The organism is Hyalangium versicolor (genome assembly GCF_020103695.1).
Taxonomy (GTDB): domain Bacteria; phylum Myxococcota; class Myxococcia; order Myxococcales; family Myxococcaceae; genus Hyalangium; species Hyalangium versicolor.
In genome coordinates, this window is sequence record NZ_JAHXBF010000012.1 from 57,672 (window position 1) to 115,342 (window position 57,671).

The 57,671-nt window shown below is 64.7% G+C and carries 29 protein-coding genes, 21 tRNA genes and 1 CRISPR repeat array (2 of these 51 cut by a window edge); of the genes, 43 read left to right on the forward strand and 7 right to left on the reverse strand.

Annotated elements, in window-relative coordinates:
* Both KY501_RS24615 and KY501_RS24620 read right to left on the reverse strand, forming a co-directional pair.
* Positions 1-963, reverse strand: partial view of an anti-sigma factor family protein gene (locus tag KY501_RS24615; protein WP_224365745.1) — the 5' portion only. It extends 210 nt beyond the left edge of the window; the window shows 963 of its 1,173 coding nt (coding positions 1-963); it begins with the start codon at positions 961-963; the stop codon falls past the left edge of the window.
* A 37-nt stretch (positions 964-1,000) separates the two neighbouring features.
* Positions 1,001-1,672: an RNA polymerase sigma factor gene (locus KY501_RS24620; RefSeq protein WP_224365747.1), complete on the reverse strand. Its 672-nt coding sequence runs from the start codon at positions 1,670-1,672 to the stop codon at positions 1,001-1,003.
* A gap of 463 nt (positions 1,673-2,135) precedes the next feature.
* Between KY501_RS24620 and KY501_RS24625 the strand changes: the two genes are divergently transcribed.
* Together KY501_RS24625 and KY501_RS24630 are read left to right on the forward strand one after the other, a co-directional pair.
* Complete coding sequence (locus tag KY501_RS24625; protein WP_224365749.1) at positions 2,136-2,843, forward strand: metallophosphoesterase; 708 nt, start codon at positions 2,136-2,138, stop codon at positions 2,841-2,843.
* Between the two features lie 250 nt (positions 2,844-3,093).
* Positions 3,094-4,857: a vWA domain-containing protein gene (locus KY501_RS24630; protein ID WP_224365751.1), complete on the forward strand. Its 1,764-nt coding sequence runs from the start codon at positions 3,094-3,096 to the stop codon at positions 4,855-4,857.
* Between the two features lie 61 nt (positions 4,858-4,918).
* Here KY501_RS24630 and nfi read toward each other — a convergent pair whose 3' ends face one another.
* Together nfi and KY501_RS24640 are read right to left on the reverse strand one after the other, a co-directional pair.
* Positions 4,919-5,632 (reverse strand): deoxyribonuclease V, encoded by a 714-nt coding sequence (nfi, locus tag KY501_RS24635; protein ID WP_224365753.1) that lies wholly within the window; start codon positions 5,630-5,632, stop codon positions 4,919-4,921.
* A gap of 589 nt (positions 5,633-6,221) precedes the next feature.
* Positions 6,222-7,742, reverse strand: coding sequence for an alpha/beta hydrolase-fold protein (locus tag KY501_RS24640; protein WP_224365755.1), 1,521 nt, complete (start codon positions 7,740-7,742; stop codon positions 6,222-6,224).
* Positions 7,743-7,910: 168 nt separating this feature from the next.
* Here KY501_RS24640 and KY501_RS24645 point away from each other — a divergent pair, with 168 nt between their 5' ends.
* From KY501_RS24645 to cas6, 41 genes are all read left to right on the forward strand, one after another.
* Entirely contained in the window at positions 7,911-8,156 is a 246-nt protein-coding gene (locus KY501_RS24645) for a hypothetical protein (protein ID WP_224365757.1), read from the forward strand.
* Positions 8,157-8,170: 14 nt separating this feature from the next.
* On the forward strand, positions 8,171-8,752 hold the full coding sequence (locus KY501_RS24650; protein WP_224365759.1) for a HesA/MoeB/ThiF family protein: 582 nt from the start codon (positions 8,171-8,173) through the stop codon (positions 8,750-8,752).
* Positions 8,753-9,016: 264 nt separating this feature from the next.
* Positions 9,017-9,172, forward strand: a complete 156-nt coding sequence (locus KY501_RS24655; protein ID WP_224365761.1) for a hypothetical protein — start codon at positions 9,017-9,019, stop codon at positions 9,170-9,172.
* 96 nt (positions 9,173-9,268) lie between these two features.
* Positions 9,269-9,355: transfer RNA gene (locus tag KY501_RS24660), tRNA-Tyr, on the forward strand.
* A gap of 92 nt (positions 9,356-9,447) precedes the next feature.
* Positions 9,448-9,518: transfer RNA gene (locus KY501_RS24665), tRNA-Lys, on the forward strand.
* Between the two features lie 12 nt (positions 9,519-9,530).
* Positions 9,531-9,601, forward strand: a tRNA-Gly gene (locus tag KY501_RS24670).
* A gap of 7 nt (positions 9,602-9,608) precedes the next feature.
* Positions 9,609-9,680, forward strand: a tRNA-Gln gene (locus KY501_RS24675).
* Positions 9,681-9,685: 5 nt separating this feature from the next.
* Positions 9,686-9,761 (forward strand) — tRNA-Asn (locus tag KY501_RS24680).
* Between the two features lie 3 nt (positions 9,762-9,764).
* Positions 9,765-9,835: transfer RNA gene (locus KY501_RS24685), tRNA-Cys, on the forward strand.
* Positions 9,836-9,848: 13 nt separating this feature from the next.
* Positions 9,849-9,921, forward strand: a tRNA-Glu gene (locus tag KY501_RS24690).
* 16 nt (positions 9,922-9,937) lie between these two features.
* Positions 9,938-10,013: transfer RNA gene (locus KY501_RS24695), tRNA-Pro, on the forward strand.
* A gap of 8 nt (positions 10,014-10,021) precedes the next feature.
* Positions 10,022-10,096, forward strand: a tRNA-Pro gene (locus KY501_RS24700).
* Positions 10,097-10,109: 13 nt separating this feature from the next.
* Positions 10,110-10,180 (forward strand) — tRNA-Ile (locus tag KY501_RS24705).
* 114 nt (positions 10,181-10,294) lie between these two features.
* A tRNA-Phe gene (locus KY501_RS24710) sits at positions 10,295-10,367 on the forward strand.
* A gap of 88 nt (positions 10,368-10,455) precedes the next feature.
* Positions 10,456-10,528: transfer RNA gene (locus KY501_RS24715), tRNA-Thr, on the forward strand.
* A gap of 20 nt (positions 10,529-10,548) precedes the next feature.
* A tRNA-Gly gene (locus KY501_RS24720) sits at positions 10,549-10,620 on the forward strand.
* Positions 10,621-10,624: 4 nt separating this feature from the next.
* Positions 10,625-10,696 (forward strand) — tRNA-Ala (locus tag KY501_RS24725).
* Positions 10,697-10,716: 20 nt separating this feature from the next.
* Positions 10,717-10,787: transfer RNA gene (locus KY501_RS24730), tRNA-Ala, on the forward strand.
* A 15-nt stretch (positions 10,788-10,802) separates the two neighbouring features.
* Positions 10,803-10,877 (forward strand) — tRNA-Arg (locus KY501_RS24735).
* Between the two features lie 14 nt (positions 10,878-10,891).
* Positions 10,892-10,966, forward strand: a tRNA-Arg gene (locus KY501_RS24740).
* A 6-nt stretch (positions 10,967-10,972) separates the two neighbouring features.
* Positions 10,973-11,047, forward strand: a tRNA-Arg gene (locus KY501_RS24745).
* A 179-nt stretch (positions 11,048-11,226) separates the two neighbouring features.
* Positions 11,227-11,301 (forward strand) — tRNA-Leu (locus KY501_RS24750).
* Between the two features lie 15 nt (positions 11,302-11,316).
* Positions 11,317-11,391, forward strand: a tRNA-Leu gene (locus tag KY501_RS24755).
* 22 nt (positions 11,392-11,413) lie between these two features.
* Positions 11,414-11,488, forward strand: a tRNA-Leu gene (locus KY501_RS24760).
* A gap of 22 nt (positions 11,489-11,510) precedes the next feature.
* Positions 11,511-12,053: an HNH endonuclease gene (locus KY501_RS24765; protein WP_224365763.1), complete on the forward strand. Its 543-nt coding sequence runs from the start codon at positions 11,511-11,513 to the stop codon at positions 12,051-12,053.
* Between the two features lie 500 nt (positions 12,054-12,553).
* Positions 12,554-15,367, forward strand: a complete 2,814-nt coding sequence (locus KY501_RS24770; RefSeq protein ID WP_224365765.1) for an AAA family ATPase — start codon at positions 12,554-12,556, stop codon at positions 15,365-15,367.
* A 113-nt stretch (positions 15,368-15,480) separates the two neighbouring features.
* Complete coding sequence (locus KY501_RS24775; protein WP_224365767.1) at positions 15,481-17,121, forward strand: ribonuclease J; 1,641 nt, start codon at positions 15,481-15,483, stop codon at positions 17,119-17,121.
* Between the two features lie 17 nt (positions 17,122-17,138).
* Positions 17,139-17,636: a YajQ family cyclic di-GMP-binding protein gene (locus KY501_RS24780; protein ID WP_224365769.1), complete on the forward strand. Its 498-nt coding sequence runs from the start codon at positions 17,139-17,141 to the stop codon at positions 17,634-17,636.
* 2 nt (positions 17,637-17,638) lie between these two features.
* The gene (locus KY501_RS24785; protein ID WP_224365771.1) at positions 17,639-18,742 is read left to right on the forward strand and encodes a DOMON domain-containing protein; all 1,104 of its coding nucleotides are present in this window, start codon (positions 17,639-17,641) and stop codon (positions 18,740-18,742) included.
* Positions 18,743-18,776: 34 nt separating this feature from the next.
* A complete protein-coding gene (gene rimO, locus KY501_RS24790; protein ID WP_255636843.1) occupies positions 18,777-20,156 on the forward strand; it encodes a 30S ribosomal protein S12 methylthiotransferase RimO in 1,380 nt (459 codons plus the stop codon).
* A gap of 214 nt (positions 20,157-20,370) precedes the next feature.
* Positions 20,371-23,793, forward strand: coding sequence for a serine/threonine-protein kinase (locus tag KY501_RS24795; protein WP_224365775.1), 3,423 nt, complete (start codon positions 20,371-20,373; stop codon positions 23,791-23,793).
* A gap of 2 nt (positions 23,794-23,795) precedes the next feature.
* On the forward strand, positions 23,796-25,259 hold the full coding sequence (locus KY501_RS24800; RefSeq protein WP_224365777.1) for a sigma-70 family RNA polymerase sigma factor: 1,464 nt from the start codon (positions 23,796-23,798) through the stop codon (positions 25,257-25,259).
* Between the two features lie 129 nt (positions 25,260-25,388).
* Positions 25,389-26,252, forward strand: a complete 864-nt coding sequence (locus KY501_RS24805; protein WP_224365779.1) for a nucleotidyltransferase domain-containing protein — start codon at positions 25,389-25,391, stop codon at positions 26,250-26,252.
* A 42-nt stretch (positions 26,253-26,294) separates the two neighbouring features.
* Complete coding sequence (locus KY501_RS24810) at positions 26,295-28,091, forward strand: SAVED domain-containing protein (protein ID WP_224365781.1); 1,797 nt, start codon at positions 26,295-26,297, stop codon at positions 28,089-28,091.
* 1 nt (position 28,092) lies between these two features.
* Positions 28,093-29,448: an RAMP superfamily CRISPR-associated protein gene (locus KY501_RS54630; RefSeq protein ID WP_255636827.1), complete on the forward strand. Its 1,356-nt coding sequence runs from the start codon at positions 28,093-28,095 to the stop codon at positions 29,446-29,448.
* A 1-nt stretch (position 29,449) separates the two neighbouring features.
* On the forward strand, positions 29,450-31,231 hold the full coding sequence (cas10, locus tag KY501_RS24825; RefSeq protein ID WP_224365783.1) for a type III-B CRISPR-associated protein Cas10/Cmr2: 1,782 nt from the start codon (positions 29,450-29,452) through the stop codon (positions 31,229-31,231).
* Complete coding sequence (locus KY501_RS24830; protein WP_224365785.1) at positions 31,228-32,376, forward strand: type III-B CRISPR module-associated Cmr3 family protein; 1,149 nt, start codon at positions 31,228-31,230, stop codon at positions 32,374-32,376. Before cas10 ends, KY501_RS24830 begins: the two co-directional genes overlap by 4 nt.
* Positions 32,373-33,281 (forward strand): type III-B CRISPR module RAMP protein Cmr4, encoded by a 909-nt coding sequence (gene cmr4, locus KY501_RS24835; protein ID WP_224365787.1) that lies wholly within the window; start codon positions 32,373-32,375, stop codon positions 33,279-33,281. Before KY501_RS24830 ends, cmr4 begins: the two co-directional genes overlap by 4 nt.
* A complete protein-coding gene (locus tag KY501_RS24840) occupies positions 33,278-33,673 on the forward strand; it encodes a type III-B CRISPR module-associated protein Cmr5 (RefSeq protein ID WP_224365789.1) in 396 nt (131 codons plus the stop codon). The genes cmr4 and KY501_RS24840 overlap by 4 nt, the downstream gene beginning before the upstream one ends.
* Entirely contained in the window at positions 33,651-34,835 is a 1,185-nt protein-coding gene (gene cmr6, locus KY501_RS24845; protein ID WP_224365791.1) for a type III-B CRISPR module RAMP protein Cmr6, read from the forward strand. Before KY501_RS24840 ends, cmr6 begins: the two co-directional genes overlap by 23 nt.
* Position 34,836: 1 nt before the next feature.
* Positions 34,837-35,448, forward strand: coding sequence for a type I-MYXAN CRISPR-associated protein Cas6/Cmx6 (cas6, locus tag KY501_RS24850; protein WP_224365794.1), 612 nt, complete (start codon positions 34,837-34,839; stop codon positions 35,446-35,448).
* On the opposite strand, the gene KY501_RS24855 is transcribed toward cas6, so the two are convergent.
* From KY501_RS24855 to KY501_RS24865, 3 genes are read right to left on the reverse strand one after another with little or no spacing between them, the layout of a single operon-like run.
* The gene (locus tag KY501_RS24855; RefSeq protein ID WP_224365796.1) at positions 35,441-38,821 is read right to left on the reverse strand and encodes a DUF499 family protein; all 3,381 of its coding nucleotides are present in this window, start codon (positions 38,819-38,821) and stop codon (positions 35,441-35,443) included. The two genes, cas6 and KY501_RS24855, sit on opposite strands and share 8 nt — an antisense overlap.
* Positions 38,818-41,688, reverse strand: a complete 2,871-nt coding sequence (locus KY501_RS24860; protein WP_224365798.1) for a DUF1156 domain-containing protein — start codon at positions 41,686-41,688, stop codon at positions 38,818-38,820. Before KY501_RS24860 ends, KY501_RS24855 begins: the two co-directional genes overlap by 4 nt.
* Positions 41,689-41,690: 2 nt before the next feature.
* On the reverse strand, positions 41,691-45,137 hold the full coding sequence (locus tag KY501_RS24865; protein ID WP_224365800.1) for a helicase-related protein: 3,447 nt from the start codon (positions 45,135-45,137) through the stop codon (positions 41,691-41,693).
* 437 nt (positions 45,138-45,574) lie between these two features.
* A CRISPR array of direct repeats spans positions 45,575-57,671; the repeat unit is 36 nt; unit sequence GTGCTCAACGCCTTCCGGCATCACGGCGAGCGGGAC; it runs 7,502 nt beyond the window's last position.

Consider the following 57,671-nt stretch of genomic DNA (forward strand, 5'->3'; position numbering starts at 1 on the left):
CTCGCGAACGAGGAGCACGCGGAAGTCGCGCCGCTCCTCCAGCACTTCACGCTGCTCGGGGTGACGGGCACCTGGCCGGCGTGGCACGGGAGCGCGGGACGTACGAGCCGCAAGCCCCTCGGCGCCCTCGGCTTCCATCTCGAGTGCCTCGTCGATGGCAGTATCTCCCTCTTGGAGAGCTAGCACAGCCTGGGCACAGTCCGAGCAGCTCGCAGTATGCGCATCCACGCGAGCGCGCTCGTCCTCGGACATGAGCCCGACATCGAAGCGCCAGAGGTCATCGGCGCTCAAGTGTCGACGTGGCGGCTGATCGACGACCGCGGTATCCGCGAGATCCTCGCGGCATTCGGCACAGCTCTGGAGGTGGGGAGAAAGAGACCGGGGCTGCTGCGTCCAAGTGGCCACCAGGTCATCGCAGTCGGCCCGGGCGGAGAACCACCAGGCCTGAATTCGCTCGTTGGGATCGAGCAGGTCGCGCTCGTCTCTGCGCTGCGGGTTCAAGGGGATGAACCAGCGGGCTCTCGGGCGGAGCGCGGCATCCATCTTCCCGAGAGATTGAAGAAACTCGGTCCTGCGTTGCGCCGCCACCCCATCGAGGGGCCCCTGGAGCGCCTCCCACTGTCCGAGGGCGTGGGCGGCGGAGGCAGCGCGATCTCGAGCGCTCAATCCTTCCATCGCCGAACTGCGCCACAACTCGGATTCCTCTCCCTCCCCCAGTGCGGCCTCGACTGCTTCTTCCGCGGCCTTGAGGAGCGTGGCTCTCAGCTCCGCGGGTTTCAGGCTCTGGAGCCATGTCTCGATCTGCGATCGGGTCAGGCCACGAAGGGCGGGCTCCACACCTTCGACTCCAACTCGCGAGCTCCGCCGGAGGAGAGCTCCTGCTGCTTCGAGCGTACCTCCCACGGAGGATGAAGCTGAAAGTTGATGCCGCTGGGCCTGATAACGGGAGAGTGCGTCGCTCATCGAGAACCTCGCCAGGGAAAGGGGGTGATTCGAGGGCTCACTCCTCTGCCTCCTCGGCGACCGTCTGCTTGATCTCGAGCAGATACAGCCTGAGGTAGGCCTGAGCGCGACTGACACGCTTGTAGGAGTTGACCACGGTTATTTGCAGAAGACGGGCGCATTCCTCGTGATCCTCCACGTCCTGGTGGTGGTACAGGTCCCATGCTCCAGCCTCTTTGGGGTGCTCCTTTTGGAGCCGGGCGAACGCAGCCCAGTAGGACTCTTGAGCCTCCGAGCGTTCCTGGGCACGTCGGGCCGCATCCACGGCGAGACCCACCTGGGAAGGAGGCTCTTCCATGACGTCATCGGGGTCGCTGGGCGCAGGGGCCAGGTCCTCGCGCTGCCGCCGGTAGAAGTCGATGGCGACATGCTTGACGATGCGCAGGAAGAACGTCTTGGGGGAAGCTGCCTTACCGGGCATGTGCTCGGAAATGCCGCGGAACTGCTCCAGGCCTCGGTTGATGAACTTCCCCACCGCATCCTGGTAGAGCTCGTCCGCATCTGCGGGCGAGCCACGGCCATAACTGGCCTGGATCTTGCCAATGACGTACTTGGCGGGACGACTCCACCGCTGGACGAGGCTACCCAGGGGGTTGCTGAAAGGCTCGCCAGCGGAGCGGCGCTGGGCCACTTCCGCGAACAATTCGTCATCCGTGAGCTGGTCGTACACCGGAGGAACCTGGTTGTGCCGAGGGGTTCAAGGCTTACCCACCTGGCGGGGTGGGCTCGCATCCACGGCTCGGCAAGGTACCACGATGGCATCCTCAGGCGTCCTCCGATGACGCGCTCCCCCATCGCTTCTGAACGGACAGGTAGGGGGGGCATCAGAAGGTGGGACGGAGCATTTCAGGCTTCCTGACAGAACCCGACGAGGCTTTTTCAAGGGAGCCTGGCGGGCTGCTCCCCGAGAAAGCGGGCAAAATCCCGAGGTCAGGAATGGGGAGAGGAGGCGTCCCTGCCGGCAACGATTTCAAGCGCCTGGCCGAAGAGGCCTTACAAGCAACGGTGGTTCGATTCCACCCATCCCCAATTTCTGATGGGGATGACGTCGGACGGTCCCGACACTGAACCGTGAATTCAGCGCAACTCACGGCTTCCTCACTCGGGCGCTCCTACTTTCGAGGTGTTGTTCCATGTCTCCCCGCACCATCGTCATTGGCGACCTCCATGGCTGTTACGACGAGGCCATCGAGCTGCTCGACAAGGTGGGCGCCACCTCCAGCGACCGCATCATCTTCGCGGGAGATCTCGTGGACCGAGGCCCCAAGCGGCGCGAGTGCGTGGAGCTGGCCATGCGGTACGAAGCCATCCAGGGCAATCACGAAGAGAAGCACCTCCAGCAGCGCCGCCGTCCGGATGACCGCCTGTCACCGGATCACCTGGAGACGCGCCGCGTGCTCGAGCCCGAGCACCTGGACTACTTCGCCCGGCTTCCGCTCTACATCCGCCTGCCCGAGCACAACGCCGTCGTGGTGCATGCCGGCCTGATGCCCGGGAAGCCCATCCAGGGACAGGATCCGTACCACCTGCTCCACGCCCAGTGCATCAATCCACCGGAGACCAAGAGCTTCTGGCCCTCCAAGGCGCCAGAGACGCACCGGTTCTGGACCCACCACTGGAAGGGCCCTGAGCGGGTCATCTTCGGACACACGGTGTTCGACAAGCCGCTCATCACCGAGCATGCGGTGGGCATCGACACGGGCTGTGTGTACGGCCACTCGCTCACCGCAGTGGTGCTCCCCTCCTGGGAGCTCGTCTCGGTGCCTGCGAGGCAATCGTACCGCAGAGGCAAGGACGTAGCGTTGTTCCCGGTCCACGGAGACGTGTCGGTCTTCTCCTGAGCGGTACTCCATTCGATTTCGCGCCCGGCCGACGAGGCCCTACAAGCAAACGAGAGGTCGCGGGTTCGATTCCCGCCGGGGTCATTCCATGGCCCCGTAGCTCAGTTGGGAGAGCGCTCCCTTCGAAAGGGTCCAGTGGCTTCGCCACTCGGGCGCACCTTTTCCCGATCAACTCACTTCACTCAAGGCGGGTACTGCTCGCAGTGCCTGCTTCAACTGTCTCACCCGCAACACGATCCCGGAGGGGACCATGACGACGAAGCAGAACACCCCTATGATTCCGGAGGCGCAGCGCGGGCCCGCCGAGCGGCTGCTCGAGCTCGTGCTCAACGGCTCCGCACACCTGTGGCACAACCGGCCCGGACTGGACGCCAACGGCGTCTGGCAGCCTGCTCCTCGCGGCAAGGCGACGATCTCGCCGCATGCGAAGCGAGTGAGCCCGGGCCTCTTCGTGCCTGCGGCGGTGAAGCTGTACCGGCAGATCCTGGACATCTACAAGCTCAACACGGACCTGATGGCGCACTTCGCGTCCTACGCGCTCACGCAGACGGACTGGCGTGACCTGAAGGTGGCCACCTGCGCACTGATGCTGGTGCAGGGGCATGCGGGCCAGCCCGTGCGAGAGAACGACGGCAGCGTCGCCTTCTACGACGACGACCACCGGGCCATCGGTGAGGCGATGATCCTCCACTACGAGCGCAAGTCCACGCGCATGCTCACGCCCAAGGCGGTGCTGCGGGTGGCCGAGCTGCTTGAGACGCCGGAGATCGCGCGCCTCAACCGGGAGGCAGGGTTCGGTGACCCGGGCTCGAAGCGTCCGCCCATGGGCCGATGGAAGCGTGTGGCGGAGAAGTGGCTGCAGGCGCGAGAGAAGAACCTGCCCATGCTCGAGGGTCTGGTGAAGGCCGGCTACAAGGAGACGCTGAAGAAGCTCGCCCGCAAGGTCGGCTATAAGCCGGAGTCGCAGGCGTTCTTCGAGGTGCTCGGCTGGAAGCAGAAGCAGTCCACGGGGGGCCACCGTGCGGTGGGTCTCGAGGGGCTGCAGCTGGTGAAGCGCGAGCGCTTCGACGGGCTCTCTGAGGCAGAGATCTGCGAGTGGATCGAGACGGATCGGCTCTCCTTCAAGGAGGTGGTGGGCCGCTTGCCGAAGGACGTGGGGCTCACGCCGGCCATCATGGTGGCGCTGCTGCCGTCTCTGTCCGACCGTGACCTGCGGATGATGACGCCGACGATGGAGGAGCTGGGCCTGTTGTCGGAGCCGACCATCCGGGCGCGCTGGGAGAAGGCCGTGCAGACGGCGACCGACCAGCGGGCGCTGCACATCGTGAAGAACGTGCGGAGCAAGGAGCTGCGCGAGAAGCTCGAGGAGGCGAGCGACAATGCGGCTCGGCAGGCCGTGGCTGAGGCCACTGCGGAGACGGACGTGCGGGTGATGTTCCTCATCGACAAGTCTGGCTCCATGGAGGGCGCCATCGAGCAGTCCAAGGAGGCGCTGGCTCGCATCCTCGCGGGCTTCCCGATGGACAAGCTGCACATCGCGTCGTTCGACACGGTGGGCACGGTGCTCAAGCCGAAGGCGTCCAGCCGCATGGCGGTGCAGCACATGCTGCAGGGCATCAAGGCGTCGGGTGGCACGACGCATGCTGCCGCGGTGCACGCGTTGCACCGGGACGGTGTGAAGGTGCCGGGGGAGGCGAAGCTCATCGTCATCGTCGTGGGCGACGAGGCGGGCGAGGCGGGTGACCAGTTCGCCCGGGCGTTCCGCGAGTGCGGCTTCATGCCGGCGGCAATGGCGCTGTTGGTGAGCGTGGCGAGCACCCGGGGTAACACCGTGCGGACGTGCGCAGGGCAGCTTCGGGTGCCGTTCAGCGAGGTGTTGGTGGACCAGTTCGCGGACCCCTACCAGGTCCCCCGAGTGCTGAAGGCGCTGATGGACGCGCCGACGGCACCCGGTGCCAGCCAGTCCGGCTGGGTCGAGCGGGTGATGCGGACCCCGCTGCTGAAGGTGGCCTGAGCCAACATGGCGCCACCACTCCAGGCACTCCTGGGGTGGTGGCGCTCTTCATTTCATCGAGTCACGACTGAGCTGTCCCCGTTCGGAGTGTGGGCTCATGAGACTCGCGACGCAGAGCATTGACGAAACGGTGCGCACGGCGAGTCGTCTCCGGCTCACGGTAGCGAGGGCTCAAGCGAAGAACCCACTCCACTGCCGTCTGGAGATCCATCAAGTGTCCAGGAGAGACGTAGACGGGGCTGACACCTCGACGAGTCCTCACGGCCATGCCAACCACCTCGCCTCGATGGCGGAGCTCCGCTGTCGAGCCACGCTCCTCACCCAAGGGCCCATGAGTGCCCACCAGGAGCGACTTGGCGCATCCAATCGAGGGCACGCCAAAGAGCAATCCCCCATGGGAGGCCAACCCAAGGCGGCGCGGATGGGCAATTCCCTGCCCATCAAAAACGAGGAGATCCGGCGCCTGCGTCAGCTTCCTCCAGGCCGCAGCGAGCACCGGCAGTTCCCTGAACGAGAGCAGTCCAGGCACATAAGGGAACCGGAGCGGAACAGCCGCCCCTTCCTGCGCAACAGAGGTCAGTGAATCGGCGTCGAGGATGACGAGCCCCCCGAACCCCAGGTCATTACCTCGTTCGGTAGAGATGTCCGCACCTGCGATCCGAGAGACCTTCCAATCCGCTGGAGGCCGCAGCACGAGTCGCTCACGCAGAGAGTTCTGCAGCGCCACCGCTTCTTGAGGAGTCACATCCCAGCCATGTAGAGGTCTGAGTTCCATTCGCCACCGTCCTACCCTCAATCTATACCCATCAGGTCACCTCGTGCATGCTCTACCTGATGCATAGGACGGGACTGTACGCCTGGACTCCAGGCATGGAGCCGTCCCCCCCTGGTGATGCTGTCAGTGAGGCGCAGTGAGCCGGTCCAGAACGAGCCCGAAGAAGCTCCCCTCACCATGAAACGCCCACCCGAGATGGGCATGGCACGCGCCACAATGAGCGTACTCCCATGAGTAGTCCGCGAACCACGAGTCCTCGGACGTAGGAGGCCCCATAACAAGGCAGCCCTCCGCTTCGGCAAAGCATCCGAAGTGGAAGACGAACCCGTACGGGTTGACGCGCGTGTGGACGTGCCGACCGAGGACGGAAGCACGGTGACGCTCGTGGGTAATGACATGGCCGCAGCGGGCGCAACACAGGGGCGTCTCGGGAGAAAGGACCTCGGGAACGTCCGAGGTCTGTCCCGCGAGTTCTTCCTCTGGGGTGAACTCGCCCTTCAGACTGAGCGAGGGTCGCACCTGTCTGACAGGCACATACGCGAGCCCCGACATCTCTTCTATCCTGTGCCGCACCTCTCGCTGCACCTGCTCAAGGCACAGACGGGTACAAGAACTCGAGGATCTGCTCTGTCCGAGCAGCCCAGGCCGCTTCATTGTGCCTGGCGCCCTCAGCCTCAAAGTACTTCAGGTCGTTCTCCAGCACCCAGCCTTTGGTGACGAGTGCGTCCCGCAGTTCACGTGTATCGTCCACGGTTTGCTGAGACTCCGCTGCGGAAGCATCTTCATTGGTTCCAATGTCCAACCAGATGCGCAGCGCCGGCTTAGCGGCGAGGTTGTTGACACGTGTCACGATGTCCTTGTTCGCCCACCACACCGAGGGAGAGACAACGCCTAGCCGCGTGAAGGTGCTCGAGTGCGTCAGGCCAAAATACATGGACACGAGGCCTCCGAGCGATGAACCAGCGACGCCCGTGTACTGGGCGTCCGGCTTCGTCCGGTAGGTTGAATCGATGAGCGGCTTGACGATTTCCACGATCAAGCGCCCGTAATCATCCGCTTTGCCGCCCCCACGAACAGGGTCTGGGGCCTGTGTATACTCGGGGATGCGATCGTCGGTGTTGTAAACACCCACGATGATGATGGGCTCCATCTGCTTCGCCTCGACGAGCCGCTGGGCCGTCTCATCCACGCCCCACTCGACACCGAAGGCCGCCGTCTTGGCGTTCATCAGGTTCTGCCCATCGTGCATATAGAGGACGGGGAATTGGCGGTTCGTCTCGGCCTCGTACTGGGGAGGCAACCAGACGATGAGCTTGCGGTTCTTGAGACCCACGGAAGAGCCATCAATGTCGTGGTACTGGATGTTGCCGGTCAGCGTGTCGGGCTGAGGATTAACGGGCCCTAGATCAGCCCAACTCCCCACCTGAACCTGCACCTGGGCGGGCGCTGTCACGGCATGAAGGTGGTTGTCGATCTCGCGGCCCTCAGTGTCCTTCTCGACCGTGGCCCAAGAGCCACGGGTGACCTTGAACTCCAGGTTGGTGCCCTTGGCAAAGTCCACGCACGTCCAGTAGCTGTTTCCGGAGGAAGCTTTCGTCAGTTTCATGCCAGCGCCGTTCCAGGTCCCCAGCTCCGGCTGGTTGCCCGAGATCCAGATCTCCGACTCCGCAGGCGTGTCACTGGGAACGGCAACCTGGAAGGTGATGGGAGTCTTGGACTCATCGGCTCCCACAGACCAGCTGCTGACGGTCCACTGGAGCTCCGCGCTCCCACGATCCTCGACGGTATAGGTATGGCTCGCAATGGGCTCCTGCGCGTCGGGCTGGACCAGCACGAAGTTGTAGCGGACCACCTTCCGTGCAGGGAGCATGACCGAGCCGCGGTAGTGCCCGTCCGCGTCACGCGTCAACGCAAGTCCCGGAGCCTTCCCGCCACCAAGAGCTGGATCGTTACCGATGACCGTCACAGTGGCACCGCAAGGGGTATATGCGGGAACGGCCACATCGAACGTGACCGACACGCTCTCGTGCGAAGGAGTCTCGGGAGGGGAGTCCTCGCTGCTGCACCCCGCCAGGCCGGCACCCAGGATCGCCAGGAGGGAGAGCGCCACTCTGAAGCCAGAAAGTGTCCATTTCATAGGCGCGAAGCATAGCCGCCTGCTCGTCTCCCGTTCGACGTGGACCTCTCAAGTGTCAGGAAGTCTGGGAGTCCCACGTCCCCAGGCGCCTGGACCGACCGCACATCGTGGCTTCGCTCCAGGTGAAAGGATGCGATGGCGATGACGACCCTCAACATCACCTTTGACGGGATGTCCGCAGATGTGCCGGTGGAACTGGACGGCCACGTGTCGGACATCGACGTACGGCGCATCGCAGTGGAGGTCGTGCGTTCCGGTGGCGTTCCGGGGATGCATCTGGCCCACCTGCGGGATGACGCCTTCCAGAACTACGTCGTGGATCGCTTCCGCGGGCCGCACGGCGCTGACCGCATCTACCTGCGTCCGAAGGTCCCCTTCGGCGCCTGATGGAGAAGGCTCCCATGCGCATCATCTTCTGTGGAGTGGGAGCCATCGGCTCCACGGCGGCGGTGCTCTGCCGCAATCTGGAGGCCACACTGGCCTTCGTTGACTTCGACCGGGTGGAATCCAAGAACCTGCTCGCGCAGGCCTATGTGAAGCCCTCGGTAGGGAAGAACAAGGCGGAGGCCTTGAAGCTCCAACTCCTCAACCTGCACGGAGTGAAGGCCGAAGCCTTCGGCGTGCGGCTTACCCGAGACAATGTCGCGGCGCTATGCGGCGGGGCAGATCTGCTCGTTGACTGCTTCGACAACCGGGAGAGTCGCCAGGTGCTCAGTGACTATGCGCGCCAGACAGGCAAGGCACTCGTGCACGGAGCACTCTCAGGGGATGGCACGTTCGGTCTGGTGCGCTGGGACGAGCGCTTCGTCCCGGACCCCGAGGATCAAGCGGGCCAGGCCACCTGCGAGGGCGGTCTCCACCTACCACTCATCGGATTGCTCGGGGCCGCGCTGGCCTGCATCATCCAGGACTTCGCGAAGCACGGTACCCGGCGCGACGCGATGGTGAATCTGAACTCGGTGACGCCCACCATGGGCACATGAAAACGGCCTCGGAGCTCTGCGCTCCGGGGCCGTTTTGTTTTTCCCGGCAAGGCATCGCCGGTATCGCTCGAAACGGGGGGAGCTCATCCCTCCTTATGTATAGCTTGATTGGGAGTCTGCATTCTCCCGCTCGAGCCTGCCCCTCCTGAAGAGGGAGCTTCGAAGAACAGCTCGGGCCTGCGCCGCGCGGGAACGTGGAAACTCCACGTGTCTGTCAGGAAGCATTTATTGCCGCGTCTTTTTTCGCTGAAAGGAGCGGTGACCATGGCGACGGTGACGATGCAGAGCGCGATGAACCCCAAGCACCATGACGACTTTGCCGGTTGCATCGAGCCGCTCCCGTGCACCCGCCTGGTCGCCGCTCCGGTGGTCTCTGCCGGATCCCGCAAGTGGTATCGCGGCAGACTACCCGGTTTCTGAATGTCGACGCCTCCTCCCCTCCCGAGGCGCCGTCGACTCAGAGGCCGGGCTCCCGAAAGGGGACCCGGCCTCTCTGTTTTCCGAGCTTCACCTCACGGGGATGTAGAGCGTTAGGGAGACGCGCTGGCCTGTAGAGCCTTCGCCGCATCGCCGGCCCACTGAGTTCGACTCTCAGCGTCCCCACTCCCAGCAGTTCCCAAGACAGTTCTTTGTTCTCTGACAACTGAATCGCAGTGGTGAAGTTCGTCCGCCCGCTTGCACGGGGGCGGTCAAACGCCTCCGTAGCTCATTGGTCGAGCATCCGCCTCTTAAGCGGACGGTGAGGGTTCGATTCCCTCCGGGGGTACTCGCAGCACACGCGGGTGTCGTCTAGTGGCAAGACTCCGGTCTCCCATGCCGGCAACACGGGTTCGAGTCCCGTCACCCGCTTCACCATACCGGGATTGTCTAATTGGCAGGACGGCGGGCTCTGACCCCGCAGGTGCAGGTTCGACCCCTGCTCCCGGTGCTCATTCGGCGGTAGCTCAACTGGCAGAGCACGCGGCTGTTAACCGCGGGGTTGAGGGTTCGAGTCCCTCCCGCCGAGCCAACTGGCCTGTTCCACCTGGGGTGGCGGCGGTCTGCAAAACCGTCTGGTGGCGGGTTCGACTCCCGCACAGGCCTCTCGATAATTCCTGCCTCGCTCGTCTATCGGCATAGGACGCCACACTCTCAATGTGGAAAGACGGGTTCGATTCCCGTGCGAGGCACTTGCAGCAGATTCAACGGGATGTAGCTCAGCTTGGATGAGAGCGCGCGCTTGGGGTGCGCGAGGCCGCTGGTTCGAATCCAGTCATCCCGACTTCTTCTCTGGGTGTAGCTCAGCTTGGCTAGAGCGCACGGTTCGGGTCCGTGAGGTCGCAGGTTCAAATCCTGTCACCCAGACATGCAGCACCACCGGGGTATGGTCCAATGGTACGACGCTCGTCTGATACGCGAGCAATCCTGGTTCGATTCCAGGTGCCCCGACTGAGTTTCTCTCCAGACAACTTCCTTGCTCTTGGACGCGATTGGATCGCGGCGTGGCCGTCTACCACGTGAACAGGGTTCGATTCCCTGCAGGAGCGCTCGCAGCAACGCATTGCCGCCCTGGCGTAGATGGTTCGCGCGCCTGTCTGAAGAGCAGGAGGACCCGGTTCGATTCCGGGGGACGGCACTTCTTCACCCTTTGCAGGCCGCGCTCCGGGAGCAGCTCGAACTCCAAATCCGGGCGGGCAAGGTTCAACTCCTTGGCGGCCTGCCACGCCCTTGTAGCTCAATTGGTGGAGCGCCGGTTTCGTAAACCGGAGGTCGTCGGTTCGATCCCGACCGAGGGCACTCGCAGTCCCGAAGTTTCTGCTGCCGTGGCCGAGAGGTGAGGCACCTGAGCGCCACTCAGGACCATGCGGGTTCGAGTCCCGCCGGCAGCTTCATGGGGTCGTAGCTCAGCGGGAGAGCGCTCGGTTCGCATCCGAGAGGTCCCGGGTTCAATCCCCGGCGGCTCCACTCAGTCAGTCGAAGTCCATGGGCCCGTAGTTCAGCGGGAGAATGCTCGGTTTGCACCCGAGCGACCCGGGTTCGAATCCCGGCGGGTCCACTTCCGTATCACCTTGGTTCCGTAGCTCAGTTGGAAGAGAGCACACGGTTGCGAGCCGTGGGGTCGCAGGTTCGAGTCCTGCCGGGACCGCTTCTTCTTGATTTGTCCCTGTAGCTCAGTGGATCCAGAGCGCACGGTTCCGACCCGTGAGGCCGCAGGTTCGAGTCCTGCCAGGGGCACTCGTTGCTTCCGTAGCTCAGAGGATGAAGAGCAGGCGCGTCCTAAGCGCACGGTCGCAGGTTCGAATCCTGCCGGGAGCACATGTGACATTTCTCGTAACTGCGGAGAGGGGCCGGCCGCCCCACCGGGTCTCATACGCCTGAGCTGCAGGGTTCGACTCCCTGCTCCGCAACTTCTCATGCACGCCGAGCCAGCTGGAGACGGCACCGGTCTCACATACCGGCTTTGCTGGGTTCGATCCCCAGGGCGTGTACTTCGAGCCGGAGTAGCCCAATTGGTAGAGGCGCCAGATCGAGAGTCTGGAGGTTTGAGGGTTCGACTCCCTCTTCCGGCACTTCCCCTTTTTCATGCCGCGGTAGCCCAACCTGGTAGAGGCGCTGTACTCAGACTACAGAGGTTGCGGGTTCGACTCCCGCCCGCGGCACTTTCACGAAGCTCCCAACCCCGTCCGCGTAGCCCAATCGGGAGAGGCGGCTGGCTCAAACCCAGCTCAGGTGCGAGTTCGAAGCTCGCCGCGGACATTCCTCCGAAAGGACCCGTGTCATGGAGACGCTGGTATTGAGCCAGGCCTACGAGCCCGTCGCGCGGGTGCCCTGGCAGCGCGCGATGATGCTCATCTGGCAGGGCAAGGTCGAGGTGGTCGAGGAGTATGAGGACCGCTTCGTCCGCTCTGTTACCCTTGAGTTGAAGATGCCGTCCGTCATCCGCTTCATGAGCTTCTTCCGACAGCGGCATCGCGGCATCAAGTTCAGCCGGGACAACGTGTATGTGCGCGACGGCTGCAAGTGCCAGTACTGCGGCAAGAAGGTGTCTCGTCCGGAGGCCACTTACGACCACGTGACTCCTCGCGCCCAGGGCGGCAAGACGACCTGGGACAACGTGGTGATCGCATGTGTGCCCTGCAACCAGAAGAAGGGCAACCGGACTCCGGCACAGGCTGGCATGTTGCTGCGCACCACACCGATGAAGCCCAAGCGGCTGCCGGAGTCGCTGCACTTCACGTTCACCTACGAGAAGGGCATGCCCATCTCGTGGCGGAAGTTCCTCCGCGATGTCGCGTACTGGCACACGGAGTTGGAGGAGTGAGGCCCGGGAAAAGGGGGGCACCAGAGGTGATCCCCGCCACCGCTCCGCCCCGGAACGGAGCACCCGGTGGAGCGGGGGTGCGCCAGAGGCGGCCCCCACCCGTAGAGCCTCCCCGCGCGCCGGCAGGCGGGTCCGCTGCTGCCGGCACCTTCTCCTGGAAGACCAACGCCGGAGGCCGGCGGCCCGTCTCGAAAGCGGTGCGAGTGCTCAGCGCTTGGGGTTCGAGTCCCCTGTCTTCCGCTGTGTGACGTCTGGAGCGTGATTGCCGGGTGGCCGGCGGCCTGGCTGGAACCCAGGCGGGTCCAAAGGGCCCGTGGTTCGACTCCACCCCGCTCCGTGTTTTCTGGAAGTGTGAACTGGTGATGGCACCAGGCTCCGTTGCTAGCGGGTGCGGACCGGCTCCCGGTCTGAGGTTCGAGTCCTCCACCTTCCGTATCGGTTTACCCCCTCACCACTGCGGTTCAGCAGGCTAGAGTGCCTCGCGTTGGGGGCGTTTCAACATGGCGACGAGAAAGAGCGAGGACAACGAGAGACTCATCGACCGCGATCTCACGGCGCTCGCGCGTGACGGCAAGCTTGCGCCCGCGCACGGCGCGGACTCCGCCGTGGCGGAGGTGCTGGGATTGCTGACTCGAGGCGGCAAGCACCCGCTGCTCTCGGGTGAGCCGGGCGTCGGAAAGAGCGCGCTCGTCCAGGAAGTGGCCCGCCGGATTGCCGAGGGCCGTGTGGATGCGGAGCTGACCCAGGCCCGTATGGTCGAGGTGTCCGCCGCAAACATCCTGGCGCGCAGCACCCAGCGGCAGGCTGCCGAGAGCTTCGAGGAGCTGCTCAGCTACCTCAGCCGACACCCGTGCCCCATCGTCTACATCCGGGATCTACCTCTGGCGCTCGGGGGGCCGCTCGCCCCCGTGGCCATCCGTGCCCTGCGCACAGGAGGTGTCCGCTTCATCTTCGAGACCGAGCCAAAGCGCGTGCAGGAATTGCTGCGCGCGGATGAGGCCCTGGCCGAGCGTCTCCACCTCATTCCGCTGCAGGAGCCTCCCCTGGAGCGCTCCCGGTGGATCCTGGGCCGAGTGGCAGAGGAACTCGAGCGCGAGATGCATCTACCGATCGATCCGGCCGCGTGCGATCTGGCGCTGCGCCTGTCCGCCAAGTTCCTCCTTGCCCAGCGCATGCCGCGTAAGGCCATCGAACTGCTCAAGGAGACAGCGGCCGAAGCGGCCGGTGCGGCCCGCGACCGCGTGGGAGCCGAGGATGTCCTCACCCGCTTCTGCGCTGCCACACGCCTGCCACGCTTCGTGGTGGATGACGCGATGCCACTGGATCTGGAGGAGACGGAGCGCTTCTTCGGGGAGCGGCTGCTCGGACAGACGGACGCGGTGAGCGCGGTGCTGCGCTCCGTGGCACTGCTCAAGGCCGGTCTGAATGACCCGCGCCGCCCGCTGGGTGTGTTCCTCTTCGCTGGCCCCACAGGCGTAGGCAAAACCCAGCTCGCCAAGTTGCTGGCGGAGTACCTCTTTGGCTCCGCCGACAGGCTGGTGCGCCTCAACATGGCGGATTTCCCCAATGATGGCGACGAGAGCGTCCCTTTCGGCGCGTCTTGGGCCCCTGCCCTGGAGACGAAGCGTGGCGAGCTGACCAACCTCCTCGACGGCAAAGTGTTCACTGTGCTGCTCCTCGATGAGTTCGAGAAGGCCGCGCGAAGCGTGCACGACCGCTTCCTTCAGCTCTTCGATGAGGGCACTTTCGTCAATGGCGCCGGAGAGACGGTGTCGTGCAACAACACGCTCATCGTCGCCACCTCCAACGTAGGTGCCGAGGTGTACCGAGAGAAGGGCATGGGTTTCACCGTCAATCGGAGGGACGAGGAGCTCATCCCCGAGGTAGACCGGCGCATCGGTGAAGCCTTCCGCCCTGAGTTCCTCAACCGCTTTGACGCCATCTGCCACTTCCGTCCACTGACCAAGGTCGAGATCCGGAAGATCGCCCAGCGCGAGGTGGGTCGAGTGTTGGAGCGCGAAGGTATCCGTGCCCGAGCCCTGGATGTCGAGGTGACTCCAGAGGTGGTCGACCTGCTGGTTGAGCGCGGCTACTCACCTCAGTTCGGTGCCCGCTACCTGCAGCGAGAGATCGAGAAGACGCTCACCGCAGCGCTCGCGGTGGAGATTGCCCGCCGTCCCCTACGGCCTGGAACTCCCGTGCGTGTGGAGGCTCGGCTTGGTGGCAAGGTGGTGGCCGTAGCCGAGCCATTGGCTCCTCCTCGTGAGGCGACGGCACAGCTCTCCCTTCCGACTCCCAAGGCCGCAGCCGTCAAGCGTCGTCTGGACCGCAAGTCCCTGCTCCATGAGATGGACCGGCTCGTAGGCCGAGCCCGCGCCCTGTCGGTCTCCGCTGCCCGCCCCCAGTTGGAGGAGAAGCGCAACCAGCTCCTGGCGGAAACCCAGGCCCCCAATCTGTGGGACGACCCGGATCGTGCTGCCACCACTCTGAGGGCATTCCGCACGGTGGAGGCCCAGATCAATGAGCTGGAGCGCCTGGAGCAGGCCGCAACCTTCGCACGCCGACTGGTTCGCGAGGCAAAGAACGAGATGCAGCTTGCGTCCGCGGCGAAACAGGTCGAGGACGTTGCTCGCGAGGTGCAGATGGCCGAGGCCCTTCACGCCTCTGGGGCCACCGCAGAGGACAATGAGGCCCTGGTGGACATCTGCGCCAGCGAGTCAATGGAGGCACAGGACGCATGGGTGCAGGAACTGGCCACCATGTACCTCGGCTGGGCGGAGAAGCGCGGCTACGAGGCCATACTGGTAGCCGAAGCCGAGGGCCCCTCGCGCGTGGTGGTGCGCATCGCGGGCCCCGGCGCCTACGGATTCCTCGCTGGCGAAGCAGGCATGCACCGGCGCATCGAGGATGAGAAGCGTCAGCGCGCCTACGTCCGCGTGCATCGAGGTGGCGCGGCCGAGGACCTCGAGGCTCTGGAGGTGGAAGGTCGCCCGGTCAAGAAGCACGAGGGTGCTTTCCTGGAGCGCGTCCGCACAGAAGTTACTGTGAAGGACTCCTCCACGGGCCGCGTGCTCACCCTGACGGGCTCGGGTGAAATGGACGAGATGAAGGACATTGCCACGCGCGTGGTGTCCGGCCAGGGGGCCAGCACCGATGAGGCGCGAAGGTACTATGTGGCTCGCGGCGCACGCGTGGAGGACCCTCGTACAGGCGCTGGGACTCCTCGCGTGAAGGACGTGCTGCGCGGCGACCTGGACCTCTTCATCGCAGCGTGGATCTCCCGTCCGCCGCCCGAGCCCCCCTCCACACCGTGAGCCTTCCATCCGGCTTCCCGCCAGGGAAACCTCACCTCCCCGGCAGGCAACAAGGCGGGCGCCTGCTCAAAACACTCGGGCGGCGTCGGGCCTCCGTCCATAATGAGTAGGGCATGCTTCATATGATTCCCCTGGGAGGGCTGGGCGAGATCGGCCTCAACGCCATGGTGCTGGCCTGCCGTGGAGAGATGGTCCTCATCGACGCTGGGCTCATGTTCCCCTCCGAAGCCGCCCCCGGTGTGGACATCATCATCCCCGACTTCAGTCACCTTCGGCAGAACGCCTCGCAGCTCAAGGGCATCGTCCTCACCCACGGCCACGAGGACCATACCGGCGCCCTTCCCTACCTGCTCTCCGAAGTGCCTGTTCCCGTCTATGGCACTCGCTTCACCCTCGCCATGGCACGGCAACGTCTGGATGAGCTGGGTGTCATCGCGGATCTGAGAGAGATCGAACCCCGCACTCCTTTCCCCGTGGGCTCCGTCTTCACCGTCGAGGCGAGCCGCGTCACCCATACCGTGCCAGATGCCGTGGGCTACATCTTCCGTACCCCCGAGGGCACCGTCATTCATACCGGGGACTTCAAGCTGGATCCCGATCCCATTGACGGCCTGCGCACGGATCTCGAGCGCTGGGGTGAAGCAGGTGATCAAGGCGTCCTCTGCCTCCTGTCCGACTCCACCAACTCCGAATTCACCCAGGAGACCGGCAGCGAACGGGTGGTGGAGCAGACCTTCGACCGCCTCTTCCGGGAAGCCCAGAGCCGCATCGTCGTCGCCCTCTTCGCCTCCAACCTCCACCGCGTGCGCACCGTCCTCAAACTCGCCGAGCAGTCCGGGCGAAGGGTGGCACTCCAGGGCCGCAGCATGACTCGTAACGTGGAGATGGCTCGACAGCTCGGCTATCTCGATGTGCCCGAGTCCCTCTTCATCCCTCTGGAATCCGCTCCAAGCCTGCCTCCCAACCGGTTGGTACTCCTCTCTACCGGAGCCCAAGGAGAGACTCGCGCCGGACTGGCCCAGATCGCTGCCCGCAACGGGCCCGTCAAGCTCGAACCCGGGGACATGGTCGTCCTCAGCTCCCGCCCCATCCCCGGCAATGAGCGCTCTGTCGGAGCCCTCCTGGACCAGCTCCATTGGACTGGGGCTCGCATCGTCTACGCGCAAGTGGAGCCCGGTGTCCATGTCTCGGGCCACGCCAGCCAGCCGCAACAACGACGTGTCCTCGACATCGTCCGCCCCCGCCACTTCATCCCCGTCCATGGCGAGCTGCGCCACCTCCACCGCCACCTGGCTACCGCTCGCGAGTCTGGCCTCGCCCCCGCTCAGCTCCTCCTCGCACAGGACGGGGACCTCATTACCTTCGAGGAAGGCCAGGCCCGCTTCGCCGGCAGCGTTCCCGTCGGTCGCGTCCACAAGGACCTCTACAGCGGCGGCGTGGTCACTCCGGAAGCCCTCCAGGAACGCACCAAACTGGCCGAGACCGGCCTCGTCGTCGCCGCGGTCGTCATCGATCGTGCCTCGCTCGCGCTGATGGCCGGCCCCCAGCTGTCCGGCCATGGACTGTCCCTGGATGAGCAGGTGCTCCTGCCCCGGATCGCCGACGAGGCCCGGAGCCTCTTCCTCCAGCTCTCCCCACAGCTGCGCGGAGATGACGCCCTGGTGCGAGAAGAGGTGACCCGCTCCGTCCGCCGTGCTTTCAAGCTCTTCACCGCCAAGCGCCCCCTGGTGGTGCCCATGGTCGTCAAGGTGTGATAAGGGCCCTGGCGCCCATGCCTTCCTTCGACGTCGTCTCCAAGATCGACCTGGCCGAGCTCGACAACGCGGTCAACCAGACCAAGAAGGAGCTCAGCACCCGCTACGACTTCCAGGGCGCCCAGGCCGACATCCTCCTGTCCCCGGACAACACCGTCCTCACCGTCAAGGCCAACAGCGAGGACCGGGTCCAGGCCGCCAAGGAGGTCCTCCTGGCCAAGCTCGCCAAGCGCGGCATCTCCCTGCGCGCGCTCGAGTTCCTCGACATCGAAAAAACGAGTCTGCACAACGTCAAGCAACCCATCAAGCTTCAGCAGGGCATCCCCGTGGACAAGGCCAAGGAGCTCATCAAGCTCCTCAAGGAGTCCAAGCTCAAACTCCAGGGCTCCATCCAGGCGGACCAACTCCGTGTCACCGGAAAGAACAAGGACGATCTCCAGGCTGCCATCGCCTTGTTCCGCCAGGAGCAGGACCAGCTGAAGCTCGACATGCAGTTCACCAACTTCCGGGATTAGTCATGCGTGCGCCTCTCCTCTCCCTGTGCCTTCTGCTCGCGCCCGCGCTCTCCCAAGCCCAGGAGCGCCCCAGCAAGGCTGTTCCCGCGCTCGCCAAGGCTCCCAAGCTGGATGGCAACCTCAAGGACTTCGCTCCGTCCGTGACGTTCCGTCCGCCCGCCTCCACCGACGCCACCGCCTCCTTCACCGCTCGGGTGGCCTGGCGCAAGGACACGCTCTATGTCGGCGTGGAGGCCACGGATGACCAGCTCATCGCCGGCGATCTCATCACCCTCACCCTCTTCTTCCCCGGCGCAGGGCCCACCGCGATTGGCAACACCTTCCGGTTCGCCTTCGATGGCAAGCGCGCTTCTCCCCCGGACAGTGGGACCTCCGCCTCCGCGCAGGAGAAGGTCGACGTCGGCGTCCTGCGCAATGACGACAAGCTGAACCTGGAGATCGCCCTCCCCGTCACCGCCTTCCCGCGCTTTCCCACAGTGGATCCGCTCGTCTTCGATCTCTGCGTCACCTTCGAGGACCAGGATGCGGTGGGCCAGAAGGCCACCCCCGTTTCCAACTGCAAGGACGGGGGCATGATCGGTGATGCCCTCAAGCTGCCCGAGGAGTTCCGCAAGGGCCTCAAGCTCAAGCCCTCCGAGGAAGCAACCGCGCTCGAGGCCACCCAGGGCGGATGGCTGGGCTGGGGCATCCTCCACTACCCGGTCTGGGTGGAGGCCGAGAAGCCCCTGACCTCCGAGTCGCTGCGCTCCATGGTCGCTCCAGAGGCGGTGGAGCCCGAGAAGGTCAACGTGAATATCCCCGAGACACTCACCCTGTCTGGAGGTCGCACCCTCCTCACCGTTGTCTCCGGCAAGGACCCCTATGCCGTCGAGGGCAAGTGCGACTCGGAGCACGAGCTACGCTTGGGGCTCTATCTGCTCTCGAACAAGGACCGGACGGCCCAGAGTGTGCTCGAGTGGCCGGCTGCCACCTGTGCGCTGGGTCGGGCCCTCTCGATCAATCTGGAAGAAGACGGCGCGCTGAGCATCGGTTACTCGAACGGCGCAATCACCAACTTCGCCTGGAGTGGAGACCACTTCGCGCGGACGCAACTCGGAAAGCGGTAACGCAGTGCAGCAAGACACCAAGAACCTTTACATGATGACCCTCGGCTGCCCGAAGAACCGGGTGGACTCCGAGGTGATGCTCGGCACGCTCAAGCAGCGCGGCTACCGCCTCGTGCAGGAGCCCTCCGAGGCCGAGGTCATCGTCGTCAATACGTGCGCCTTCATCGGCCCTGCCAAGCAGGAGTCGGTGGACTCCATCCTGGAGATGGCCGAGTACAAGAAATCCGGCGCATGCAGCACACTCGTCGTCACCGGGTGCCTCTCGCAGCGCTACGGCGGCGAGCTGTCCAAGGAGATGCCCGAGGTCGACCACTTCCTCGGCACCGGCGCGTATGCCCAGATCGGCGACCTGCTCGCCGCCGAGGCCTCCCCGCGCCAGGTCATCCCCGATCCGGACTACATCCACGACGCGCGCACCCCGCGCGAGAACTCGATGCCCTCGTACACCGCCTATCTCAAGGTGTCCGAGGGCTGCGACAACGCCTGCGCCTTCTGCATCATCCCCAAGCTGCGCGGCGGTCAGCGCTCGCGTCCCATCGCGGACATCATCGCCGAGGCCGAGCGTCTGGCTGATCAGGGCGTCCAGGAGCTGAACCTCGTGGCACAGGACCTTACGGCCTACGGGCATGACCTGCCCGGCAAGCCCAAGCTCCATGAGCTGCTCAAGGAGCTGGTCAAGGTGGACGTGCGCTGGATCCGCCTGCACTACGCCTACCCGCGCATCTTCCCGGATGAACTCATCGAGGTCATGGCGACCGAGAAGAAGATCGCCAAGTACCTGGACATGCCCCTGCAGCACGCCAGCGACAAGCTGCTCATGTCCATGAAGCGCGGCCGCAACTCGCAGTTCCTCACGGACCTGCTCACCAAGCTGCGCACCCGCGTGCCGGGGCTGGTGATGCGCACGTCGATGATCGTCGGCCTGCCGGGCGAGACCGAGGAGGACTTCGAGCTGCTCAAGGAGTTCGTCAAGACGCAGCGCTTCGAGCGGCTGGGCGTCTTCCAGTACTCGGACGAGGAGGACACCGCGGCGTTCGATATGCCGAACAAGGTGCCTCAGAAGCTCATCGAGCGCCGCTGGCGCGAGATCATGGCCATCCAGAAGCGCATCAACCGCGAACAGAACAAGAAGCTCGTGGGTAAGCGCATCGAGGTGCTCGTGGAGGGCCCCAGCCCCGAGACGGAGCACCTCCTGGTGGGCCGCCACGAGGGTCAGGCTCCAGAGATCGACGGGCAGGTCTACATCAACGATGGCCTGGCCTATCCGGGTGAGTTCGTCACCATCGAGGTGACCGAGGCTCACGACTACGATCTCGTCGGCCGTGTCGTGGAGCGCCCCGATCCGAAGCAGCGCCAGCACAAGGTGCGCGACGCGGCTCCGGCGCCGATGGCCACCTGGACTTCGCCGCGCTGAGGGTTCTCAGCCCTTGACGAAGGGAATGCAGTCCCCCTCGAAGTCATTGAAGATGGCATGCCCCCCAAGGGGGGGTCGGTTGGCGTGCCGATGCACCCGACGCCCTTCGCTCTGAGTTCCTCATAGGTCGTCCAAACGAGAGTCCTCCCGTTGGACGATGCACACATGGTGAGTGCTGTCCGAGCGCCAGCACGGGTAGATTTCTCTCACCACCATGACGCCTCCCCTTCCCAGTCATGTCGGTCCGTACCGGCTGCTGCATGCTCTTGGCAGCGGTGGCATGGGCCATGTCTTTGCCGCAGTCCACGAACAGATTGGACGACAAGTGGCGCTCAAGATCCTGCGGCCTGAAAAAGCACAGGATCCACACCACATCGCCCGCTTCCTTCAAGAGGGGCGTGCACTCGCTCAATTCCAGCACCCTGGTGTCGTTCAGGTCTTCGAGTGCGAACAACTGGGAGACATGGTCTTCCTGGCGATGGAGTACCTCCAGGGTCTCTCCTTGCACCAGTGGATGCAGAAACATCCCGGCACTGTACCCATCCCAACCGCTCTAGCCATCTGCGCGCAGATCGCTGCTGTCATGGCGGATGTCCATGCGCAGGGCATCGTCCACCGAGATCTGAAGCCAGAAAACATTTTCCTCTGCCCGAACGAAAAGGCTCTCTCAGGCCATCACGTCAAGCTTCTGGACTTTGGCATCGCCAAGCTGCCACCCGCTCCGGACGGCGTGCTCGTAACCACTCAGATCCACACGCAGGAGCCGTCTCTCATTGGGACTTACACATACATGGCCCCAGAGCAGCGCCGCAGTCCGTCGACTGTGAGCGGACGCGCGGACGTGTATGCGCTGGGCGTGCTGCTCTTCGAGCTACTCGCAGGCCATAGACCCTTTGTGTCGGACGACCCTGTCGACGTCCTCTCCGCGCACGCGAACCAGGAGCCCCCCCCCCTGAAGCAGCTGGTGCCCGCCCTCCCCGGAACGCTCTCCGCCTTCGTCGCCTCCATGCTTGCCAAGGAGCCCGCGGAGCGGCCGACGATGCTGCGCTGCCGGAACATGCTCAGCGCCCCCTGGGAGATGACACAGGACGTCTGCCCTGTTCCCGGACTGGCCTCCTTCACGGGGGCACAGGCAGAGCTGTTCTTCGGCCGTAAGACGGAGACGCAGGCGATGCTCTCGCTGCTCGAGGATGCCCTCTCCGGAAGAAAGCGGTGGGTGCAATTGGAGGGGCCCAGCGGCGTAGGCAAGTCCTCCCTGATTCAGGCAGGGCTGCTGCCACGGCTCAGAGAGTTTCCTTCCTCAGGGGCTCCACACTGGCTCGTGGCTACCCTACGCCCTTCCGACATGCCGCTTCGGAGCCTTGCCCAGGCCCTGGCTGACGTGTACGCAACCACAGGTCCCGAGAGTTCTCCCGAGGAAGTCGAGCGCGCGCTGTCACAGGGAGCCAACGCTCTTCGGGATTTCGTCACAGATCGTACCCCCCAGGAGTTTCTCCTGCTCCTGATCATCGATCCCATGGAGGAGCTCTTCACACTGGGCTCGGCCGAGTGCCAACGGCTGGATGCTCTGCTGTCCACTGCGCTCGTCTCCCCAGAGTGCCCGCTCCGGCTGCTCACGAGCCTGCGCAGCGACTTCCTGCACCGGATGGAGCAACTACCCACTGTGGCGCGCCAGCTCCCTGGAGCGGCCCGCTACCCTTTGCTGCCCATGGATGAAGCGGCACTGGAGCAAGTCATCCAGGGCATGGCCTGGCACGCAGGTCTCCGGCTCGGTCCTGGGCTGGCACAACAAATGGTACGGGATGCCCGAGGCGAAGGCAGCCGACTCGCACTCCTGGGACACGCGCTGCGGGAGTTATGGACGCTCAGTGGTGGAACGCTGCTGGCTCTCGAGGACTATGAGCAACTCGGTGGGGTGGGGGGCGCTCTGGCGCATCAGGCCGAAGAACTCCTGGATAGCCTGGGCGATGAAGGGCGAAGGCGCGCCAAGTGGCTCCTCCTGGAGTTGGTCCAGATAGGCCGCGGCGTGCCTGATACACGCCGCCCTCGCTCTCGCGAAGAGGCTCTCACCGCGGCAGAGGGTGGCCAACTTGCCGAAACGGTACTGCTGCGGCTGAGCGGAATGCGCACGAGCAGCAAGCTCGAGGAAGCGCAGGGGCTTCGGCTCATCACCCTCTCTGGAGAAGAAGAGCCCTCACGTCAACGCGTAGAACTGGTGCACGAGACGCTGCTCCACAGGGTCCCCTCGTTGGTCCGATGGATCAACGAGGAGCGAATGCTACTCGAACTCCATGAGGACCTCGAGGTCGCCGCGCATGTCTGGGAGCAGGCGAAGTGTCCGACCGAAGGACTGCCTACGGGCACCCTGCTCGCCTATTACCGCGGTGGCTCAGCAGTGCCGCGCGGTGCCAACCCGCTGGCACGACGGATGAGCCCTCGCGCAGCCCGCTTCATCCGAGCCGCTGAGAAATCGGAACGGCGGCGTACCTGGAGGCGGCGAGCACTCGTGGCAGCCTCTCTTCTGGCAGGGGTGACCATCCTCTTCTTTGCAGCTCGAGCAGAGCAGGAGCACCAACGAGCGGATCAGTCCCTCCAGCAGTTCATTGCCGAGGCAGATGACATTGTTGGCGATCTGGACTGGGAGTTCAGCCGCTTCCCCTACACGCTCCATGGGCGTACACAGATGCTCCAATCCTTCCAAGAGAAGTTGGAGGCGCTGCGCTCTCAGGCGGGGACACGCCCCGAGATCCGGTTGGCTCTCATTCAATTCCAACAACGGCTGGCCGATCTCGCGTTTCATGATGAATCGCTCGATGCCGCAGACAGTCACCTGCTCCAGGCCTTGGAACATCTGCAGGCTGGTCTTGCCGACCAGCCTCAGAGCAGAGATCTGCGGAAGCAGTTGGCATTCAACCACTCCAAGCGCGGCAAGGTGGCACAGGCACGCGCCCGCTTAAGTGAGGCACATGGCTACTTCACTCAAGCCCTGACGGTGTTTGGGAGCCTCGAAGCCAAACCTAGCGAAGAAGAGGATGATCGGCGATCCATGGCTGTGAGCCTCGCCGAGATGGCCGGGTTGGAGCTCGAGCTCGGGCTTCCGAACGACGCTGCTGAGCACCTGGATAGGGCCATCTCCTACCACCAACAGAATAGCGGCCTGTATAACCAGTATGTCCTGGCCGTCCTCCTGGGTGATCGCGCAGAAGTGGAGCGAAAGGTCGGAACTCTCGAAGCAGCAGGGCAATACCTCGAGAAGGCGCTCCAACAAGCGCGGGCCTGCGTCCAGGCTCAGCAGGGTAATCACCTCTATCTCTGGGTGCTGGCTCGAACGCTCGTCAAGCGCGGCGCACTCGAGGCCACACAGAACCGGACTGAGGAGGCTCTTCGAGACTACGAGGATGCACAGAGGCATGCACGGGAAGTGCATCAAGGTGAGCCCACCAACAAGCGTTATGCACTGGTTCTCGCGCAAGCGCTGCTAGGGTATGGAGAACTCCTTCAAGCTCGCGGAGAGAGCGTGCCCGCCCAGAAGTCACTGTCGGAGGGATGTACCTTGGTCCGTGAATTCCTCCAGCGAGACAGTGAGGATGTCCGCTTCCGTTTTGCACAATGCGCTGGAGTGGGAAAGAAGGAGTAGGCATGAGCCCAATTTCCCCGTCCGGGAAGACCTTCGAGGAACTGCTCCGTCGATCGCGTGCGCGAGAGAAAGAGGCACTGGAGGAGTTGCTCCGTTTCACCCGAAAGGAGATGGAAGCCTGGGCTGCACAGAAGGCCGACACGGCGCAGCCTGGCGGCTCCCGGCCCTCGGACATCTACCAGGAGACGGCAATACAAGTGGTTCAGCACTTCGCCTCCTTCCAGGGCTTCACCCAAGGCGAGTGGTTTGCCTGGGTCAAGAAGATCATCTCCAGCCAGGCCCGGCAGTTGGCTCGTGATGCCGGGCGCAAGAAGCGTGCTCCGGCCGGATTCCTCTCTCTGGATGCCGAAGAAGCCCAGGCAGTACCCATCCCGCAGCAGAGCCCAAGCCAGCTAACTGCCCAGAAGGAGGAGTGGAACCAGCTCGACAAGAACCTCGCCCTCCTTCCCGCCGAACAGCGCGAAGCCTGCCGGCTCCATCACCTGGAGGAGCTGACAGCTACTGAAGTCGCCAAGCGCATGGGAAAGAGCAAAGCCGCCGTCGAATCGCTGCTGCAGCGGGGGCTGAAGAAGCTACGAGAGCTCTCGGCGCAATCGGCACAGAATCTGACCGAGCCTACCCTCGGTCTCCAGGTGGGTGAGTATTCCATCGTCCGCAAAGCGGCGGTGGGCGCCACGAGCGAGTTGTACGAGGGGAGCCACAGGAGCAGCGGCGCAATCGTGGCGGTAAAGGTGCTGCGCCCCAAGTGGTGCAGGCAGAAGGAGATCGTGGCGCGATTCCTCAACGAGGCACATGCGCTCCAGGAACTCCAGCACCCGCACCTGGTGAGAGCCATGGCCAAGGGCACTCTCCCTCAAGGCGCCCCTTTCATGATCCTGGAGTGGCTCCCCACGGATCTGCACCAGTTGCTTACAGCAAGAGGGGGACGCCTACAGATTACGGACTGCTCGCGGGTCCTCCAGCAACTCGCCAGTGCTCTGGAGAGCTTGCACGCGCACGGCCTCATCCACCGCGATCTGAAACCCGCCAACGTGCTGGTGAGCCACTCGAAGCCTGGTGCCGTAACCGTCAAGCTCGCGGATCTCGGGCTGGCAAAGCACACCGTCGGCGACGGTGCGCTGCCTTCCGCGTTGCCAGTCTCAACCGCAGGCAGCGCTCTGCTGGGCACCTGGGACTACATGGCCCCAGAACAGTGGGTCCACTCGAAGACAGCAGGCCCCAAGGCCGATGTATATTCCCTGGGGGTACTTGGGTTCCAGCTCCTCACTGGCAGGCTGCCCTTCATCGCGGGAGCTCAAGGGGATCTGATGACCCAGCACCTAGAGCAACCGCCTCCCCTGGAGCTCCTTCCGGACAGCGTTCCGACCCCCGTGAGGACGCTCCTCTCCCGAATGCTGAGCAAGAAGGCTTCGGAACGCCCTACGCCGCGAGAGCTCCAGGAAATCTTACCTGTAACCCGCAAGTGAGCTGCTCCGAGGCTGGGTACCGGCCTCCCAGAGCAGCTGCCGACCCTTCCCAAGAAAAAAGCACCTGACCGCGATGGTCCCTCCTTCCTTTTGGCGTCCTTTTTTGTGGGTGCCAGAAAAGGAGAGGCCATGTGGAGTGTGCGTGAGGCCGTGCAGCGGTTTATCGAGTCGTTGGAACTCACCGACCATCAACGAGAGGAGGTCATCCGCCAGCACACACTGGTCCGGGAGCAGTTGCGCCGGTGGCTCAGCCCGAAGACCGACTTCCTGTCGGGCTCCTACGCTCGTAGGACCGCCATCCGCCCCCTGCACGACATCGACCTCTTCGTCGTGCTGAGGGATACCTCCTCGCCACCGTCCGAGTCGCAGGACACCGTTCTCAAGCAAATCCGGCAGGCGCTTCAGCCGCTCAGGCCTGGAATGGAGCTGCCCATCCTTCAGGAGCACTCGGTGCACATCGGGTTCTCCTCGCCAGGCATCGAGTTCGACGTGGTGCCCGCATTCCAGCAGCCAAGCCAGCAGTTCTATTTCATCCCCGAAAGGGGAACAGCGCAGTGGATCCGCAGCAACCCTCGGCTGCACGAGGAGCTGAGCACGGCAGCCAATGAGCGTGCCGGGAAGAAGCTCAAGCCGCTCTTGAAGGCTGTGAAGCATTGGAACCGCAATCATGGCTCCAGCCCGCTGCGCTCGTTCCACCTGGAGGCCATGAGCTACAGCGCGTTCACCTCGCCCCCCACCGGGTATCTGGAAGGCCTGGAGGCACTCTTCTCTCACCTCAGCCAGCAGGTCCAACGCTCCTGCCCCGATCCAGCAGGGTTGGGGCCCAACGTCGACAAGTACCTGCTCCCCAACGACCGAAATGCCGCCCAATCGATTCTGGGGAGTGCAGCCAGGGAGATGCGGCTGGTCCTCACCGAAGAGAGGTCCTATCCCTCACAGGCACATGCCCGTCTGCGGTCGCTCTTCGGTCCTGAGTATCGGGATGGTCCTTGAGCCCCTTCCCCTCCACTCGCGTGCTGCCCAGGTGACCACCTTATGGACATTCCCATCCGCTCGAGATCCCGCGCCCTCATCCTTCGATACGAGCACGATCGGCCCGTCATCGAGTCCGCCGCGCGCGACGCATTGAGCCGCAGCGGCCACGAAGGCCACCAGGATGTCGCCGACGTGGTGCTCCATCCCCATGACGCCGCTCGAGGAATTCGCGATCAACAACCCCAGGACTGGGCATGGGCCTTCCATGAAAACGAGCGATTTGCCGATCTCCTGCTCCAGAAAGAGGCGAACCTCGGTCTCGATCACCTGCCGGTCCATCTGTTCGGATGCGCGCCCCTGGTCCTGATGCTGCACCTCGGATGGCGGCTATCTCGCCGGACGCTCCATGTCTACCAGCAGTCGCTGGCGGATGGAGCGTGGGCTCCAGGCCATGACCGGACGCAGCCCTCCACTCGAGAGGACTTCTTCCAAGTGGAGGGACTGCCTGCAACTCGTCAGGGCGGGCACGGGTACGTCGCGCTCATCGTCGAGGTGACGAAGTCCATCAAGGACAGGGCCGTCGCTGACTTCCAGGCCAGATACCCTTCGGAATTGCTGGCCACCGTGTGTCTGCGGCCCACTCGAGGTCCCTCGACCAACGCCGTTCAGCACCCGGGCGAGGTCTCCCGTGCGGTGGAGCAGTTCCGCAGCGTGCTCGACACCCTTCACGACCGGTTGGAGGGCGCCAAGGCTGTGCTGCTGGTCATGGACTGCCCGGCCAGCTTCGCCGCTGCGCTCGGCACGGCCTTCAACCCGAACACCCAGCGCCCACTCTGGCTTCACCACTTCTTCCCCGACAAGGGCTATCTCCCTGTTCACCTCATGCGACCCCAGCGCCGCGCGGCTCAGGTACCGGCCACCCGCGAGCAGATCCTGGAGGCCTCCCGTGTGCTCGGTGAGGTACGCAAGGTCCACGAGGAATTGGCGCACTGGCTGAAAGAGCCAGAACAGCGGTCTCTGGTCGACCTCGTCGATGGGGAGAACCTGCTGCACAGCCAGATCAACAGCACCCCGGCCACCGAAACCGAGCCGCTCTTCCGCTACCTCCAAGGAGAATGGAGGTTCCACGTTGACTTGCTGCTGGCGCTGAAAGCGCTGCGCGAACGGCTGGCCTCCCCCACGGATTGGAAGGAGTGTGTTCGGCTGCTGATCATCCACGAGGCCTACCACGTCCGCCAGGGCGGCCTGACCTCCTACAACTACAGCGGAAGCGGCCGAACGGGCTGGGTGCTCGAAGCGGTGGACTACGACGCGGACGACGTCGCCGTCCAGGTGGCCTTCGCCTGGCGCCAGGCCAAGCAGCCCGGTGTCGTGAAGGACGAGGGACAAGCCAGGACGCTGGAAGCCATCGTCTGGAACATCCTGGAGAGCCTGCGCATGTTCGAACCGGAGCGCCCCATCCGGGATCTCTCGGAGCGCCGACTCCGGCGGTACCTCATCTGGCTCTTCCATGCCTGCCGACTGGGCGTCCAGGCCTCCCGAAAACAGGACGGCACGCCGTTGGAGGAGCGGGTGATCGTCGAGATCGCTGGGCTGCAGGGCTTCCCCGATGCATACGAGAGCTACCCTCAGCAGCGTGTCCAGCTCGAAGGCGCGGAGCAGAGCGACTCGCTGGGACTCGCCATCTACTACCAGCGCACCCTGGTGCGAGAATCAGACAAGGAGCTGATCGCCGCCGTGCTCCAGGTCCTCAGCCGCTGGGACTCGCTGTCCCGAGCCGAAGCCCAGGACCAGATGAAGCTCCACTTCGGGCGGCTCTTTGATCGGCACCGCTCCCTGCTCAATCCGAGGACGTGACATGGACCTCCCTGAGCCGCCTCCGCAGCAGCGGCGCTCCTCCTCTGGAGCGCCACTCGCGTCCCTCGTGGTGGAACTCGAGAACACCACCCCCATCCTCGGCGGCGCACCTGTCCCTCGCCAGGTAGACACCGTGGATGTCATCCGGGTGCCCACGGTCCGCGGCCACCTTCGCTTTTGGTGGCGAGCGCTTTATGCCCACGAATTCCCTGCCCCCATCGAGCTGGCGCGCCGAGAGCGTGAGCTGTGGGGCGGCGTCGGCGATGACACAGGAACACGCTCCAGTGTCGAGGTGACCGTGGCGGTGGATAGGAGCCGCAAGCAAGTGGATCCGACTCCCGTTCACACGCGAGAGCGGGACTTCTATGCGCTATGGCCTACCCGCCCAACTGCGGAAGAGCCAGCCGCACCCAGACTCCAGCCCGCTCTTCGCTTCCAGCTCTGCCTCAGAGCCCCCGCCGGGCGCATAGGCGAGGTGGAGAATGCTGTCCGCGCCTGGGTGCTCTGGGGTGGATACGGAGGGCGTACACGACGTGGGGTCGGCAGCCTCACAGTCTTGGGAGATGTCTCGACATGGCTCCCGCGCGGTGCGAGCGGAGCCGAGCTGCAGCGACTCTTCGGAGGGCTGTCTCTCTTCGGCTCTCCTCCTCAAGGAGGGGCGCGGCAGGTGCCTCTCCTTCAGGGAGCACGTCTGTTCCATGGGCGGACTCGGCAGGATCCACGAGAGGCCTGGCTCGAAGCGCTGCAATGGCTCCAACGGTTCCGCCAGGAACAGCCGCCTGAGCAGTACCAGGGGACGGCCAGAGCATATGCCCGAGAGAGGGGAGACCGGACGCGTCCCGGGCGCTCCAACTGGCCGGAGCCAGACAAGATACGCCGGCTCCTGGATCCTTCGGGGAACAGGCAGTGGGCCCACCTCCCTCGAGCGGAGTACTCGAAAACACCCGCATGGCCTCGCGCTGGCTTTGGGCTTCCCATCGCCATCCGCTTCCAGGACAAGGACCGTCGGACGAAGGCGAGATATCGCAACCTGGATCCTGCGGAGGTGGAGCTGCGCTGGTACGACGGCAAGGAGGTCCGTGAGCGATTGGCCTCGCCCCTGATCGTCAAAGCGATGCCCCTGGCGAATGGCTCCTTCACGCCTGTCGCTTTGTGGCTCTGCCGCGCGAACCCTCCAGGGGAGGTCGTCCTCCTTCTCAAGGGCCAGAGGACTCCCGTGAGCGGCTCGTCCGCGCGGTTCGATCAGCTCCTGGCTCCCCATGACAAAGCTCTGTACGCGCCTCTCCAGGCCTCCAGCCTTCGTGAGGCCTTCTTCGGCTGGCTGGCGAAGTCCATTCCCGACGTGAAGGAGTCCTGACGTGCCCGCGCATCTGCTCCTCATGAGCCTTGGCCCCGTACAGGAGTTCATTGCTCAAGCCAGGCGTACCCGCGATCTCTGGTTCGGCAGCCACGTGCTCAGTGAACTCTGCCAGCGGGCAGCCTCAGCAGCTCTGGAGCGAAATGCAGAGCTCATCATTCCCGCGATCCTCGACACACCTGAATCCGCCACAGGTGTTCCCAACAAGCTCCTGCTCCTGGTGAAGGAAGGTGATCCGCGTGGGGTCGCCCAAGCGGCAAGAGAGGCCGCACGCGCCCGCCTGCGTGAATGGGCAAGCCAGGTCTGGCGAGACCACTCACAGCTCGTCGATCCCACTGCCGAGGATGCCGCTCGGGAGCATGTGGACTCATTCCTCGAGTTCCATGCGGCCTGGACCTCGTTCGAACCTGGGAGCGGATATGCCGAGGCGCTGCGCCGCACCGAGGCTGCGTTGGCAGGGCGCAAGCGGCTGCGAGCCTTCAACCCCTGGTCACGCCAGCGTGGTGGCGTCCACAAGTCCAGCCTGGATGGCGCACGAGAGTCGGTGCTGAGGGAGGGCCCTCGTCGCGGAAGCGAGTGGAAGCGCTTCCGCATCGGTAGGCGTGAGCAGTTGGACGCCATCGGCCTGCTCAAACGCACGGGTGGAGCCCCCGGACAGTTCATCCCTGTGCCCACCATCGGTCTGGCCGCCTACACGGCTCTCGCCCAGGCGGAGTGCGCCCGAGAGCTGGAGATACTCACCGCCGAGTGTGAGCGCCTGCGCCGCCATGAAATCCTGACGAAGGTGCGGGAGGGACCAAGAGGATGGGTTCGCAGCTTCCCTTTCGATGCTCAGCTCCTGCTCCCGGGCCGCTGGCGGACCCACCTCGAGGAGCAGGAGCTGCCTGCCGCGGAGGCCACCCGCTTCGGCCAGTTCGTCACTCCATTGCTGAGCAAGCTGGGCGAGCCATTCCCGTATGTCGCTTGCCTCGTGGCGGATGGCGATCGCATGGGTGACACTCTCCAGGATCTGGCGAAGCACGGCCACACGGCGCACCAGGAGCTGTCTCGAGGGCTTTCCCGCTTCGCCGCGAAGGCCCGGCACATCATCGAAGAGAAGCACCGGGGAGTGCTCGTCTACGCCGGCGGGGATGACGTGCTCGCCTTTGTCTGCCTTCCGGACGCACTGAACTGCGCGGCCGAGTTGCACCGTGCCTTCAGCGAAGCCATGAGCGAGTCCCTCAAGGACAAGCACGTGCGGCAGCAACCCACGCTGTCCGTGGGCATCGGGATAGGCCACGTGCTGGAGAGCCTCGGGGACCTGTTGACGCTGGGACGACACGCGGAAGCCATGGCCAAGGGCAAGGATCGCAATGGGCTCGCGCTGCTCGCCCGCCTGCATTCGAGCCGCGAGCACTCCTGGCGAGGGCGGTGGTCTGACAATCCTGTGAAGGTGCTCGAGGCGGCTGTCTCCCTTCGAGAGAAGGGAGCACTGCCGTTGAAGAAGGTCCAGGAGGTACAAGAGGCGCTGCGGCGAATGCCCGCGGGTGACGGCTCTCGCACGGAAGTCTCATCCTGGGGCCGCGTATTGACGCGAGAAGTGTCCCGGATTCTGGACAGGGTGGAGGCGAGTCCTGGCAGCGCGGGACTCACGCCAGCCGCAGCAGGGTTGCTGCTTGAGGATTCTCTGCCCGCAGAGGAAGTCCGCGCCCGCGTGGAGTCGTGGGCGGAACGCATGTGGCTGGCAGAGATGTTGGCTCGAGCCACCCCACGACCGCGCGCCCCTCGAGGAGGTGAGGCATGAGCCACGCGCGCTTTGCCCTGCTGCCGAGGGATGGACTGTTCTGCAAGGACGGCCGCGGCTGGTACACCAGCGATGTGGGCCGCAGCCACGCCCATGTCTGGCCCCCGCCCTCCACCCTCCGGGGCGCGCTCAGAGCTGCGTGGGGCCACTCCCTGATGGCCCGTACCCAGGAGGTACTGACGCCTGAGGCATGGGAGCGTGAGACGCGAGGGGTGACCCTCGGTCCACTGCTGGCGCTCCGGCGGCCCTGGGGCCACCGTTTCACGCCAGAGCATCGGCTGTGGCCTGTCCCAGCGGATGCCCTGTCCGTGGGGGGACAACTGCGCCGCCTCCTGCCTCGCCCCACAGATGTGGCCACGCTGGGTCCTGATGATGACGACGCCCTGGAGGCACTGTGGTATCCGCCCCTGCCCCCAGGCAAACCAGATCCTCTGCCTCCCTTCTGGACGGATGAGTGCATGCGGTGCTGGCTGCGCGGGGAAATCCCCGCTCCCCAGAGCGTTCCAGAACTGGTCCGCCGCAATGACGTGCGAGTCACCCTGGATCCGGCCACTCAGGCGGCCATGCCAGGCATGCTGTACCAGGCAGAGGTGCTGGAGACCTTGGACCGGAGCGGGGAGTGGGCACTCGGGGTGGAGTGCGCTCTGCCAGAGGAGGCGCCCGGCTTTCCCCGCGGGCTGGTGGGCCTTGGAGGCAAGCGAAGACTGGCTGTTGCCGAACCGGTGGATGCGGAGCTCTTCACGGCGCCAGGAGATCTGCCGAAGCGAGCCCCCGGACTGCGTCTCGTGCTGGCCACACCCGCGGAGTTCCAACGCGGCTGGCTCCCAGACGGCTTGAAGCGCGGCGAGCACGAGGGCCGCCCCGCTTGGGTGGGGCTGCTGCCTGGAGTAGAGGATCCGGTGGTACTTCGGGCCGCACTGGTGCCCCGGCCGCTCGAGCTGTCCACCTGGGACATGGCTCGGAGGAAGCCCCGAGCTACACGCCGGCTGGTCCCCGCGGGGGCCACCTACTTCTTCGAGAAGGCAGACGGGCACGACTTCACCGCCCTGCAAACGTTGTGGCTGGCCGCATGGGGTGGTGGCCGCGAGGAAGGCCTCGGGCGAGTCCTGCCCGGGCACTGGAACCCCGAGGAGGGACGCACTTGAGCCTGGAGACCCGGCCGTACCTGCTGCACGCGCTGTCACCCCTTCACGCGGGGACAGGACAGAGCGTTGGTGTCATCGATCTGCCCATTGCCCGCCTGCGCGCGACGAACATCCCGTTCGTCCCAGGCTCATCTCTCAAGGGCGTGCTGCGCGAGGCCCACCGAGGACGCCTGCCGTCCCCTGAATGGGAAGCCCTGTTCGGCCCCCTGAGGAAGGTGAGCGGCCAGGAAGGAGACGAAGCGTTGGATCACGCAGGCGCTCTGGTGGTGGGCGACGCGCGGTTGGTGGCGCTGCCGGTGCGCAGCTTCTTTGGCACCTTCGCTCTGGTGTCCTCGCCACTGCTGCTCAATCTGGCCCGCCGCGATCTGGCTGACCTGGCGGGGCTACCTGCTCCCATGGGGCGCGTGGCCGGCCCTAGCGCGCGAGTGGGCCCGGGCAACGTCACCGTCACCCCGAAGGATCGCCAGATCCTCTTGGAAGATCTGGACCTGGGAGTGCAGGAAGAGCGCCTGGTGGAGGAATGGGCTCGCTTCCTGGGAGGGGCTCTGCCGCAAGACGAAGAGTTCTTCCGGGAGCGTTTCGTCGTCGTGGATGACGAGACGATGGACTTCCTGCTCGAGACGGCCACGCAGGTGGACACACGCGTGCGCATCAACCCCGAGACGGGCACGGTCGCCGAGGGAGCGCTATGGAAGGAGGAGAGCCTGCCCGCGGAGACACTGTTGGTGGGCGGGTTGGCAGCAGGACCGAGCCTGCGACGCGAGACAAGGCTGAGCGCGACCACTGTCCTGGACCAAGCACTGAAGGGGATCAGTATGCTGCAACTGGGCGGCAAGGCCACCATCGGCAGAGGGCGATGCCGGCTGGCGCTGTGGCCAGATTCTGCCCAGGGGACGCGGCGATGAAGCGTCTGACACGTGAGCAACTTCGTGCGCTCCATGCCTACCAGTGTGTGGAGAGAGTCCCCGAGCCGGAACGCTCGGACTACGGAACGCGCGTAGGCGCCCTGGGCAGCGCTGTGCTGCGCAATGGCCTGGCGGCAGCCCTGGCCTTCCTGGAGCGGGAGCGGGAGAAACCGGCTGCCCACCGCCTCTTGGATGACCTGGCCTGCTCTGGAATCCCTGGGCTCTCCCATGTGAAAGGCAAGGAGTTGCCAGGCAAGGTGCGCGCCCTGGAGCTGCGAAGCTACATGCTCGCAACCCGCGAGGTGCTCCACCTGGTGGTCTGGTTCCAACGGGCAGTTCAAGCGACCTTGACGAAGAAGGAGGGGGATCATGTGGCTGGCTCCAGGCCCTGAGCGTGAAGACAGGGCCTGGCTCGAGAAGGCCATCCCCAGTCACGCAGGGCTGGCTCATGAGCGCTGGGCACCTCTGCCAGTGCTGCTGGCCAAAGAAGCGCAGGGCTCGACCGAGCGCAACCAGTGGATGGACCGCCTGGCGCAGTGCCGTGAGCCGGAGCGCTACGCCCACGCATATCGCCGGTGGGAGGATTCGCTGAAAGGGCCCGACATCCTTCGCTTCACCGTCCGAGCTCTGGGACGCGTCCTAGTGGGACACGGCAACCCGACAGCAACGGGGGTGGGACTGACGCTGCACCACACCTGGGGGGTACCGATGCTGCCAGGCTCTGCGCTCAAGGGGCTCACCGCGAACTACGTTCAGGCAGTCTATGGGCCCGGTGCCGATCCTGGGACGGACGAGCGCGATCCCTTCCGGGGTTTGACGTGGAAAGGGCCGCGACCGATTCGAGGGGCGGGGTGGGTATTCCGGCTGCTCTTCGGATCTCCAGATGTGGATACCTCTGGAGAAGAGGCCCTGGCGGGGAAGATCCGCTTCCACGACGCGCTATGGGTGCCCACGAAAGCGAGCCCCATGCTAGCGCGCGATGTTCTCACCGTACACCAGCGGAGGTACTACGAGAGCGGCGGCACGCAGTGGCCCGGGGACTTCGATGATCCCAACCCGGTGTCCTTCCTCACGCTAGCGCCAGGAGGCTGCTTCCTCATAGCGCTGGAGCTGTCGTCAGGAGTCGAGGAGGGACAGGTACTGCTCGAGCGCGCGGGCCGCTACGTAGCAGAGGCCCTGGAGGAATGGGGCCTGGGAGGGAAGACAAGTGCGGGATATGGGCGCTTCGTTCGTGAGGATCAGCCCGCGACAACCGGGCAGGCGAGGACGGCGGTCCGTCCGCTCCAGGAACTCACCTCCGCCGCCCTGACAGAGCTCAAGACATGGCTGGAAGAGCAGAAGGCGACGGGAGTAGGCCAACGCGAGCAGTTCCGGCTCCTGGAGCGCAATTGGAAGACTCGTCTTCTCGGGCTTGGCACAGCGGAGCAGCGGGCAGCAGCGCACCTGATCAAGAAGTACCTGCGGCTCAAGCGCGAAGCGGAGCAGCAGCAGTTGAATGCACTCCTCTCCCAGCTCGGCGGGAGCGAGGCCCCGCCTTCCAACTCACGAGATTGACATGCCCTTCATCGACCTCGTTTTCCCCGTGCAGGGCGGTCCCGTGCCGCTCGATCACGCCTACCTTTTGTTCTCGGCGTTGTCGCGTCGCATCCCCTCTCTGCACGAGTGCCGGGACATCGGTGTCTTCAATCTGCGCGGGGCACAGGCATCCCGAGGGATGCTGCACCTGGGAAACGGATCGCTGCGGCTGCGCTGCTCGACGGAGGCTGCTGCACTTCTCCTCCCTCTCACCGGCAGCCCACTCGAGCTTGCGGGCCACAAGCTCCGCCTGGGGAGCCCCACGGTGTATCCACTCTCTTGCCCCTCCTCTCTCTCGGCACGCGTCGTCACCTTCAAGCACGCCATCGACGAAAGCACGTTTCGCACGTCTACACGAAAGTTCATGGAGGCGCTGGGCTGTGTGGGAACCCCACAAATCGGCCGACGACGTGTCATCTCGATCGCAGGGAAGAAAGTGGTCGGCTTCGCCCTCATCGTCAGCGACCTCTCGCCCCAGTCCTCCGTGTTGATCCAGGAGAGGGGCTTGGGTGGACGACGCCACCTGGGCTGTGGACTGTTTCTCCCCACCCGCGCCCACCCGCTCACGGACATCCGTCATGTAGCTATTTAAGCTGCCATTGGGCTGAGACGCGTCCCAGCATCTCATTGAGCCTGGCCAACGCCTCGGCAGACGGCCGCTCCCCTTCGGCGGCAATAGTGATCCTGAATGAGAACGAGAGCTCAGGTGCAGCGCGCTTCAACTCCACGACCGTCTCAGCGAAATCCTGAACCTCTTGAGCCGTCAGCTGAGCCTCGGCGCGCAGCGCAGCCTTGGGCATGCGGACACGAACGTCAAAGATGGACCTCCCCGACGGTAACGCCTTCCGTGGGTCGTTCAAGGTGAAGAGCTTGCGCCCCAGCGCACTCTCGACCGCCGAGCGAAACAGACTCTCGGAGAGGGCACGGCCTTTCTCCGCTTCAAGCGCTCCCTTGAGCTTGCCCAGTGTCGGTGCACTTCCCTTCCATACTGCCTGAGTCGCTGAAGAGACCAACTCGGCCGCATCCAGTTCCACCACTTCGACCAACCTGAACCGTACACGCTCCATCTCTTCCGGAGCGCAGGGCCACGTCCCCTCTTCGACTACCTCGAAGAGGCGCGTTGTAAGCGCTTCACTCACCGCAGCCTGAAGCAACGTCCATGGAACCGAATGCCCTCGCCTCCCGGCGATGGCTCGAACAATCGAGGCCAACGGGCTATGTCCTTCACTCCATGCCTCGGGAAGCCCCTTCGGTCCCAGTTCCCCCCCCCGCACCGCAGGAGGCGGCGAAAGCAGTTCCAGGTCGTGGGCAATAGGGCCCTCTGGCAAGGCCTGCCGCAGGAAAACCTGGCCGCCTGTACGTGCCATGAGCAATCCCCGCTGCACGGCCATGCGCACGGCTCGGTCGATGACCTCGGGGGAAGCAACCCGGGGGTGGAGGATGCCCTCAAACATGGACTCGATACGCGCAAGGCCGAGCGGCGCCGATTCCATCAGCCAGAGTCCTTCGATGCGCCCAGGCATCAGCAGTTCCGGATCCAGTTCGTGGAGCACCGCGAACGCAACGGGCAGGACCTCCAGCCCGGCTTGGGTCAGATGTTCTGGCTCCAACCCCGTCCTCCAAAAAGTCCGCACGAAGCCCTCCGCCTGAGCGAACTGGAGCACAATCTTCCCCTCACGGACTCCGCGGCCCAGCGAATCGTGAAGCACACGCAGCTTCAAGAGCCGGGGCAGACGGGGTAGCTGCGCAAAGGCTGCCACGAGCTCTCGAGCCTGCTTCGACCGCTCGCCAGTTACCCAGAGGTCCAGATAACTCCCGGGAAGCAACAACTCGGGATCAATGCTCGTGGTGAGAAGCCGCTCAGCCTCGAGCAGCACCTTCTTCGACCGCTCGAATGCACTCTCCGGACCGGGAGATAGCTGTCTGGCCTCGACAGCGCCCGCCTCATCTACGGCAAGGAGTACGCTGTAAGCAGCCCGGACAGCATCAGGGAGGCCGTCCTCAGCCTCGCGTTTGCGTCGTTGAAGCTCCTTCCTCTGGACATCGGAGAGCAGCTTTGCACCCTCGCCTGCTTCGACGACGCGCCAGGCAAGTACTCGGAGCACCCGTTCGCGCAGCCCCGCGAGCCGAGCACGCTCCGGGGCAATGGCAATCAAGGCATTGCGGTAGGTTCTCGGGTTCCTGGGACCGCTCGTCGTATTGAAGTACGCCTCGGCACTCAGCGGGATGGGCTTACCGAGTTCCACCGCACATTCGGGCGGCAACACCACCCAGTGCAGCTCCGACGTGTCGCTGACATCCTTGGGGCTGTCTGGCAGATGGTGTGCCACTACACCGTCCTCGACGTCTCCGAGCCGGGCGGCGCGAATTCTCGACCGGAGCTCGTCGGAGACCTGCTCGGGCTTCAAGGAGATCTGCTCCAATGCCCGCAGGTGCATGTGCGTGAGATTCGGCTGGGTACCGAGCCGCCAGAGACCTGGCTCCTCGGACAGGAACCACGAGAAATCACGCCACCTGCCAAGAGCCTCGGTGAGGGCCGAGACATCCACCGTTGGGTGGGCGAGCAGGGCGTAGAGTTCTGTCGCATCCGCCTTCTGGCCGCGTGGTTGCGAGTGAAGAAAGGTCCCAATGACTGCTTCTTCAATCTCTCGGGCCAGGAGACTTGGGAATGCATCCTGCACCTCACGTGCCTTCTCCAACTCACCCACGAGGATCTTCGGCCAATCGCCCTCTCCTTCGCATTGCTTCACCAATTCGAGCATGGCTTCTGATAATTCAGCGCCATGACTCAGCAGGGCCCCAGGCCCCATCAGGATGTCCCGCCTGGCCTTGTCGACGCTTCGGCATGCCAGGGCCAGCAATCGAAGCACGCCTCGCGTGCGCTGGAAGCCAGGGAACTGGGTCCACTTCTGATAGAGCACATCGAGCAGATCCGGCTGGAAGGGGTATGAACGGACGAGCCGATCGTAGGCCTGCTGGCCCTTCTGCCCCTCACGAAGAGGGAGCTGCTGCATCCGCGCCATGAGCGCATCCACGATCGAGCGGCGCTCAGGCTCGGGCGCAACGCTCTCGAAGAGCCTACGACGAAGAACCTCGGCCAGTTCGTCCTTGCCTACTGGCTCGACAGTCTCCTCGGCTCTGCCGAACTCGTCTTCGAGCGCGCGAAGGACCTGTCCTCCCGTGACATCCTGAGCCTCGAGCGCAGAGGCAATGAGCGTGGCGACAAATGAACAGCGCTCGACCTTTCCCACGGCTTGAATGAGTGCGTGGAAGAAGTCCTTCAACGTCCCAAGCCGCCGGGGATCCTCGTTGACAGCCGAGCGACAGTACCAGACCGCTTCGTCCAAGAGCACGAGGGTCGCGAGACCCTGTGCCGCCGGCATACGGAGGAGTTCGACCAACAGGGGCTCGGCGGGTGGATCATAACCGTCTTCATGAGCTCTCACCCGCGCCAATCCACTCTCTCCAGCGAGCTGGTATGCGAGCGCTCCCCAGGGTGTACGCACTCGCCGCGTCACTCCATCAGGGCCGTAAACCTGCAAGCCCTCATGGACGTCGAATTTGTCGAGAGGCAACAGAGCGACACGGGCGCGAGGCAACTGCTGCAAACCTGCAAACTGGGTGAACTCCCTGACCACGGGATGTTCCCCCAACCGCTGGCCCTGTTCAGCCAGGTGGAGCAAAGTAATCAGAGTGTGCGTCTTGCCACCACCATAGGAGACCTGCAACCGAACCACAGGCGCTCCCGGTTGGCCCGCGAGTCGTTGAAGACACTCCCGGACGAGACGCTTGAGATTGTATGTAGGAAAGGTACGCGAAAAGAATGCCTCGGCGTCGCGATAGACGGAATGTGCCTCCCGTGTGCGGACAGCATTCAGATCAGCGGCGAATTCCGCCAAGCGGAGCAAGCCTGTGCGAACCTCTTCGCGCACGCGACAGCCCTCGTGCCAGGAAGCAAGTGTCATACGGTTTTATCCTGGGTAAAGAGCGTCTGCTGAGAGGGCGCTGCGACAGAGCGCGGTTCCTTGCCACGTCCCCAGGCCACGATGGCCTCAAGCAACGAGCGCTCCCGGGACTTGGGCTCGCTCATCTCGAGCACAGCTTGCGCCACGGTCCAGAACAGCTCGCTCTGCGAGAACCCCTGTTCCCTCGCGTATTCATGCAGCGTCTCCGTCTCACCTGCCGACCAGAGGTGCATCATCCGGTGGAGCACGTCGATGAATGGCAGCCCTCCGGAGGGATGCAACATCCCCAGGCCATCCCTCTTTCGTTCGTCCCAGGAGAGCAACCGGAGATCGCTGCTGCGTCCGGAATCCTCCTCTTCATCTCCGGCCGCATCTCCATCCTCACCCGAGCGTGTCTTCTTCCCATGAGCCAGGAGCCCGCGGGGTTTGCGCAGTGCGGCGAGTTCGAGATTGTACCCCTGCAAGAGGAGAAGACACTCCCCCGCAGGCGCAGACTCGAGACCAAAGGACGAGCGGTGCATGAGGTAGTAACGTGTCCACTCATCCAGCCCTTGGGTCGACACTCCATGAAGCAGTTGCTCAAGCGCAAAGTCCGTCACGAGACGGCGAACCTCTCGTAGAAACTCCCCGACCGTAAAAGGGGACCCATCGATGCGCCGAACCTCGCGGAAGAGCGAGTATGCCTCGAGCGCTGGTCCCACTGCCGCCCAAACAAAATCGGGTCCGGAGACGCCGAGTTCCCAAAAGTAACGCAGACGCTCAGAGATCCGCTCGTGCATCTGCTTTTGCACCTCGCTGTAGCGCCCAACACCCGAGTCTGCGCGACGCGGGCGGCAGACAAGCCAGACAGAGGTTGAGAGATGGGCTGCTTTGTCGGCTCCGAGTCTAGCCGTGCGTTCGGTATCAATCGGCAGGGAGCTTGTCACCGTACATCCTGCACGGATGAGCGAGGTGACCAGAGCATCCCACGCTTCCGGTTGTTTGTTCGCGAAGACGACGACAAGCCTGCCATCTGGCACAAGAGCCTGAACCGCCTTCGAGAACGCGGCAACCATTCCTTCCTCATACCGACGCCTGGCTGCCTCACTGTCTCCCTGCGCGTAGGCCGCGTGTTGAATCAGCTCTTCACTTCGCGGCACCACTTCATTTCCCTCGAAGACCTCGGGATAGAGATCACCCACGGTACGGCGAAGCCATACATAGAAGAAGTCCGAGAGATCGGCATACGGAATGGCTCCGTAGTAAGGAGGATCCGTGATGATGGCATCGACCTGCAACGGAGCGTGCGAGCGAGTAGCGCTCTGATGAAGCACCTCCGCATCCCCACGTGCAGCCGAGCAGAGCCCCGCGATGGCTTCCACGACCAGAGCCAGAGCGGTGGAGTAGCCACCCGTTGCGTCAGACGCTGCGGGAACCTCGCAAAAGTCCCATGTCATCGGAAGGGCGTACTTGGCGAAGGAGTGCGAGACAAACTCGCCCCCTGGCTGCCACGTACAGATGGAGCTGTTCCTGTCTGCAGCCCGAGAGAGCACACAGTAGAGGTACCCCTGGACAGCCTCCGCCAGGGCGGTATCTCCTGTCGCCCGCACAACCTCACGGCCTGCCTCGCGCGTCCACTTTGAGATCACGCCAAGCGCGAGTTGCTGTCGAGGCGCGAAGACCTGTCCCCAGTGCACGATGCCATACTTCGGGAGGCTTGCGACTCCGCGAGCCCCATTCGGTGGTGGGACGGGTTCAACCGCACACAGCGGCTCAAACAGCGGACCAAAAGGGAGTGTCTTCATGAACTCCGGACAGTCGCGAGCCGCAAGCTCTACCGCCTCCATTTCTTCTGCTGTCGGCTCACGGTATTCCTTCCCATCCCGCCCCTCGACTGCCACAGCGGTGAGGAGTACTCGCAGCCGACCAGAAACCCCGCAGCTGCGAATGTACTCCCTGCTCATGACAAGGGGCTGAGCATGGAGAAGACAGAACGCCTTGGCATTTGACACCGTTCCTTCGCCAACCTCGTCAGGGCTGCCAGGGGAGAACACCTCGCACCGGATCTGACGATTCAGGGGATCCGGTATCAGACGAAGCGCTCGCGCTCTCCCCTTTCTCGTGCAGAGCCACAGCGTCTTGAGTAACGGGACGGTTGCGCCACATTGCGGATCCTGACAAGGAATGGTGCGCGCCCAGAAGTAGGCAACGGAGCGCTTGCGCTCAATCGTAGGGAAGTACGGAGCAAGCTCCTGCTCCACCCTCTCATGAACCCAATACCCCCAATACCTCACCTGCTCCGCCAGTCCCCCTTCCCGCTCAGCCATGCCCACGGCCACAAGCTGAGTTCCAGACTTCGTGGACGCAGCTTGCGGCAGAGGCCATCTCTTCCCCGCCAGACGACTCGGAAACTCGATCGTGCACTTCAAGATGAACCAAGCCACTGGATTATACTCGACCGCCAGGGCATGCGCGCCGAGCCGCATCGCTTCCAGCGGGATGGCTCCCCCTCCAGAGAAGATATCGAGCACTCTGGGAGCACCTCCTCCGTAGGCCTTGCTGATCAACCCCCGAAGCCGTTCCAGCTCACCCTCGTCACTCGCCCCCCACCGTGTGACTTTCTCTATCCTCAGGCAGAGTTCCTGCCGCTGCCTCGCCGGATCGGAGGAACCTGTGAGCGCCTCATACTCCCTTCGAAGCTCTGGAGGAGCATCTTCAGGATCCGGCAACAGCGTTGCGATCACCGCAGAGCGGCAGGCCGCGAGCGGACGTCGTGCCGGCCAGATGTGCAGCGTCGAGAGATGGCCTCTGCGCCCGGCGGACTTCTCATGTTTCGAGTCCGCGCTGGCCTTCTTCAACGGAAATGCTTGTTCGATGAGCCGGCGCACCCTCAATCCTCCTCGCCCATAGGCCGATGCTCATCCGACTCGAACCCGAGCACGTCAGCCACATTGATCGTCACACCGCCCTTGGGCTTGCCCATACCCTGCCCCGCGGGATCCTTGACGCACCGGAGCACGGGTGAAGAGTCACAGTGATAGACGACGTAGAGCCAATAGCGCTCGGGATGATTCCTGGCCTGCAGCCACTCGTTTTCGGTCAGCTCCACCCCTCCCGTTCGAGCCCGCCCCTTGACCTCGATGTAGCGCACCTCTCCATCAGGACGGACCGACTTCAGATCGAAGCCCCGTTTCTCGAGAGGGTCCGAGACGTCCTCGACGCTGGCACTCCGCTGGAGTTCATACTCGCGCGCAACGCGCATGGCGATGGCCTCGATCTGCGCATCCTGATGCCTCGAGCTCGGCTCGGACGGCATAGGAATCACCAATGCTCGCGCGTAGATCGTCACGGGCCCCAGGCGTAGGGAGTCAACCTCGACGAGGAGCGAAGACTCCGAAGCGGCCCGGCGCGCATCGAGTGTACGCAACTCCTCCTCGCATCGCGCCAGCTTCGTCTTCGCTGCAGGGTCTCCCTTCGCGAGCGCCCCCTTCAACCGCCCGCGACGCTCAAGCAGCTCGGCTTCATAAAGGCTGTACGCGCTGTGCAGTTGCGCCTGCCGCTCCGCGAGGCGCGCCTCCTCCGCCCGCCTCGATCGCTCCAAGGCCGGCGCTCCCAATCGCTCATAGATGAACGCCTCGACCGGCGCCGTGTCACTCGCTCGCTCGCCCCACTCTTCCGCGAGGCTATCAGCATCTTCTGGCGTACCCTCCTGCACTTCGAGCAAGAGGTGCGCCGGGGCTTCCTCACAGCTCCCGTCCGCGAACCGTCGAATGCCAACCATGACTTCGTCGAGTGTCTCTTTGATGGACTCCTCCATGTTCTCCGGGCGCTCCTTCAGGACCGGCACCTTGGCCAGGTAGAACAGGTAGGGCTGTCTGGCTTCGGGATCGCGGAACATTCCTCCCTGATCGGCCAGGGTTCCGCACTGGCTGAGGAAAAGGGTAGTCACAGCCTCATAGACTGCCTCTCCCGGGTGGAGATAGATGGCTCGTGGGGCGAGCACCTTCGCCGGCAGTGCCAGCTCACGGCTGAAGGTCAACTGATTGTGCAGCTCCTCCGGGTAGCCCTGCATCGCTCGACGGATACTCTCGGGATACGGGCTGAGCGAGAAGATGCCGTCGATGTCACCTTCGATGCGAAGCCCCGCCAGGGGAGCTGCCTTCTCGAAGAAGCCTCGTACATACGAGGGCATCATGCGCCGGAGTTGCGCCTGCTCCTGCTTCAGCCGAAGCGCTTCGAGCAGGTTGCGTACCTCAGAGCACTCGACACGCCTGCTCTGCTCGGACAAGTGGAACTCCACCTTCTCGCGCGTCAAGGTGGCGTCAATTGTCTCCGCCACCGCTGCGTCCTGCCCTTCGACGACGGCACGGAAGATGAGATCCGGCAGCGACACCTCCCCAAACTGCTCTCCGATGACATCGAAGACCTTGTCCGTCCCCAGCTCCTTGCGAATGCGCTCGAGCTTGTTGAGGAGTACCTTGAGTACTCGGCCTTCTCGCGTCTCGGCTGCCACCAGGTTGAGAAGCATGACCTCATGCTGCTGCTTGTAGCGATGAACACGCCCCATTCGCTGCTCGATGCGGGCCGGGTTCCAAGGGATGTCATAGTTGACAAGAAGCCAGCAGAACTGGAGGTTGATGCCCTCGCCCGCCGCATCGGTGGCCACCATGTACCGGGCTCCGTTTGGATCACGGAAGAACTCCGCGGCACGATCGCGTTCCCGGTAATCCATGCCGCCATGAATGCTGGCAATCCTTCCACCGAGTCCGAGCCCCTCCAGGCGTCCAATCAGGAATTCCATCGTGTCCCGGTGCTCCGTGAAGATGAGCACCTTGGCCTCGGGAAGCGCCTCGAGCGCTTCCCAGAGCCGTTCGAATTTGCTCTCGTGCTGGCCTCCATGGACGTGCCGGGCGAGCCCCACCAACCTCCGGACCTCTTGGAGTTCTGCGCGAAGATCCTCGACAGAGACCGCATCGGTCGCGCTGGCGAGGGTCTCATCGTTCCGCTCGGATTCCTCCCTCCCCTCCTCGGCCTCTTCCTCATCTCCGGTCTTCACATCCCGAATGTCCTCGAGCGGAAGCTGTTGCTGCCTCGCCTCGAGCTCCCGCGCGGAGACCCGCCCCTGCTCCAGCCCCTGCAGCAACTCGGAGAGCTTCGCATCGCGCCGCTCCAGGGACTTGAGCAAGGCCCAGGTACTGGAGGCGAGCCTTCGCTGGAGCACACTCATGGCCAGGCCCGCAGCCCCGCGGTTGAGCTGCTTGGCGCGGTTGTAGTGCAGCTCGCAGTAGCGCGTCGTCGCCTCGTAGAGCTCCTGCTCCCCCAGGGTGAGCGGATACTCCACGGTCTTGCTCTCGCGAACCGGGTAGATGGGCGAGCTGTCGAAGCGGACCATCTCCTCCTTCATCCGCCGCAGGCAATACCGTGCGCGCCGCTCCCGGGACATCCGATTGAACGCCTCGGGCGTGGACAGCAACTCCGGCTCGAGCAATCGCCAGAGAAAGTAGTAGGGGTCGTCCTTCCCCATGTGAGGAGTGGCCGTCAGCAGGAGCAGGTGCCGACCTTGCGCTGCTATCTCAGAGGCGAGTTCGTAGCGCTTCGATGCGCGCACGGTGAGATCCGCGTCACGGGTAGCCGACAATTTGTGAGCCTCATCAAAGACGACAAGATCGTACGGACGGGCCTCGCGAAGATGGGTCCGCATCTTCGAGCGATCAACAGTGTCGATGCTGACCAGCGCCAGGCTGTTGCGTGGGTCTTCAAAGGGATTCTCGCGTAGCCCATCCGCGCTGGTGACGATCCGGAACTTGAGACGGAAGAGGTTGCGCAATTCGCGCTCCCAATTCCCGACCAGGCCAGCGGGCGGAATGATGAGTACGCGCTCGACGAGCCTGCGCAACAGCAGTTCGCGAACGTAGAGGCCTGCCATGATGGTCTTGCCAGCCCCTGCGTCATCGGCCAGGAGGAATCGGAGGCGCGGCTGGCGCAGGAAATGATCGTAGACCGCGATCAACTGGTGGGGCAGCGGATCGATGAGGGAGGTCTCTGTGGCGAAGGCGCTGTTGAACAGATAGGCGTGCGCCAACCGGTGGCTCTCCGCGACCCACCGCACCACCTGACTCTCTCCTCGGAACGCGGAGCTTCCGCCCAAGAGCAGTTCGAAGCGCTGCTCTGCCTCCGCAACAGGGCAGACGAACGCTTCCATCCCACCCGTTTTGCCATCGTCGAACCAGAGCTTGACGACTCGCCCGAGGAGTTCGACGGCACGAACGAGCCGCTCGCGTCCCATGCGCTTATCCTGCAACCTCGTGCCAGCCCGAAGTTTCTCGATGATGCTCATGTTGTTTCGTGCCGCCTCCTCTGGCGCTGTGTCATCCGGCACCGCTCTGCCCAACACGCCTCCCATGTCCACGGCGGGCCTTGATGCCTCGAAAGTTCTTCCAACCTCCTGAGTTGTATCACAGTCCCGCAGACCATGCTACCTCTCCGGTAGGATGGAATGGGAGGTGGGGTTCTCTTGCCGCTCTCCGCGCATCGGCAACGAGATCGCTCCCGGCTGAGGATGCCCCTGGGCGTTCCGGCATCACGGCGATGGGGGTCTTCCGCACCTGGCGCCCTGAGTGCGCCGTTGTCGGTGGAGCAAGACCTTCCGGCATTGCTCCGGGGGAACTTCCGTGCTCTGGGCGCCAGTTGGCAGAGCAACCGGGCTCGCTCAACGCCCTCCGGCACCACGGAGAGGGGACTTGAGCGCTACACGAGGAGAAGGCGGTACCAATCACGCTCAGCGCCTTCCGGCATCACGGCGAGCGGGACAACCTGCCGAGGTGGAGGTTATCCGCTCCATGCCTGGCGGTGCTCAACGCCTTCCGGCATCACGGCGAGGGGGACTGGCTGGGGGTCACCCCTTCGCGCTGCCACAGCTCGTGCTCAACGCCTTCCGGCATCACGGCGAGGGGGACCTTGCAGGTCTGGCCGACTGTCGGACCGATTATCTGCGCGTGCTCAACGCCTTCCGGCATCACGGCGAGGGGGACAGTCGGTGAGGCTGACGGCCGTGACCGACAACGGGTGCTCAACGCCTTCCGGCATCACGGCGAGGGGGACTCTTCACGGTGTACGTGAGCTTCGGGAAGGTGGAGTTGTGCTCAACGCCTTCCGGCATCACGGCGAGGGGGACCGCGGATGCGATTGCTCGTCGATGGAGCGTCGGGTGCTCAACGCCTTCCGGCATCACGGCGAGGGGGACCGTCGTCGCTCGACCCCGAAGCGGCACCACGGTCCAGGGTGCTCAACGCCTTCCGGCATCACGGCGAGGGGGACGTACGCTCATCCTCGGTAAACAGAGAGTCGGTGTCGCGTGCTCAACGCCTTCCGGCATCACGGCGAGGGGGACGGAGCCCACCCTTCAGCGACCGCACAAGTTCGTCTAGTGCTCAACGCCTTCCGGCATCACGGCGAGGGGGACATCTACTCGGCCGAGGTGGTGGTGCCAGACATGCAGTGCTCAACGCCTTCCGGCATCACGGCGAGGGGGACGACTGTATCCCGCGACCTGCGAGGTCACCCCCGCTTCGTGCTCAACGCCTTCCGGCATCACGGCGAGGGGGACTCCTCGGCAGTGTCGGGGAAGACGAACTCAGCTATCGTGCTCAACGCCTTCCGGCATCACGGCGAGGGGGACGTCACGTGTCGACGACACGGTCGGACTGCCGGGCATGTGCTCAACGCCTTCCGGCATCACGGCGAGGGGGACTTCGCGCCGCCGGAGCGTCACCACCATCGTGTCCAAGTGCTCAACGCCTTCCGGCATCACGGCGAGGGGGACATGGACATGTCATCGACCCTGGGGGTCGCATGCCGGTGCTCAACGCCTTCCGGCATCACGGCGAGGGGGACCCCGCGCTCAAGTCCAGAACGGCCCGCCCTGCTCGGTGCTCAACGCCTTCCGGCATCACGGCGAGGGGGACTAGGATGCGAAAGGCCATAGGCTTCCCTACTGTCGTGCTCAACGCCTTCCGGCATCACGGCGAGTGGGGACGACCCGTCATTGACCGAAAAAGCAAGGCAGGCTCGGGTGCTCAACGCCTTCCGGCATCACGGCGAGGGGGACAAGCGCGGCAACGTGAAGCCCTTCGACGGTGGACGCCTGTGCTCAACGCCTTCCGGCATCACGGCGAGGGGGACCTCCGCCTCTCCGTAGGCGATAGAATCGTCCATCCGCTGTGCTCAACGCCTTCCGGCATCACGGCGAGGGGGACGTGGCTGGAGCGCTGGCGGGCCAATCTCTGCCGCCCGTGCTCAACGCCTTCCGGCATCACGGCGAGGGGGACGGTGCTCGGCATGGTGGTGCTAATCATCGGCCTGTCCGGTGCTCAACGCCTTCCGGCATCACGGCGAGCGGGACCTGGTCATTCGAGATCAGGATACCAAGCAGGTTCTGTGCTCAACGCCTTCCGGCATCACGGCGAGCGGGACGGTGGTTTTTCGCTCGGAGAGGACGAGAGCGCCGGTGCTCAACGCCTTCCGGCATCACGGCGAGCGGGACTGCGCGGCGAGCTGGCGATCTATGGCGTGGAGTAGTGCTCAACGCCTTCCGGCATCACGGCGAGCGGGACCCCAGCGCGGACATCGGCAGGTAGCCGACGAGGAAAGTGCTCAACGCCTTCCGGCATCACGGCGAGCGGGACAGGCGTGGCTCTCGAAAGCGCGGGCGTTGGGCTGTGCTCAACGCCTTCCGGCATCACGGCGAGCGGGACTGTCCGGTGGTCGTCCCAAGTGGTGAAGCGGGGGGGTGCTCAACGCCTTCCGGCATCACGGCGAGCGGGACCTTGGGAACCAGGGTAGTGCTCGCCTACAAGGAGTCGTGCTCAACGCCTTCCGGCATCACGGCGAGCGGGACCGGAGGTGTGGCTGTTGTTCGCGTGGTGAAAGTCGTGCTCAACGCCTTCCGGCATCACGGCGAGCGGGACTGAAGAGGTTCGCGCAGACGCTCGCCGAGGTGCGCGTGCTCAACGCCTTCCGGCATCACGGCGAGCGGGACGGTGAGCGAGGAACAGGACGCGGCTCCCCTTCGCGTGCTCAACGCCTTCCGGCATCACGGCGAGCGGGACTCTCTCGATATTCGCCACAGCTCAACCTCTCCGCAAGTGCTCAACGCCTTCCGGCATCACGGCGAGCGGGACCATCTCCCTCCACCTTCAGCTCGCCCACCTGCTTCGTGCTCAACGCCTTCCGGCATCACGGCGAGCGGGACCCAGTGAAGGCGATGCCGTCCCCGCCCACGTCCACCTGTGCTCAACGCCTTCCGGCATCACGGCGAGCGGGACTCCCTCACCAGCTTCGGTTGCCGCTCATCCCGGCACGGTGCTCAACGCCTTCCGGCATCACGGCGAGCGGGACATGCGCGCCCTCCTCTCTGGGGGCGAGGTGTACCACGTGCTCAACGCCTTCCGGCATCACGGCGAGCGGGACCGCCCCGCCCAAGGTCGGCCCGCCCAAGGGACTGTGTGCTCAACGCCTTCCGGCATCACGGCGAGCGGGACTTGGGCACGCGAGCCTTGCTGGGCTCCAGTCCTAGTGCTCAACGCCTTCCGGCATCACGGCGAGCGGGACGAGGCCAGTCGGCAGCACGAACTCGACATCGACCAGTGCTCAACGCCTTCCGGCATCACGGCGAGCGGGACCTGTACGAGGCTCGCCCGTGACGTTCAGCTTCACGTGCTCAACGCCTTCCGGCATCACGGCGAGCGGGACTCGAACGGAGTTCGGGCCGGCAGGATGGGTGCCGTGCTCAACGCCTTCCGGCATCACGGCGAGCGGGACCAGAGCTGTCGGCCGTAGAGGACGGAGCCCACGGGTGCTCAACGCCTTCCGGCATCACGGCGAGCGGGACCGTCGGTTCCGGGCAGGCTCTGTGTGAGCCAACTGTGCTCAACGCCTTCCGGCATCACGGCGAGCGGGACCTCCCCCGACTGATCCGGTGGAGCCGTCCAAGTGGTGCTCAACGCCTTCCGGCATCACGGCGAGCGGGACTACACCGTGTTCGTGTTGTACCCGGAGTCGACTGCCAGGTGCTCAACGCCTTCCGGCATCACGGCGAGCGGGACCAAGCGGGGCACGCTCGCCCAGCTCGAAGCGCACGGGTGCTCAACGCCTTCCGGCATCACGGCGAGCGGGACCGGGCCTGCGCCGGGGCTACACGGCCGGGAGCTTCTCGTGCTCAACGCCTTCCGGCATCACGGCGAGCGGGACATGACCACGTCCTCGATCATGCAGTTGTTCATGAAGTGCTCAACGCCTTCCGGCATCACGGCGAGCGGGACCGCTCGCAGCGCGCGCACCATGGGCGGCACCTCTCGTGCTCAACGCCTTCCGGCATCACGGCGAGCGGGACGGGAACGTTCACGGTCATGATCCTCTCCAAGAGGCGCTTGTGCTCAACGCCTTCCGGCATCACGGCGAGCGGGACAAGGGCGGCAAGGAGCGGATCTTGCCCGCGATCGTGCTCAACGCCTTCCGGCATCACGGCGAGCGGGACGTTGCGCAAGTCGAGGGAGAACGCGAACCTGTCCGAGTGCTCAACGCCTTCCGGCATCACGGCGAGCGGGACCGAGCTCGTGGATCGGCGGGCACTGGGACTGGAGGTGCTCAACGCCTTCCGGCATCACGGCGAGCGGGACCGGCCGTGGGCGAGGAGGAAGAGATTCTCGCGCTCGGTGCTCAACGCCTTCCGGCATCACGGCGAGCGGGACTACAGCTTGCCCTGGGCCACGAGGGTGCGGAGCGGTGCTCAACGCCTTCCGGCATCACGGCGAGCGGGACAATCCGCGTGCTTCGGCTCGAGGCCTATCAGGAGGGTGCTCAACGCCTTCCGGCATCACGGCGAGCGGGACTCCGGAGTCAGTGAGAGTCACGCGCGAACCTCTGGTGCTCAACGCCTTCCGGCATCACGGCGAGCGGGACGGGAACGTTCACGGTCATGATCCTCTCCAAGAGGCGCTTGTGCTCAACGCCTTCCGGCATCACGGCGAGCGGGACAAGGGCGGCAAGGAGCGGATCTTGCCCGCGATCGTGCTCAACGCCTTCCGGCATCACGGCGAGCGGGACGTTGCGCAAGTCGAGGGAGAACGCGAACCTGTCCGAGTGCTCAACGCCTTCCGGCATCACGGCGAGCGGGACCGAGCTCGTGGATCGGCGGGCACTGGGACTGGAGGTGCTCAACGCCTTCCGGCATCACGGCGAGCGGGACCGGCCGTGGGCGAGGAGGAAGAGATTCTCGCGCTCGGTGCTCAACGCCTTCCGGCATCACGGCGAGCGGGACTACAGCTTGCCCTGGGCCACGAGGGTGCGGAGCGGTGCTCAACGCCTTCCGGCATCACGGCGAGCGGGACAATCCGCGTGCTTCGGCTCGAGGCCTATCAGGAGGGTGCTCAACGCCTTCCGGCATCACGGCGAGCGGGACTCCGGAGTCAGTGAGAGTCACGCGCGAACCTCTGGTGCTCAACGCCTTCCGGCATCACGGCGAGCGGGACTGGCCGTGCCCGCATCATTCAACAGTGGAGGGAGGTGCTCAACGCCTTCCGGCATCACGGCGAGCGGGACGAGTGCGGCTGACGAGGGACTCGATGACGCGGACATGTGCTCAACGCCTTCCGGCATCACGGCGAGCGGGACCTCCCCCCTGGGCGTACTTCATCACCTTGCCCACTTGTGCTCAACGCCTTCCGGCATCACGGCGAGCGGGACCGTCGTCCGCGTGCTCTTGCCTCGGAGCCTCATGAGGTGCTCAACGCCTTCCGGCATCACGGCGAGCGGGACAAGTTGCTCCCGCTCCTCCATCCGTGCCCGCATCTATAGTGCTCAACGCCTTCCGGCATCACGGCGAGCGGGACAGCTCCCTTTCGCGTTGCCCGACGTACCGGGAGAGTGCTCAACGCCTTCCGGCATCACGGCGAGCGGGACTAGGGGGTACGGCTTGAGTCGAGACGAGCCAGTGATGGTGCTCAACGCCTTCCGGCATCACGGCGAGCGGGACTGAAACTCGTGGTCGGCCTCCACTCCCTGGCTTAGTGCTCAACGCCTTCCGGCATCACGGCGAGCGGGACTGCGAAGCGAGGGAGTGTCCCGGGTAGACGGTCAGGTGCTCAACGCCTTCCGGCATCACGGCGAGCGGGACCACGGCGGATGCGGCCTGCATGCGCGGAACGAAAGCCGGTGCTCAACGCCTTCCGGCATCACGGCGAGCGGGACCGAGCCGACCGCGCTCGTGATCGCCACGCCGTCGATGTGCTCAACGCCTTCCGGCATCACGGCGAGCGGGACTCGGGAAGGCAGAGGCCAGTCACGAAATCCAGGCTGTGCTCAACGCCTTCCGGCATCACGGCGAGCGGGACTCTGGGTTGGGCGCTCGCCTCAACGCTGCCACAGACGTGCTCAACGCCTTCCGGCATCACGGCGAGCGGGACTTTCCTGGGCGCTGAACCTGGGCTCGCTGCTCCAGTGCTCAACGCCTTCCGGCATCACGGCGAGCGGGACGGTGGAGCGCATCCTCAAGATGTACCGGCGCCCCATGGCGTGCTCAACGCCTTCCGGCATCACGGCGAGCGGGACACAGAGGCGTTCCCTGCGCCGGAGCGTACCCGTTGGGTGCTCAACGCCTTCCGGCATCACGGCGAGCGGGACATACCCCAGCGGATAGCTCGGTGGGTTCCTACCTCATGTGCTCAACGCCTTCCGGCATCACGGCGAGCGGGACTTGTCACAGTGACGTTCAACCCGTACCAGGAGGTAAGTGCTCAACGCCTTCCGGCATCACGGCGAGCGGGACTTGGAGGTGTAGATGCCATGGCGGCCATCCCCAGGTGCTCAACGCCTTCCGGCATCACGGCGAGCGGGACGGTGAACTCCAACGTCTCTACCTGCTCGGTGAGGGCGTGCTCAACGCCTTCCGGCATCACGGCGAGCGGGACCAGGGCGCCCTGGCCCAGTACAACCAGATGGGCGTGGTGCTCAACGCCTTCCGGCATCACGGCGAGCGGGACCGCGCTGGTCCTGGGCGTGAAGGCGATGTTCTCCAAGTGCTCAACGCCTTCCGGCATCACGGCGAGCGGGACCAACGGCGTCATCCCCTGGGAGGAGCCTGCGCCCACGTGCTCAACGCCTTCCGGCATCACGGCGAGCGGGACCGGGGCCTGACCTGTTTCGGCAGTACCGGAATGCGAGAGTGCTCAACGCCTTCCGGCATCACGGCGAGCGGGACCCACGAGCTGGCGATCGTCTGCCATGACGAGGCCCTTGTGCTCAACGCCTTCCGGCATCACGGCGAGCGGGACCAACGCCACCAAGTCGTCCAACTCGAAGGTGGCCCGTGCTCAACGCCTTCCGGCATCACGGCGAGCGGGACCGATGCAGGGTGGCGAAGTCCACCTTGCTGTAGGGGTGCTCAACGCCTTCCGGCATCACGGCGAGCGGGACCGAGCCACTCGGTGCTGTAGCGGGCCATCTCCAAGTGCTCAACGCCTTCCGGCATCACGGCGAGCGGGACTGAGCCGGTAGGCCCACAGCAATGGGTAGATTGTCGTGCTCAACGCCTTCCGGCATCACGGCGAGCGGGACCGTCTGAACCTCTGGCTTTTGAGAAGGAACATTTCGGTGCTCAACGCCTTCCGGCATCACGGCGAGCGGGACGATTGCCGTCTTAGTCAGCTTCTCCAGGTCTGCCGGTGCTCAACGCCTTCCGGCATCACGGCGAGCGGGACCGCGACCGTGAGTGATCGAGTAGCTGAGCTGAGCGTGCTCAACGCCTTCCGGCATCACGGCGAGCGGGACCTTCAGCGGCCGCGCCTGCCCGTCGAATGGCCCCTTCGGGTGCTCAACGCCTTCCGGCATCACGGCGAGCGGGACTGACGGGGAGCGACGCCACGTTCCAACAGGGGGAGCGGTGCTCAACGCCTTCCGGCATCACGGCGAGCGGGACGTTCACGCTGCGGCGGCAGCGGCGGCATCCACCGGTGCTCAACGCCTTCCGGCATCACGGCGAGCGGGACGGTGGGGGAGGAGAAAAAGCCTGTGGCTTCGATGTGCTCAACGCCTTCCGGCATCACGGCGAGCGGGACGAAGAGGGGAAACAGCATGAAGACACAGAACGTCGTGCTCAACGCCTTCCGGCATCACGGCGAGCGGGACGGGAGACGGGGCGTTGGGCCTCGGTGATTGGTCGGTGCTCAACGCCTTCCGGCATCACGGCGAGCGGGACCATGAACCCCTGGACGGCCTCCTCGTAGGCGCCATTGTGCTCAACGCCTTCCGGCATCACGGCGAGCGGGACAAACGAATCCACTGGTCATCAGGACCGGAATACAGTGCTCAACGCCTTCCGGCATCACGGCGAGCGGGACCAATCGCATCCGCAGCAACTCCAGGGTCACGGGTGCTCAACGCCTTCCGGCATCACGGCGAGCGGGACCGGGAGATGAGCACCCGAGCCAGCGGCCGCCCGTTGTGCTCAACGCCTTCCGGCATCACGGCGAGCGGGACGGTTCTATTCTGTGCCTGCGCTTCCGGTGGGAGTTGTGCTCAACGCCTTCCGGCATCACGGCGAGCGGGACTGGCGTGGTGCAGAACCTCCAGGCCCCAGAAGCGGTGCTCAACGCCTTCCGGCATCACGGCGAGCGGGACCTCCACTGGTAGTGTTTATCGAAGTTGACGTTCCGGTGCTCAACGCCTTCCGGCATCACGGCGAGCGGGACTACCGATGGCCATGGCCAAAGCTTCGCGGACAGGTGCTCAACGCCTTCCGGCATCACGGCGAGCGGGACGTGAAACCACCAATTGCATCCTTTGAACGAGCCACTGGTGCTCAACGCCTTCCGGCATCACGGCGAGCGGGACCATCTACGTGTCGGCGAGCTACCGCCCGGCCGCCTGTGCTCAACGCCTTCCGGCATCACGGCGAGCGGGACGGGACGTGGTGATGCTCGCCGAGGGTTGGCACCTGCGTGCTCAACGCCTTCCGGCATCACGGCGAGCGGGACGAAGTACGGCATCCCTCTTGGCGCCGCCCGCCACCAGGTGCTCAACGCCTTCCGGCATCACGGCGAGCGGGACCCACCGAGAGGGCCACGGGAGTGGATGGAGACTTGTGCTCAACGCCTTCCGGCATCACGGCGAGCGGGACCACGGGGAGGAACGACTGGACGGGCGTGGTGAAGTGCTCAACGCCTTCCGGCATCACGGCGAGCGGGACTGGTCGTGGAACTGGCAAGGTCATCTACATGCAGTAGTGCTCAACGCCTTCCGGCATCACGGCGAGCGGGACTGTCTCCCCTGTGCGCCAGGTAGCCTCCAGCTCAGGTGCTCAACGCCTTCCGGCATCACGGCGAGCGGGACCACCTTGCCCCCATAGCTCCCACTGGACGCCTTTAATGTGCTCAACGCCTTCCGGCATCACGGCGAGCGGGACCAGAACAACCGGCAGGGCAATGGCAACCGCCAGAAGTGCTCAACGCCTTCCGGCATCACGGCGAGCGGGACTTTTGACTGGCGCGAAAATCCGGGAGTCGCTCGGTGCTCAACGCCTTCCGGCATCACGGCGAGCGGGACTGAGCGAGGACGAGCGGGGCAGGTTCGCCAAGTCGTGCTCAACGCCTTCCGGCATCACGGCGAGCGGGACCCCACCCGGTGGCCAGAGTTGAAGGCTTCGATCGTGCTCAACGCCTTCCGGCATCACGGCGAGCGGGACAAGGCAAGCATATACTGGCGCTCGATGCGAAGTGTTGGTGCTCAACGCCTTCCGGCATCACGGCGAGCGGGACTCGTGAAGGCGACGACGGCCCAGGCGATGCAGCGTGCTCAACGCCTTCCGGCATCACGGCGAGCGGGACCTTCGCCGTCGCGGATGAGGCCCGCCTCCGCTAGTGCTCAACGCCTTCCGGCATCACGGCGAGCGGGACCTGGGAGAGCTCGGCCAACTCGGAGCCGTGTACCAGGTGCTCAACGCCTTCCGGCATCACGGCGAGCGGGACTGAGGCGTCGCAGGTAGGCGCTCGCCATCTCGTGTGCTCAACGCCTTCCGGCATCACGGCGAGCGGGACCAGACGGAATACAGAAGGCTTCGCACAACCTCTGGGTGCTCAACGCCTTCCGGCATCACGGCGAGCGGGACCTTCCGTTTCGGCATGTTCGGCAGGAAGAGCCGGTGCTCAACGCCTTCCGGCATCACGGCGAGCGGGACAGAGGCAGTGGAAGGTTGATGGGGGCGCAGTCCAGTGCTCAACGCCTTCCGGCATCACGGCGAGCGGGACTTCAGCGGGTTACCCGCATTGAGCTCATCCACGTAGTGTGCTCAACGCCTTCCGGCATCACGGCGAGCGGGACCCTGGAGCAAGCCGGTCGATTTCCTCCAACGCCTGCTGGTGCTCAACGCCTTCCGGCATCACGGCGAGCGGGACCGAAGAATCCGGGCAACGGTGTAGTCCACCAGCACCCGTGCTCAACGCCTTCCGGCATCACGGCGAGCGGGACACGACCGGCGGTGCCTCCAGCGTCGACGGGAGAGGTGCTCAACGCCTTCCGGCATCACGGCGAGCGGGACAAGATGTTCTTGATCACACGGTCCCACCCACCGCGTGCGTGCTCAACGCCTTCCGGCATCACGGCGAGCGGGACCGCCGCAATGAGGGCTTGCTGCACCTCGGGGTGATGTGCTCAACGCCTTCCGGCATCACGGCGAGCGGGACCGGCAGCAGCTTGCCCACCGAGTCCGCGAGCGCCTGGTGCTCAACGCCTTCCGGCATCACGGCGAGCGGGACATCATCGTCCCGGTGCAGAAGGGCCCGGCCATGAGGTGCTCAACGCCTTCCGGCATCACGGCGAGCGGGACTCTCCATCCCGGCCAGTGGTGCTCGGAGGGAAGAGAGGTGCTCAACGCCTTCCGGCATCACGGCGAGCGGGACTCAACGTGGCGGATCATCGGCGCCAAGTGTCGGGGCGCGTGCTCAACGCCTTCCGGCATCACGGCGAGCGGGACCGCACATGGTGGCTGCCAGTCTGAGGCCCAGCGCGTGCTCAACGCCTTCCGGCATCACGGCGAGCGGGACTGCTTGCCCTCGGCGCCAGCAGCCACCTCGGCCTGTGCTCAACGCCTTCCGGCATCACGGCGAGCGGGACTACATGGGTGCTCCACGAGTGGCGCTGGGAGGAGTGCTCAACGCCTTCCGGCATCACGGCGAGCGGGACCACGGTCGCTGGCTGGATCAACCAGTTCCCCGCGGGGTGCTCAACGCCTTCCGGCATCACGGCGAGCGGGACTACTCTTGCACCGTGGGGTCCGGCAGCGGCTCATGGTGCTCAACGCCTTCCGGCATCACGGCGAGCGGGACTCGCCGCCGTTGATGAAAGTAATATACGCAGGTGGTGCTCAACGCCTTCCGGCATCACGGCGAGCGGGACGACGCCGAGCAGCTTGCCATTCACCACCACCACCAGTGCTCAACGCCTTCCGGCATCACGGCGAGCGGGACTGAGGAGATCCTGAAAAGGTGTGTCACCCGGCACAACCGTGCTCAACGCCTTCCGGCATCACGGCGAGCGGGACAACCTCCGTTTCTCGGGGGTGGCGACTTCGCTCGGTGCTCAACGCCTTCCGGCATCACGGCGAGCGGGACAGGGGGTACGGCTTGAGTCGAGACGAGCCAGTGATGGTGCTCAACGCCTTCCGGCATCACGGCGAGCGGGACTGTGGAATTCCATCCACGGCAAGAACCCATCTCGTGGTGCTCAACGCCTTCCGGCATCACGGCGAGCGGGACTACGAGTACGCCAAGGCGGATGACTTCCAGCTGCGGTGCTCAACGCCTTCCGGCATCACGGCGAGCGGGACACGGGGTAGGACTCATCCTCAACCCTCGCGGCTCGGAGTGCTCAACGCCTTCCGGCATCACGGCGAGCGGGACCCTTCGGCGGGAGGTGCTGGTTCCGGGCGATCCACTTGTGCTCAACGCCTTCCGGCATCACGGCGAGCGGGACGAAGCTGAGCCTCAAGCAATGCGATCGCCTTGCTGTGCTCAACGCCTTCCGGCATCACGGCGAGCGGGACTTCAATCTGCCCTGAGTCACAGACAACAAGTTTGTGCTCAACGCCTTCCGGCATCACGGCGAGCGGGACCCACTGCCACCTCGGCTTCCGGCAGCATCTCCACGAGTGCTCAACGCCTTCCGGCATCACGGCGAGCGGGACTGCGGTTGAAGGACGGGAGCGCGACTGCGATGTTGTGCTCAACGCCTTCCGGCATCACGGCGAGCGGGACAGGTCAAGGAACTCGTACGCCGTGCCGCAAAGGTTTCTGTGCTCAACGCCTTCCGGCATCACGGCGAGCGGGACCAGCGCCATCAACCGAATCCAGGGAACCCCGTGGCGGTGCTCAACGCCTTCCGGCATCACGGCGAGCGGGACGTTCATCAGAACGTTTGACATACGCCCGATAGATACGTGCTCAACGCCTTCCGGCATCACGGCGAGCGGGACAGGAAATGCCCGAGTATTTTAATTGGGTCGCTGCAGTGCTCAACGCCTTCCGGCATCACGGCGAGCGGGACACACGCTGCTGACCCTGCGCGAGTTCAAGCCCGGGGAGTGCTCAACGCCTTCCGGCATCACGGCGAGCGGGACGGGCGACACCGTGCGGCGGGTGCTGGTAGTCCGGTGCTCAACGCCTTCCGGCATCACGGCGAGCGGGACCTCGACGATCCTGTTGGTGTCCCCAATGATTGTGTGCTCAACGCCTTCCGGCATCACGGCGAGCGGGACCGCCGCCACGTCATGGACTGAGGCAGCCATTTCGGGTGCTCAACGCCTTCCGGCATCACGGCGAGCGGG

Bases quoted from the DNA above. Each gene is read 5' to 3' on its own strand.
- KY501_RS24625 (WP_224365749.1), top strand. From the start codon at position 2,136: ATGTCTCCCCGCACCATCGTCATTGGCGACCTCCATGGCTGTTACGAC.
- KY501_RS24630 (WP_224365751.1), top strand. From the start codon at position 3,094: ATGACGACGAAGCAGAACACCCCTATGATTCCGGAGGCGCAGCGCGGG.
- nfi (WP_224365753.1), bottom strand. From the start codon at position 5,632: ATGGAACTCAGACCTCTACATGGCTGGGATGTGACTCCTCAAGAAGCG.
- KY501_RS24645 (WP_224365757.1), top strand. From the start codon at position 7,911: ATGACGACCCTCAACATCACCTTTGACGGGATGTCCGCAGATGTGCCG.
- KY501_RS24650 (WP_224365759.1), top strand. From the start codon at position 8,171: ATGCGCATCATCTTCTGTGGAGTGGGAGCCATCGGCTCCACGGCGGCG.
- KY501_RS24655 (WP_224365761.1), top strand. From the start codon at position 9,017: ATGGCGACGGTGACGATGCAGAGCGCGATGAACCCCAAGCACCATGAC.
- KY501_RS24765 (WP_224365763.1), top strand. From the start codon at position 11,511: ATGGAGACGCTGGTATTGAGCCAGGCCTACGAGCCCGTCGCGCGGGTG.
- KY501_RS24770 (WP_224365765.1), top strand. From the start codon at position 12,554: ATGGCGACGAGAAAGAGCGAGGACAACGAGAGACTCATCGACCGCGAT.
- KY501_RS24775 (WP_224365767.1), top strand. From the start codon at position 15,481: ATGCTTCATATGATTCCCCTGGGAGGGCTGGGCGAGATCGGCCTCAAC.
- KY501_RS24780 (WP_224365769.1), top strand. From the start codon at position 17,139: ATGCCTTCCTTCGACGTCGTCTCCAAGATCGACCTGGCCGAGCTCGAC.
- KY501_RS24785 (WP_224365771.1), top strand. From the start codon at position 17,639: ATGCGTGCGCCTCTCCTCTCCCTGTGCCTTCTGCTCGCGCCCGCGCTC.
- rimO (WP_255636843.1), top strand. From the start codon at position 18,777: ATGACCCTCGGCTGCCCGAAGAACCGGGTGGACTCCGAGGTGATGCTC.
- KY501_RS24795 (WP_224365775.1), top strand. From the start codon at position 20,371: ATGACGCCTCCCCTTCCCAGTCATGTCGGTCCGTACCGGCTGCTGCAT.
- KY501_RS24800 (WP_224365777.1), top strand. From the start codon at position 23,796: ATGAGCCCAATTTCCCCGTCCGGGAAGACCTTCGAGGAACTGCTCCGT.
- KY501_RS24805 (WP_224365779.1), top strand. From the start codon at position 25,389: ATGTGGAGTGTGCGTGAGGCCGTGCAGCGGTTTATCGAGTCGTTGGAA.
- KY501_RS24810 (WP_224365781.1), top strand. From the start codon at position 26,295: ATGGACATTCCCATCCGCTCGAGATCCCGCGCCCTCATCCTTCGATAC.
- KY501_RS54630 (WP_255636827.1), top strand. From the start codon at position 28,093: ATGGACCTCCCTGAGCCGCCTCCGCAGCAGCGGCGCTCCTCCTCTGGA.
- KY501_RS24830 (WP_224365785.1), top strand. From the start codon at position 31,228: ATGAGCCACGCGCGCTTTGCCCTGCTGCCGAGGGATGGACTGTTCTGC.
- KY501_RS24840 (WP_224365789.1), top strand. From the start codon at position 33,278: ATGAAGCGTCTGACACGTGAGCAACTTCGTGCGCTCCATGCCTACCAG.
- cmr6 (WP_224365791.1), top strand. From the start codon at position 33,651: ATGTGGCTGGCTCCAGGCCCTGAGCGTGAAGACAGGGCCTGGCTCGAG.
- cas6 (WP_224365794.1), top strand. From the start codon at position 34,837: ATGCCCTTCATCGACCTCGTTTTCCCCGTGCAGGGCGGTCCCGTGCCG.
- KY501_RS24855 (WP_224365796.1), bottom strand. From the start codon at position 38,821: ATGACACTTGCTTCCTGGCACGAGGGCTGTCGCGTGCGCGAAGAGGTT.
- KY501_RS24865 (WP_224365800.1), bottom strand. From the start codon at position 45,137: ATGAGCATCATCGAGAAACTTCGGGCTGGCACGAGGTTGCAGGATAAG.